This window comes from Nitrospirota bacterium, from assembly GCA_016194305.1.
Lineage (GTDB): Bacteria > Nitrospirota > Nitrospiria > JACQBW01 > JACQBW01 > JACQBW01.
The window spans coordinates 57,672-108,926 of the sequence record JACQBW010000001.1; the positions used below are offsets into that span (position 1 = coordinate 57,672).

46 protein-coding genes and 1 tRNA gene (1 of these 47 cut by a window edge) are annotated in these 51,255 nt (G+C 46.0%); 9 read left to right on the forward strand and 38 right to left on the reverse strand.

Going from position 1 to position 51,255, the window contains the following annotated elements:
- Positions 1–7, forward strand: partial view of a hypothetical protein gene (locus tag HY200_00280; protein ID MBI3593374.1) — the end only. Its footprint begins 1,001 nt before the window's first position; 7 of the gene's 1,008 nt are visible here — the last part of the coding sequence; the start codon falls outside the window, past its left edge; its stop codon occupies positions 5–7.
- A 61-nt stretch (positions 8–68) separates the two neighbouring features.
- Here the strand turns inward: HY200_00280 and HY200_00285 are convergent, their stop codons facing one another.
- On the reverse strand, positions 69–1,055 hold the full coding sequence (locus HY200_00285) for a ribose-phosphate pyrophosphokinase (GenBank protein MBI3593375.1): 987 nt from the start codon (positions 1,053–1,055) through the stop codon (positions 69–71).
- Between the two features lie 313 nt (positions 1,056–1,368).
- On the opposite strand from HY200_00285, the gene HY200_00290 reads away from it, so the two are divergent.
- Together HY200_00290 and HY200_00295 are read left to right on the forward strand one after the other, a co-directional pair.
- Entirely contained in the window at positions 1,369–2,001 is a 633-nt protein-coding gene (locus tag HY200_00290) for an alpha/beta hydrolase (protein MBI3593376.1), read from the forward strand.
- Positions 2,002–2,190: 189 nt separating this feature from the next.
- A complete protein-coding gene (locus HY200_00295) occupies positions 2,191–2,823 on the forward strand; it encodes a phosphoribosyltransferase (GenBank protein ID MBI3593377.1) in 633 nt (210 codons plus the stop codon).
- Positions 2,824–2,828: 5 nt separating this feature from the next.
- Here the strand turns inward: HY200_00295 and HY200_00300 are convergent, their stop codons facing one another.
- The 3 genes from HY200_00300 to HY200_00310 all read right to left on the reverse strand — a co-directional run bounded on the left by HY200_00300 (position 2,829) and on the right by HY200_00310 (position 7,182).
- On the reverse strand, positions 2,829–3,491 hold the full coding sequence (locus HY200_00300) for an outer membrane beta-barrel protein (protein ID MBI3593378.1): 663 nt from the start codon (positions 3,489–3,491) through the stop codon (positions 2,829–2,831).
- Between the two features lies 1 nt (position 3,492).
- The gene (locus tag HY200_00305) at positions 3,493–3,693 is read right to left on the reverse strand and encodes a hypothetical protein (GenBank protein MBI3593379.1); all 201 of its coding nucleotides are present in this window, start codon (positions 3,691–3,693) and stop codon (positions 3,493–3,495) included.
- 450 nt (positions 3,694–4,143) lie between these two features.
- Positions 4,144–7,182, reverse strand: coding sequence for an SEL1-like repeat protein (locus tag HY200_00310; protein MBI3593380.1), 3,039 nt, complete (start codon positions 7,180–7,182; stop codon positions 4,144–4,146).
- 1,434 nt (positions 7,183–8,616) lie between these two features.
- Between HY200_00310 and HY200_00315 the strand changes: the two genes are divergently transcribed.
- The 3 genes from HY200_00315 to cadA all read left to right on the forward strand — a co-directional run bounded on the left by HY200_00315 (position 8,617) and on the right by cadA (position 13,370).
- Positions 8,617–10,593 carry a response regulator gene (locus tag HY200_00315; protein ID MBI3593381.1) on the forward strand — a complete coding sequence of 659 codons (1,977 nt, stop codon included), beginning with the start codon at positions 8,617–8,619 and terminating at the stop codon, positions 10,591–10,593.
- A gap of 517 nt (positions 10,594–11,110) precedes the next feature.
- On the forward strand, positions 11,111–11,389 hold the full coding sequence (locus tag HY200_00320) for a metal/formaldehyde-sensitive transcriptional repressor (GenBank protein MBI3593382.1): 279 nt from the start codon (positions 11,111–11,113) through the stop codon (positions 11,387–11,389).
- A gap of 160 nt (positions 11,390–11,549) precedes the next feature.
- Positions 11,550–13,370 (forward strand): cadmium-translocating P-type ATPase, encoded by a 1,821-nt coding sequence (gene cadA / locus HY200_00325; protein MBI3593383.1) that lies wholly within the window; start codon positions 11,550–11,552, stop codon positions 13,368–13,370.
- A gap of 162 nt (positions 13,371–13,532) precedes the next feature.
- Here cadA and HY200_00330 read toward each other — a convergent pair whose 3' ends face one another.
- From HY200_00330 to HY200_00405, 16 genes are all read right to left on the reverse strand, one after another.
- Positions 13,533–14,138: a hypothetical protein gene (locus HY200_00330; GenBank protein ID MBI3593384.1), complete on the reverse strand. Its 606-nt coding sequence runs from the start codon at positions 14,136–14,138 to the stop codon at positions 13,533–13,535.
- Between the two features lie 10 nt (positions 14,139–14,148).
- Positions 14,149–14,295: a YHS domain-containing protein gene (locus HY200_00335; protein ID MBI3593385.1), complete on the reverse strand. Its 147-nt coding sequence runs from the start codon at positions 14,293–14,295 to the stop codon at positions 14,149–14,151.
- Between the two features lie 232 nt (positions 14,296–14,527).
- Complete coding sequence (locus HY200_00340; GenBank protein MBI3593386.1) at positions 14,528–16,684, reverse strand: copper-translocating P-type ATPase; 2,157 nt, start codon at positions 16,682–16,684, stop codon at positions 14,528–14,530.
- 73 nt (positions 16,685–16,757) lie between these two features.
- On the reverse strand, positions 16,758–17,240 hold the full coding sequence (locus HY200_00345; GenBank protein MBI3593387.1) for a hypothetical protein: 483 nt from the start codon (positions 17,238–17,240) through the stop codon (positions 16,758–16,760).
- Positions 17,241–17,415: 175 nt separating this feature from the next.
- Positions 17,416–17,934, reverse strand: coding sequence for a DUF2231 domain-containing protein (locus HY200_00350; GenBank protein ID MBI3593388.1), 519 nt, complete (start codon positions 17,932–17,934; stop codon positions 17,416–17,418).
- Positions 17,935–18,051: 117 nt separating this feature from the next.
- A complete protein-coding gene (locus tag HY200_00355) occupies positions 18,052–18,780 on the reverse strand; it encodes a copper resistance protein B (protein ID MBI3593389.1) in 729 nt (242 codons plus the stop codon).
- Positions 18,777–20,420 (reverse strand): copper resistance system multicopper oxidase, encoded by a 1,644-nt coding sequence (locus HY200_00360; GenBank protein MBI3593390.1) that lies wholly within the window; start codon positions 20,418–20,420, stop codon positions 18,777–18,779. The genes HY200_00355 and HY200_00360 overlap by 4 nt, the downstream gene beginning before the upstream one ends.
- A gap of 192 nt (positions 20,421–20,612) precedes the next feature.
- Positions 20,613–21,026: a hypothetical protein gene (locus HY200_00365; protein MBI3593391.1), complete on the reverse strand. Its 414-nt coding sequence runs from the start codon at positions 21,024–21,026 to the stop codon at positions 20,613–20,615.
- A gap of 267 nt (positions 21,027–21,293) precedes the next feature.
- Positions 21,294–21,527, reverse strand: a complete 234-nt coding sequence (locus HY200_00370) for an SHOCT domain-containing protein (protein ID MBI3593392.1) — start codon at positions 21,525–21,527, stop codon at positions 21,294–21,296.
- Positions 21,527–24,658: an efflux RND transporter permease subunit gene (locus HY200_00375; GenBank protein MBI3593393.1), complete on the reverse strand. Its 3,132-nt coding sequence runs from the start codon at positions 24,656–24,658 to the stop codon at positions 21,527–21,529. Before HY200_00375 ends, HY200_00370 begins: the two co-directional genes overlap by 1 nt.
- 81 nt (positions 24,659–24,739) lie before the next feature.
- The gene (locus HY200_00380) at positions 24,740–26,347 is read right to left on the reverse strand and encodes an efflux RND transporter periplasmic adaptor subunit (protein MBI3593394.1); all 1,608 of its coding nucleotides are present in this window, start codon (positions 26,345–26,347) and stop codon (positions 24,740–24,742) included.
- Between the two features lie 162 nt (positions 26,348–26,509).
- The gene (locus HY200_00385; GenBank protein MBI3593395.1) at positions 26,510–27,793 is read right to left on the reverse strand and encodes a TolC family protein; all 1,284 of its coding nucleotides are present in this window, start codon (positions 27,791–27,793) and stop codon (positions 26,510–26,512) included.
- Between the two features lie 612 nt (positions 27,794–28,405).
- Positions 28,406–28,480 (reverse strand) — tRNA-Gly (locus HY200_00390).
- Between the two features lie 364 nt (positions 28,481–28,844).
- The gene (locus tag HY200_00395) at positions 28,845–29,114 is read right to left on the reverse strand and encodes a hypothetical protein (protein MBI3593396.1); all 270 of its coding nucleotides are present in this window, start codon (positions 29,112–29,114) and stop codon (positions 28,845–28,847) included.
- A 69-nt stretch (positions 29,115–29,183) separates the two neighbouring features.
- Complete coding sequence (locus HY200_00400) at positions 29,184–29,663, reverse strand: hypothetical protein (protein MBI3593397.1); 480 nt, start codon at positions 29,661–29,663, stop codon at positions 29,184–29,186.
- Positions 29,636–30,739, reverse strand: coding sequence for a glycosyltransferase family 2 protein (locus HY200_00405; protein MBI3593398.1), 1,104 nt, complete (start codon positions 30,737–30,739; stop codon positions 29,636–29,638). Before HY200_00405 ends, HY200_00400 begins: the two co-directional genes overlap by 28 nt.
- 506 nt (positions 30,740–31,245) lie before the next feature.
- Between HY200_00405 and HY200_00410 the strand changes: the two genes are divergently transcribed.
- The 3 genes from HY200_00410 to HY200_00420 all read left to right on the forward strand — a co-directional run bounded on the left by HY200_00410 (position 31,246) and on the right by HY200_00420 (position 33,821).
- Positions 31,246–31,617, forward strand: a complete 372-nt coding sequence (locus tag HY200_00410) for a hypothetical protein (protein ID MBI3593399.1) — start codon at positions 31,246–31,248, stop codon at positions 31,615–31,617.
- Positions 31,618–31,832: 215 nt separating this feature from the next.
- A complete protein-coding gene (locus tag HY200_00415) occupies positions 31,833–32,144 on the forward strand; it encodes a hypothetical protein (protein ID MBI3593400.1) in 312 nt (103 codons plus the stop codon).
- A gap of 414 nt (positions 32,145–32,558) precedes the next feature.
- Positions 32,559–33,821 carry a histidine--tRNA ligase gene (locus HY200_00420; protein MBI3593401.1) on the forward strand — a complete coding sequence of 421 codons (1,263 nt, stop codon included), beginning with the start codon at positions 32,559–32,561 and terminating at the stop codon, positions 33,819–33,821.
- Positions 33,822–33,836: 15 nt separating this feature from the next.
- On the opposite strand, the gene HY200_00425 is transcribed toward HY200_00420, so the two are convergent.
- The 18 genes from HY200_00425 to HY200_00510 all read right to left on the reverse strand — a co-directional run.
- A complete protein-coding gene (locus tag HY200_00425) occupies positions 33,837–34,880 on the reverse strand; it encodes an NAD-dependent epimerase/dehydratase family protein (protein MBI3593402.1) in 1,044 nt (347 codons plus the stop codon).
- A gap of 356 nt (positions 34,881–35,236) precedes the next feature.
- Entirely contained in the window at positions 35,237–35,515 is a 279-nt protein-coding gene (locus HY200_00430; protein MBI3593403.1) for an integration host factor subunit beta, read from the reverse strand.
- A gap of 19 nt (positions 35,516–35,534) precedes the next feature.
- Entirely contained in the window at positions 35,535–36,425 is an 891-nt protein-coding gene (sppA, locus tag HY200_00435; protein MBI3593404.1) for a signal peptide peptidase SppA, read from the reverse strand.
- A 68-nt stretch (positions 36,426–36,493) separates the two neighbouring features.
- On the reverse strand, positions 36,494–38,236 hold the full coding sequence (locus tag HY200_00440; GenBank protein MBI3593405.1) for a 30S ribosomal protein S1: 1,743 nt from the start codon (positions 38,234–38,236) through the stop codon (positions 36,494–36,496).
- Between the two features lie 34 nt (positions 38,237–38,270).
- Positions 38,271–38,882, reverse strand: coding sequence for a 1-acyl-sn-glycerol-3-phosphate acyltransferase (locus HY200_00445; protein ID MBI3593406.1), 612 nt, complete (start codon positions 38,880–38,882; stop codon positions 38,271–38,273).
- A 21-nt stretch (positions 38,883–38,903) separates the two neighbouring features.
- On the reverse strand, positions 38,904–39,578 hold the full coding sequence (cmk, locus tag HY200_00450; protein MBI3593407.1) for a (d)CMP kinase: 675 nt from the start codon (positions 39,576–39,578) through the stop codon (positions 38,904–38,906).
- A 10-nt stretch (positions 39,579–39,588) separates the two neighbouring features.
- On the reverse strand, positions 39,589–40,881 hold the full coding sequence (gene aroA, locus HY200_00455) for a 3-phosphoshikimate 1-carboxyvinyltransferase (protein ID MBI3593408.1): 1,293 nt from the start codon (positions 40,879–40,881) through the stop codon (positions 39,589–39,591).
- 1 nt (position 40,882) lies between these two features.
- Positions 40,883–41,746 (reverse strand): prephenate dehydrogenase/arogenate dehydrogenase family protein, encoded by an 864-nt coding sequence (locus tag HY200_00460; protein MBI3593409.1) that lies wholly within the window; start codon positions 41,744–41,746, stop codon positions 40,883–40,885.
- A gap of 6 nt (positions 41,747–41,752) precedes the next feature.
- Positions 41,753–42,769, reverse strand: a complete 1,017-nt coding sequence (aroF, locus tag HY200_00465) for a 3-deoxy-7-phosphoheptulonate synthase (protein MBI3593410.1) — start codon at positions 42,767–42,769, stop codon at positions 41,753–41,755.
- A gap of 13 nt (positions 42,770–42,782) precedes the next feature.
- A complete protein-coding gene (locus HY200_00470; protein ID MBI3593411.1) occupies positions 42,783–43,856 on the reverse strand; it encodes a histidinol-phosphate transaminase in 1,074 nt (357 codons plus the stop codon).
- 2 nt (positions 43,857–43,858) lie between these two features.
- The gene (pheA, locus tag HY200_00475; protein ID MBI3593412.1) at positions 43,859–44,926 is read right to left on the reverse strand and encodes a prephenate dehydratase; all 1,068 of its coding nucleotides are present in this window, start codon (positions 44,924–44,926) and stop codon (positions 43,859–43,861) included.
- A 174-nt stretch (positions 44,927–45,100) separates the two neighbouring features.
- Positions 45,101–45,844: a class I SAM-dependent methyltransferase gene (locus HY200_00480; GenBank protein ID MBI3593413.1), complete on the reverse strand. Its 744-nt coding sequence runs from the start codon at positions 45,842–45,844 to the stop codon at positions 45,101–45,103.
- Between the two features lie 125 nt (positions 45,845–45,969).
- On the reverse strand, positions 45,970–46,320 hold the full coding sequence (locus HY200_00485; protein ID MBI3593414.1) for a PilZ domain-containing protein: 351 nt from the start codon (positions 46,318–46,320) through the stop codon (positions 45,970–45,972).
- Between the two features lie 287 nt (positions 46,321–46,607).
- Positions 46,608–47,192 (reverse strand): DUF3501 family protein, encoded by a 585-nt coding sequence (locus HY200_00490; GenBank protein MBI3593415.1) that lies wholly within the window; start codon positions 47,190–47,192, stop codon positions 46,608–46,610.
- Between the two features lie 3 nt (positions 47,193–47,195).
- Positions 47,196–48,455 carry an anaerobic glycerol-3-phosphate dehydrogenase subunit C gene (locus HY200_00495; GenBank protein ID MBI3593416.1) on the reverse strand — a complete coding sequence of 420 codons (1,260 nt, stop codon included), beginning with the start codon at positions 48,453–48,455 and terminating at the stop codon, positions 47,196–47,198.
- A gap of 70 nt (positions 48,456–48,525) precedes the next feature.
- Entirely contained in the window at positions 48,526–48,948 is a 423-nt protein-coding gene (locus tag HY200_00500; GenBank protein ID MBI3593417.1) for a rubrerythrin, read from the reverse strand.
- A gap of 138 nt (positions 48,949–49,086) precedes the next feature.
- Complete coding sequence (locus HY200_00505) at positions 49,087–49,521, reverse strand: transcriptional repressor (GenBank protein MBI3593418.1); 435 nt, start codon at positions 49,519–49,521, stop codon at positions 49,087–49,089.
- 101 nt (positions 49,522–49,622) lie between these two features.
- On the reverse strand, positions 49,623–51,255 hold a 1,633-nt coding region (locus HY200_00510; GenBank protein MBI3593419.1), incomplete at its 5' end, for an aconitate hydratase.

A 51,255-nucleotide genomic window follows, 5' to 3' on the forward strand; every position in this document is an offset into this window, starting at 1 on the left:
TGCGTGAGTTTCCTGATCGATTGCATCAGCGGACATAAAGAGAACTGGTTCTCCCTTAACCTCGATGGTCAAGCCTCGAGTAATTCGACAAGGGAACCGCCGGAGTGAATTCTTTTAATGGCTTCGGCAAACAATGCCGCAGCATCCAGAACCACCACTTTATGTTTGAGAAAGGCAGGTTCAAATCTGGAAGGGAGGATCGTGTTTGTTATCACGACCTTCTCCAGATACGAATCTGCGAGAACATGGCTGGCATCACCGACAAATATCCCGTGCGAGGCGGCTGCATAGATTTTTGAAGCCTCCAGCTCATGACTTGCCTTAGCCGCCCGTGCCAGAGTTCCTCCGGTGCTGATTAAATCATCAATGATAATAATCACTCGGCTTCCAATTTCGCCCACAAGTGCTTCACCGCTCACAATCCCTTTACTCCGGAATTTTTCTAGATAAGCAATGGATACTGTTTTGTCCAGAACTTCGCTTAGCACCTTTCTGAACTGCTCAGCACGCTTGATACCTCCCACATCCGGCGACATCACAACGACTTCGGCATCCTTCACCAGCGGGGCGAAATACTGGACGAACAGCTTCCTTGCCTCCAAGTGGTCTGATTGGCAACGAAAGGCATTCTGATAGGCCGCGAGATTGTGAACATCCAGGGTGACGACATGATCTGTTCCTACCGCTTCAAGGAGAGTGCTGATGTAGCGAGTTGTCACAGGATCACGGGACTGGGATTTTTGATCCTTCCGCGAATATCCCAAATATGGGACAACAGCAGTGACTTTCCCGGCAGAAGAGTCTCTGATAGCACCTATGAAAAATAGAAGCCTGCAGAGCTTATCATTGACGCTCTGGGACTGATCACTGTGAAGAGACTGGATAACAAAGACGTCTTGACCCCGCACATTAACGAGCGGCCGGGACTTATGTTCTCCATCTTCAAACTCCCGTTCTTCATGCTCGCTCAAGGGGATACCAAGATGCGCACTGACCTTTTCTCCAAAGGCACGGCTCGACTTGAGAGCAAATAAAGTGATCTTTTCAATGCCCATCGTAAGTTTCCATCACTATGCCTGTCAGAATGAATCGCGTTTCTGAGTGTCTTTTAACACAGTAAAAAATAAGAATCAAATAGATCCTCCTCGATGCTTACCCATTCCCCTTCTAAATTGAAAATGAAATGACTGTTTGTGTTGATTCCCCTTTTTCTTCTTTGTTACTCTGAAAAAGGGATCGAATCCCGTTGGAAACAAAATACCCTATTGAAACAGAATTTCAAGATTCAAAAAAATACTTCAGAGATCTGAATTTGTCATTCCGGCCCTTATTTAAATACCGGGAAAAGGAGCTTCCATAAAAGAGAAGATATCGGAAGAAAAAGTCACCATCAATATAGCTGATATTTCCCTTGAGGGATCGCTCTGGCTCCCACAGGAAACAAAAGGAGTCGTCCTTTTTTCTCATGGGAGTGGAAGCAGCCGCTTCAGCCCCCGGAACAATTTTGTAGCCAAACTCCTCCGTCAATCGGGAATTGGGACTCTTTTATTCGATCTTTTAACGGAGGAGGAGGATATCGCCTATCGAAACCGATTTAATATTTCTCTGTTAACCGAACGTCTGATCGGGGCCACCTATTGGGTCACAAAACGGCAAAGGCCGAAGCCATTTTCCATCGGGTATTTTGGAGCAAGCACTGGTGCTGCGGCAGCTCTCGAAGCAGCGGCAAAACTTCCTGTGGAAATCAGAGCCGTTGTGTCCCGGGGTGGACGGCCCGATCTGGCAATGGAATTGCTCCCTTTTGTAAAAGCACCCTCCCTCTTTATTGTGGGAAGCCTGGACGATCAAGTGATCGACCTTAACCGGGTGGCCTATGATCAGCTCTCCTGTAAAAAAGAAATGGTCATTGTCCCTGGAGCAACTCATCTTTTCGAAGAGCCTGGGACTTTGGAACAGGTGGCGGAGCTGGCCACCCAATGGTTTACCCACTATTTGATCTAGAATCACGATGGGTTCGGGATTTTTCTAAAGATAATTTTTCCAAAACAAACTTGTACCCAATTTGTTGCTTTTGAATTTTGAAGATGCTTAAATGTCGCTTAAATCTAGCATTCACTTATCGCCATAGTCGAAAATCTTTATCCTGCTCCCTCGGATTAAAAGAAAAGGAAACGGAGTCGACCGTGTTAATTGATGTTTAAAAACAGAGAGCATGCGGCCCAACTGCTTGCCCAAAGACTGATCAAATACCGGGGCAAAAACCCTTTGGTGCTCGCCATTCCACGTGGAGCCGTTCCAATGGCCAAGACCATTTCAGATGCACTCGATGGGGAATTGGATATCGTTCTGGTCCACAAATTGCGCGCCCCTAATCAACCTGAGCTGGCAATCGGTTCAATTGATGAAAATGGACATGTTTATATCGGCGCCCATGCGGCCCTGGTCGGAGCCGACGAGTCCTATTTGAAGAAAGAAACCGAAGAACAGCTTAAAATACTCAAACAGCGCAGAAAGCAATATCGACCCGTTCATATTCCGTTCAACCCGACTAATCGGATCATTATTGTCGTAGATGATGGGCTTGCAACGGGTTCAAGCATGATCGCCGCTCTCAGATCGCTTGAGAAAGAAAAACCTGAAAAACTGGTCGCGGCCATGGCTGTGGCCTCTTTTGAAGGACTTCAAAATATAAAAACCTATGCCGACGAAGTGGAATGTCTGTTGGTACCTGAAGAATTTTATTCTGTGGGACAGTTTTTTGAAGATTTTGAACAGGTCACCGACGAAGAGGTGATCCGGATTCTTAACGAAAACCCAGCATGAGGGGTTTAATAATAGTGACGAACACCGAAAATGAGTGAAAGAGCACATGCACTATTATCCGTCGAAGGTTCGGCAGGAAATCCCGGAATATTCCCGATCACATCGGATTTGCCATCGTTCATCTTTAAATCAAATTCGGCGTTGTATACCAGGTCGGGAGTCGCAAAATAATCAATACCGATCCCTCCTTTAAGAGCAAGCGTATCTTTGGGTTCCATTCTGCAGGGTGAACAGGTGGCACTCAGATCATTGCTTTCTTTAAATGAATTGAGATTGATCCCTACGCCCAGCAGTCCATAAGGCAAAAGCGGGCCCCTTGGACCGGGATGAAACTCCATCACAGGAATGATTGAAATGGTTGTTTCCTCGCCATAAATGAAATCCGAAGCATTATTCGTGATCGTGTGTTTCTCCCATTCAATATGTAATCCGGCAGAAAACCTGTTCGTCAGCCCGTAAGTGACTGTTCCGTTGAAGAGAGGGCCTGCTTCTCCCTGGGTTTCATCAGAGAGTTTTTGCACGTAAATGGAAGGTCCAAGCCTCAATCCGACTCCCCAACTTCCTTCAGTCCCTGCCGCAAAGACCATTGAAGCCATGCACATTAGAATCAGAGCCAGACAGCCTGTAATAATGCAAGTCGAAGAATCAACTATTCTATCCGTATTCAATTTAGTTTACGCCAACGACATATTTTCGGCTTCTCGAGGGGAATGGGGAAGTCTGCTGTTTTCGGTGTGCCTGAATGATGGGATCCGTCACATCCCCGCAATTAAGACAGTGCCACCCATAAAAGGTCATTTTTCCCGTATCGTCCCTCAGGTCCAGAAACTGCTCTTCAATCATCTGTCCTTGGCATCTTGAACATTGCATCGAAATGACTCCTTCTCAAAATTTCTATCATGATTGAACTCATTGATGAAAAGAGATTTCTTGTTTCAATTATGAATTATTGCAAGTCAAATGCCAGTACCTGAAATTGAAAATCATTCCGGACCCCGGGAATAAAACTTTCCTGTTTAATTACAAACTCTTATCGAAAAACAACTCAAAAAGAAACGGGTCACATTCCGATTGTTTATCGAGCGGTGAAAGAGACAAACTGTAAAAATATTTTGACAATGCTTCGCACATACGATCCAAAATCATTGAAAGCATTGAAAGTTTAAGAATGGGGGTGTGATTAGACACTTAAACAGCGTCAAAAGCGGGGACCGGCTTGTTGATACCGCGCCCTCTTTTAACAGGAGCAAGTCCTTCCTGCCAGGCGCGCTTTTCATGATCGAAAGGACCATGACTGAAGCAGGGTGATCTTGCCCTTTTTTAGTGAGGGGAAGGATTTTGCGTTCGACGAATACTTAATCGTCTGAAGTTGTTTTGTCCATCCATGTTTTTTTGTTCTGCCGCCTTACGGTACCACTTTAAGGCCTCCGCTTCATCTTTAGCTACCCCGTAGCCATTTTCAAGAAACAAACCGAGCATGACCTGCCCATTGGGGTCACCCTGCTCTGCTGATTTGCGAAGCCACTTCACCGCTTCAACTTTATCCTTGTCCACGCCGAGTCCTTTTGCGTACATCAATCCGAGAAAATATTGTCCAACAGGATCTCCCTGAGAGGCTGCTTTTAGGTACCATTTCGCGGCTTCGGCTTCATTCTTGACTGCCCCCAGGCCACTGCGATACATCCCGGCGAGAATGACAGCTCCCTTATTGTTTCCCTGCTCTGCTGATTTGCGAAGCCACTTCACGGCTTCAGCATCGTCTTTAGGTACACCGAGGCCATCATGATACATATTTGCCAGGTTCACTTGCCCATTGGGGTCACCCTGCTCTGCTGATTTGCGAAACCACTTCACCGCCGCGGTATCATCTTTCGCCACACCCAGGCCATGATGATACATGACGCCAAGATTAAATTGCGCACCGGAGTGACCCTGATCGGCAGCCTTTCCATACCACTTCATCGCTTCAGCCTCATTTTTAACAACCCCAAGGCCATTTTGATACATCCCCGCGAGGATAACAGCTCCCTTAATATTTCCCTGCTCTGCTGACTTGCGAAGCCACTTCACCGCTTCAGCATCGTCTTTGGCCACCCCGAGACCATTGTGATACATGAGGGCGAGGTTAAATTGCCCATCGGAGGTACCCTGGTCGGCTGACTTGCGAAGCCACTTCACCGCTTCGGCTTCGTCTTTGGTGATTCCAAGACCTTGAGAATACATGACGCCGAGATTAAATTGCGCACCCGGGTTACCCTGATCAGCCGCCTTGCGATACCACCTCACCGCCTCGGCCGCATCTTTGGTCACTCCGAGGCCACTTTGAAACATTAAACCAAGATTAAATTGGCCATCGGAATTACCCTGCTCAGCTGCTTTGCGATACCACTTGGCCGCCTCAGCCTCATCTTTATCCACACCGAGACCATGATGATACATGGCGCCCAGGTCAAATTGCACTTTCGGGTCACCTTGCGCGGTTGCTTTACGATACCACCGCATCGCTTCGGAATCATTCTTGGCCACCCCAAGGCCATTATGATACATGATGCCAAGGTTCATTTGCCCATAGGGATTACCCTGGGCAGCTACCTTTCGGTACCAATTGACCGCCTCGGCATCATCTTTAGCAACCCCTAATCCATTGTGATACATGACGCCCAGATTAAATTCCGCACTGGGAGTACCCTGATCCGCCGCCTTGCGATACCACTTGACCGCTTCCGCATCATCCTTGGCCACTCCGAGGCCATTATGATACATGACGCCGAGGTTAAATTGCCCGATGGCAACACCCTGCTCTGCTGCTTTGCGATACCACTTGACCGCTTCGGCCTCGTCCTTCGTTATACCAAGACCTTGAGAATACATTGCGCCAAGATAAACTTGCCCATTGGGGTCACCTTGCTCAGCAGCTTTGCGAAACCACTTCACCGCTTCAGTATCGCTCTTTTCAACTTCCGCGCCGAGTTGATAAATTTTCCCCAGCAAAACCTGCGATTCAGAATCTCCATTCAGGGCATTATTCGAAATAGTTTTTAAAAGTCCTCGATTGCTATCCCAAAATTTACCCATCTCCCTGCGGAATTCCCATAAAATGGGATTATTCCTCCAATTCCATAAGCGGTTGCTGGAAAAAATAAAATCATTAATATGAACAGGCACATAATTCCAATTCAATTTATTATAAACGACCAATACTCCCACCATTTGAATAAAAACAGACCCGATAAAGAAGAGGTAGAATCCTGTCCAGACGAGAGATTTGTAAGAATATTTGCTCAATAGGGGAATTGACAGGAGCAGTAACATGGGTTGTATCTCTGAAAGATATCGAGGCCCAAAACTGTCACCTCCCCACCAATATTTGTATTTTGAATACAAGGTAATCTGTAATAAGACAAAAATAAATAACACACTAAAAAACGACAAATGAGTATGTTTGTCTCGGACAGCCTTGTAAAAACCAAAAACACCCAAAATGGCCAGTGGAAAATAGATGAAAAGCCCTCTGCCGGGGCTCAACAACAGGCCAGAAAATCCTTCCCAAAAAGAACCCGTAAAAGGCTGAAGATAAAGCTCGGCTCCCCTTATATTTCCCAGGGCAATCAAATTGTAGCCGGCTAACACCACACCAATGATAGCTGGCAGCCACGTATAGGAAAGAATAAAGCGAGGTTGCTTTAAAACCATCCAGACATAAAGTGGCAGAACGAAGAGCAAGTTGGTGGGTCGAATGGCAACAGCCACTCCGCAGGCTAATCCGAAAAAGGTGGCTTTTAAAATTGAAGGTTGTTTGAATTGGTAAACAGCCAAAAGGCTGGCCAGAAGTATAAATAAATTACCCGGACCATGCTGCCAGAGTCCTTGCGAGGAGATTGCCCATGCTTCGGTGGCAAAAGCATACGCGAGACTCAATATGAAAGCCAATCCCCGTGAGGCGTTTAATTGAAGGGCCAAAAGAAAAAATAAGGAAACGGATAGCGCTGTAATGACGGATGCTGATATTTTTTGTGCTATTTTTGCAAAATTAAACCAATCTGCAACAGTCCGGTGATGGTTGTCATAGAAGTGGACCGGAAGAAAATAGAAAGGTGAAAGTAAAATGCCTGTTGCCACAGGATAAGCAGGCAGGAATCCAAATTTTGTTTCTTGAAAAAAATATTGACTCTCCACGATGTGAGCATTTGAAAAGTACTGATGGAAATCATCCATCACGATGTTTCCTTTGATGTTCAAAACAATAGGAATTAACGAGACGGGAACGGTATCAAAGTTCTGAAACCGGTAACTTACATTATAAATAAGCAGAGCTATGAAAAAGAGAATGAAAACGGGGTTATATTTTAATTTGGACATATATTACCGTGCCTACCTATTCCCAGCTTTTTGTTTATGTCATTTCAGGTCAAACTTTCTTTCAAGTTTCTCTATAAACCGATCCGCCCCTAGAGGTCTCCACGTCCTCTCATGTTTATTGACGTGCCGAGTCTATTGTCGATGCGCCTCCCGAATCGCTCGAGTCAATCCGTCACTCGCCTTCGGGTCGCGATCAAATCGACACGATTCGGCATCAAACAATAGGCCCAAATCTCCACGTTCAATTTCCTGTTCCACTTCGAAATGAGTCTTACATAGGTCTGGTAATTATCATCAGAGAAAAATTTCTGCTGACGACGATTCCCTATTTGGGTGACATGGCGCGGTTAGCCTTGGGCAATCACTTTTGCAATCCCGGGCTTCGATCAAAATACCTATACTATAGTTGAAAATCAATAACTAAGTATGGATGTCCCTATAAATAGGAGATGACACCGACGTGACCATCCGCTCGATACTGAGGCTGCCTTACAACGACATCTCTGCCCGGATTCGATCGTAGATGACGTCCCGCCAGAGCTTCCGCTCCCGTGGCGTCGAGCCTTTACTTTTTGCAAGGCATTTTTTTGAAAAATCCACCTCCAGTATCTTGTCTTCCAATACACGCTTCAATTGTTGGACTTCCTTTCGAAGAGAAACGTCACGGGAATTAATGGGTGGGGGATCTTCTGATTCGGTAGGATTGAGATTATCACGCCATGGATACAATAATAGGCGATGTACACCAGGCTTCTCGGAAAGTTCCGATTGGTCGCTCTTTTTTAGGCGACCTTCTTATTATAAGGAAGGTGTGAGAAAACCTTGGTTTCTGGATCTGTTCCAAGGGAGCGCTCACTATCTTTTCGAGCGTCATCGGTAAGCAGGGCCCATATACTTAGGCCAGTCATGCCTACTGCTCCGAACAAGGCAAAAATCCCATATTCAAAAAAACCGTTGATTGGAGTCATCAGGGACCTCGTGGGTAATTAATTGAGGTTGGGAACGATTCAAATTGATGATGAACAGATAGTGTATATTAGAATGATAAATATTGGATAAAGCAGGAGTAAAGTTTTATGAAGATTGTATAAAGGAATGGTAAAGAAAGCGTGCTACAAGTCCTTCCTGTTGTGCAAATTGATTTAAAACCAAATCGCTGCGTCTATCTGTCAGGATTTCTCAGACATTCCTGCTTTCTCCCAGAGGGTTCTTCCATTGTGCTCTCAGATCTAACATCCAATAATCAAAATGATTTGTTTCTAACGATTAGAAAGGTATATATTCAAATTACGAATATTAAGTGTTGTAAGGGAAATAGATTGTAGATGTCTACCTTTCAATTTCCATTATTTATTTTTAGAAAACTTTTTTGGGAAAAGGACTCAATTGAACCCCCCAAAAATTCCATTTGATGAAACTCAACGATTAGAGGCCTTGGAAAATATTAAGATCCTTGATACCGATCCGGAAGAAAGGTTTGACCGAATCACAAGACTGGCTGCCAACTTTTATGATATGCCGATCTCTGTCCTTACTTTGGTTGACGCTAACCGTCAGTGGTTCAAATCCAGTTACGGACTTAAAATAAATGAAACTACCCGCGATATTTCATTTTGCGGACACACAATCCTTTCCGACAAGTTTTTCATTATTCCTGATGCTTTATTAGATCCCCGATTTTTAGATAATCCTCTTGTTACACATGAACCATTTATTCGATTTTATGCCGGGATTTCCTTAAGAAATGAAGAGGGTTATAAGATTGGATCACTCGCCATCATTGATCGCCGCCCCAGAAATCTTCAAGAGGAAAATCTATTATCTTTGACCGACCTAGCTAAGATCGCAGAAACAGAATTGAATTCGGCGATTTTCTCCAAACACCTTATTGAACGGGGAAACCTCTTGGATGCCATTGTTGATTCCTGTCCCGAGTGCATAAAACTGGTTGATTCCGAAGGGACATTAGTCAATATAAACTTGATAGGAGCAAGAATGATGGGGGCTGATTCCCTTGATCAACTTATAGGTAAAAGTATTTATCCACTGGTTGTTCCAAAGGATTCTGAAGCATTTAAATCATTCGTGAAAAATGTCGTTCAGGGAAAGACCGGCACTCTAGAATTCGAAATTAAAAATCTTAAAGGAAGGACACTCTTCTTAGAAACGCACGGGGTTCCTTTCCGAAATCATAAAAATGAAATTGCAGGCGTCCTTGGAGTCACTCGTGATATTACCGGAAAGAAAAGATTAGAAGAAGAGTTACGTAAGTCGATGACTTTGGAGTCCCTGGGTCTTTTAGCCGGAGGAATTGCTCATGATTTCAACAATATTCTTACAGGAGTTCTAGGAAATATCTCCCTGGCCAAGTCCCTCATTGATTCAAAAGATCAGCTCATGAGCAGGTTAAACGATGCTGAAAAAGCGTCCATGCGCGCCTCTGACCTAGCTCAACAACTCCTCACTTTTGCCAAGGGTGGAGCTCCAATCAAAAGGGTTATTCCAATTCGGAGGGTTATAGAGCATTCAGTCCAGTTTTTCCTGAAAGGGTCCAATATCCAATCCCAGCTTTTCTTTCAAGAGGGTCTTTGGCCAGTGGAAGCCGATGAAGGACAGATTAGCCAGGTCTTTCAAAATCTCATCATAAATGCTCAACAAGCAATGCCCGCTGGTGGAACGATTAGAGTAGAAGTTAAGAACCTGGAAATCGAAGAAGATGGCGGAGGTCAAATCCTTCCGTTTAGAAAGGGTAATTATATCGAAATCTCGATCCAAGACCAAGGGCCAGGCATTTCGAAGGATCACCTTTCGAAGATTTTCGATCCCTATTTTACGACCAAGGAAAAAGGGACAGGGTTAGGTCTATCTATTTCTTATTCAATCATCGACAGGCATAAGGGTTATATCACCGCAGAATCTACTCTCGGAGCTGGCACCACTTTTTTTGTCTTCCTTCCCGCCCTTTCTCAGTCTATTATCCCTCAAGAAATAAAAGAAGAGGAGGCGATGAGTCGTGGAAAAGGGAGAGTCCTTGTCATGGACGATGAAGAAGGCGTCCTGAATGTCGCCCGAGAGACTCTCAAGCATCTTGGTTATGTGGTTGAACTAGCCAAGAGCGGAACTGAGGCAGTGAAAATGTATAGAAACGCGAGAAGTACCAGCCACCCCTTTGATATCGTCATTGTCGACCTGACAGTACCAGGAGATATTGGTGGAGTGGAGACGCTCCGAAGGCTAAAGGAGATTGATTCTCAGGTGAAAGTTATTGTATCAAGCGGTTATTCCAATAGCCCGGCATTGGCCGAATTTAAATCCTTTGGCTTTTCCGAATGTCTCAGGAAACCGTTTCGAGCTTTTGAGGTAAGCGAAGCGGTTAAGAGTGTATTGAAAGCTGGAAGATTAGAAAATTAAATAGTCTATTGTAATATCTAAGTCAAATCAATTTGGGTCAATTTGGGTTTTCAAGTGGTAACTTTCATTATCTGTATTCCCAATAACTTGAATGTTATCATCGCTATCGGTTATTTTCCCATCTTGGCTCCACTCATTTATGGAACGTTTTGGGGTTATAAGTAGAAGAAAACAACGCAAAATTAGACGCTGTAAATCATTGAAAAAATGGAGCGGGAAACGAGATTTGAACTCGCGACCCTTGCCTTGGCAAGGCGATTTTTTCTATTTGCTTATGCGCTTCAGTATATTTTCGGCTACAATCTGGTGACAATTTCTCTGAAATCTGGAAATATATTTCAGAGAAACTTCCTGGTGTTAGCAGGTTGGACGATTTAGAAATTTTCACACCTTATATCCTAACTATACGTAATCCTCAGTGCTAAACATCAATTTAACGCTTTAAGAATGAAATTCTTATCCTTGACACTATACTATACCCCCCTATATTATATATTTGAAACCACAGGAGGAAGATATGGCCCATACGATCCGACAAAAGACCAAGCTATTGAACCGAGTGCGTCGTATCCGGGGACAGATTGAAGCGGTAGAACGTGCCCTGAAAGATGAAAAGGAATGCACCGACGTGCTCCATGGCATTGCAGCTGCTCGCGGGGCAATTAATGGTCTCATGGCTGAAGTCCTTGAAGACCATATTCGAAATCATGTCGCAGATCCCGCAAGTGACCCTGACACCAAACGAGCAAAAGGCGCTGAAGACCTAATCGACGTTGTCCGCTCTTATCTAAAATAACGAAAGGAAATGCGTAGTGCCTTCACTCGACAAACCTGCTTCTTTTTCGAATGTATCTGGAAAGAAACAATCCCGGCCGCCAGTTCAGTTACCGGAGCCCCCCTGCTGTGATGGAAATAATCACGACAATGGACAAAGTCTCAATTGGTCCATCGAGAGGATGGAATTAGTACGGATTGTATCCGTTGCTCTTTCCGCTGCAGCCGTTTGGTTCCACTTTTGGGATCCGATAGGTAAAGTAAACGTCATCGGAATGGCAGGATTAATTCTTGGGGGTTGGCCGATCTTCAAGAGTGCATTTAAGAATATGGCAGCGCGGCGTATGACCATGGAATTATCCATGACCATTGCGATCGTTTCCGCCGCAGCCATTTCAGAATTCTTTACGGCCCTTGTGATCACATTGTTCGTGTTGATCGCTGAGGTTCTAGAGGAAATGACAGTTTCTCGAGGGCGTCGAGCCATCCGTAACCTGTTGGAAGTTCTGCCCAATTCGGTATCAGTTCGTCGTGAGGGAGAAGTGCGGGATATTAATGCCGATGAACTTGAAGTGGGGGATGCGGTGCTGGTAAGTCCCGGAGGAAACATTCCGATTGACGGAAAGGTTATTGGCGGATTTTCGTACGTGGATCAGTCGCGGATCACAGGCGAATCGATGCCTCTTGAAAAAACTTCCGGGACAACAGTCTATGCCGGTTCGATAAACCAATCCGGTCTTTTAGAGATTCGTGCCGAGCGGATTGGCAGGGATACCAGCTACGGCAAGATCATTCAAGCGGTAGAAGAGGCCGAACAGTCGCGAGCTCCGGTGCAGCGTTTGGCGGATCAACTTGCTGGCTATCTGGTTTACTTCGCGCTCGGCGCTGCCACTCTGACTTTTGTTATTACACAAAATATCTATTCAACCATATCGGTGGTTATTGTTGCTGGAGCCTGTGGTATTGCTGCTGGCACGCCTCTTGCCATTCTGGGTGGAATTGGCCGTGCAGCACGGCTCGGCTCCATTATTAAAGGGGGACTTTATCTTGAACTGTTGGGCAGGGTCGATACGGTTGTGCTCGACAAAACAGGTACCCTCACTTTCGGTCAACCGAAAGTTCAGAGTGTCATTCCTTCTCCCGGCATAGATCCCCTACAGGTTATTGAAGTTGCGGCGGGAGCCGAATCCCGTTCAGAACACCCCCTTGGAAAAGCTATTGTTAGGTATGCTCGGGAATCAGGCTGTTCAATCAAAGAACCCGACGAGTTCACCTACACGCCGGGCCGGGGAATCGCAGCAATTTTTGAGGGGAAAACTGTTTTGGTGGGGGGGCGAAAGCTCATGTTGGATCACGAAATTCATATTCCGAAAGTTCCGGTGTCAGGACTGGAGGATTCAGAGGTATTCGTGGCCCGGGGAAAACAATTTTATGGGGTGATCACAATTTCCGATACAGTTCGGCCCGAAGCCCAAAGGGCAATCCAGGAAATCACTCGAATGAGAATCCGAACCATTCTCTTGACCGGAGATAGTCGACCGGTGGCCCAGGCTGTGGCCCGGCAGCTCGACATCAAGGAGGCGGAGGCCGACTTGTTGCCGGAAGATAAACTCGACCGTATTAAAAGCCTGATCAAGAACGGCTACGTCGTTGCAATGCTGGGTGATGGTATCAACGACGCGCCGGCGTTGGCCGAGGCAAGCGTAGGCGTTGCCATGGGCTCAGGCACAGACATTGCGCGCGAAAGTGCCGATGTGGTTCTTATCGGCAATGATTTCATGAAATTCACCAAGACCTTGGTGATTGCCAGACAGACCCGGGAAATTATTTGGCAAAATTTCGCCGGCACTATCATCGTTGATCTGCTGGGTATAGGCTTGGCAGCTTTTGGGTTTCTTAACCCATTGTTTGCTGCATTCATTCATGTTTCTTCGGAGTTAGTTTTTATCCTTAACTCAGCCAGACTATTGCAGGAGGAGTCTGACAAAAACATAAAAAAATAGCGAATTTTTTGGTAATCCTCTTGAGGTGATTAAAACATAACGCCTTTTCCAATCCATTTTCCCCAATATACCAGAAGAAATTTTCAGAGAAAAATGGTCAATCCGGGATTTATGAAGCAACTCTTCAATGATCAAATCTTCCGTTGCAAGACATAACAAAAATTAGTGTCCATGTGGATCAGGTGTCTTCGAGGATTCGGATGGCTTTTCCGATCCTTTTTTCGAGGGTTGCTTTTCCTTTTGGGGCACCATTATGTCCATCTTCGGACCCATTTCCATCATGGATTCGAGATGATCCCGCTGTTCAGGAGTTAAATGCGCCTTAATCTGCTGCGTCAGAAGAATATGGCTCATCTCCATCTCCGCCATGGCATCATGTTTTTCCTTAAGTTTTTCTTTTGCTTTTGCAACATCGATTGGATTACCCATGAGAATTTCCTTTAACTCCACCCCGGACATCTGAATTTTGCTAAACAGAGGAATAGCCTCCTTTTGATGTTTGATCTTTTCCTGCTGTATTATTTTTTTCTGCTCAGAAGTCAGATCCAGACTATTCATGGCTTTCATCATCAACATCATACCCATCATGTCATGTTCCATCCCCATTCCATGCATTCCCATCATCCCACCCATGTCCCCACCGCCCATCATTCCCTCTTCCATCATCCCTTTTCCCTCTTTACCACTGTCTTTCATCTGGCCAAACGCGGTCAATGGAACAATCATTAAAAATGAAACCAGTATGATTTTTATCAGCTTGTTATCCATTTTTTTCTCCTTATGATTTAATAAAATTCTCTGGGTTTCTTTCAAACCTCTCTTTGCAGGAAACAGAACAAAAATAATACGTTTTTCCTTTATAGTTGCCTGTCCCTGCCGCCTTTTTCTCGTCAACCTGCATACCACAAACCACATCTTTTGCCATTTCTTCTCACCTCCCTCCGATTTAACTCGCGACATGGTTCCGCTTTGAAATGCCTCAAACTCTTACCATTTCTTCAACCACATCTCCCAGATCGAGATCAGGATTTGTTCCGGACATTATATCTAATCCGTTTATTAAGAACTTATCACTTCTTTTTTTAGGCGTCTTCCTTCCAAAGGTCTGGAATACATCGGATTATTTGAGGCTAAAAATTATTTCAAGTAGTTAACCTTCAAATTTTTGCGCCTCTCAATCTCAAGGCATTACCCACCACGGATACCGAGCTAAGACTCATTGCGGCAGCCGCGAAAATCGGACTGAGTAAAATCCCCATAAAGGGATAAAGAATTCCTGCGGCAACCGGCACTCCAAGAGCGTTATAGACAAATGCGAAAAAGAGATTTTGTTTGATATTGCGAAGCGTCGCTCTGCTCAAAAGCCTCGCCCGAAGAATCCCCCGGAGATCTCCCTTCACGAGTGTTACGCCAGCACTTTCCATAGCCACATCGGTCCCGGTTCCCATGGCGATGCCCACCTGGGCCTGGGCAAGGGCTGGCGCATCATTAATCCCATCGCCTGCCATCGCAACCATTCGACCTTGTTTCTGGAATCTTTTGACCACTTCGACTTTTTGATCAGGCAGAACTTCCGCAATAACCTCATCAATGCCGAGTTTTTTAGCGACCACTTCAGCCGTGCTACGGCTATCCCCTGTCACCATGATGACCTTGATCCTTTCGCGGTGGAGCTGTCGAATAACTTCCGGGGTCGTCTCCTTGATTGGGTCCGAGACTCCCAGGAGACCCACGGCTCTTTTGTCAACTGCTACAAACATGACGGTCTGACCCTCACCTCGCATCGCTTCTGCCTTTGCAGAGAGCTCTCCTGGATTGATATTCAACTCATCGAGAAGCTTGTGGTTGCCTAGCGCCACGTCATGGCCGTCCACTTTTCCTGTGACCCCTTTGCCGGTCATCGACTGAAAGCCCTCTGTATTTCCAGGCTTTACACCCTTATCTAAAGCTCCCTTTACGAGGGCTGCAGCCAGCGGATGTTCGCTTCCCCGTTCGATGCTGGCTGCAAAATAGAGCAATGAAAGTTCTTCAAATCCGCTTGCAAGCACTATCCCGCTAAGTTTTGGTTTTCCCTCGGTCAGCGTTCCCGTTTTGTCGACCACAAGGGTATCCACTTGTTTCAGGATTTCTATGGCTTCAGCGTTTTTGAAGAGCACGCCGACCATCGCTCCCTTTCCGGTGGCGACCATAATGGACATTGGAGTGGCAAGCCCGAGAGCACACGGGCAGGCAATGATCAGAACGGCAACGGCATTGATGAGCGCATAAACAAAACGGGGCTCAGGACCAAACCATCCCCAGATAATAAAGGTGATGACCGCGATAGCCATCACGACTTCGACAAAATAGGCCGCGACGACATCGACAAGTTTCTGAATCGGGGCCCGGCTTCGCTGGGCGTCCGCTACCATTCTCACAATTTGGGCCAACACGGTCTCTGCCCCCACCTTTTCAGCCATGATGATTAAAGCTCCGGTCCCGTTGATCGTGGCGCCGATGACATGATCGCCCTTTTGCTTCTCCACAGGGATCGGCTCCCCGGATATCATCGATTCATCCACGGAACTCAGGCCCTCAATGACTAAGCCATCGACCGGGATCTTCTCGCCTGGGCGCACACGAAGGGAATCTCCCTTTTGAACCTGTTCAAGGGGAATATCGGCCTCCGTGCCATCATTCTTGATGCGACGGGCCGTTTTGGGCGCCAGTCCGAGAAGCGCTTTGATCGCCGCACCGGTTCGACTGCGCGCCCTCAACTCGAGCACCTGCCCGAGGAGTACCAGAGTCACAATGACCGCAGCCGCCTCAAAATAGGTACCGACTTCACCATTCATAGTACGGAATGAAGAAGGAAAGACGTTTGGCAGGATGGCCGCCACCAGACTGTATAGGTAAGCCACTCCTACGCCAAGCCCGATCAGGGTAAACATATTAGGACTCCAGTGGATAACCGAGTTCCATCCGCGTACAAAAAAAGGCCATCCCGCCCAGAGAACGACGGGAGTCGCAAAAATGAGTTCAAACCATTTTAGAATTTCCGGAGAAATGATTCGGTCCAGCTGGAGCCATGGGATCGCACCACGCATTGCGATCATGACCAGGGGAATCGAAAGAATGAGACTGACCCGGAATCGCCGGGTCATATCGATCAGTTCGGAGTTTTCTTCTTCCTCGGCCATGGCGACTTTGGGTTCGAGCACCATACCACAAATCGGACAACTCCCCGGAGCGTCACGGACGATCTCTGGATGCATTGGGCAAACCCACTCGGTGTTTGTCCTTGGGATCACAGGAATTAGCGATTCGAGTGCCATACCACATTTGGGGCAAGCACCTGGTCCTGATTGCTTTACCTCGGGATGCATGGGACAGGTATAAAATATCTCGTTATCCAATCTCATGGTTTATTCCTGATGGTTTTCTTATAGATAGAAATCTCCGTGTCATACCTGCGATCACCGGCGGTACAATCACCCACTGAAGGACCGGTGTCAGTCCGCTTCCGATCCAGGGAAGCCGGGGCATCAAGGGCGAATATCCCCATGCGCTTCGGATATCGACATTGATCCATTCGCTGAGTAGCGTATAGCCAAGCCCGAGTAGCGTAAATCCCGCAAGATTCGAAAAATGAAAGCTCAAAATCCAACCACGGCCTTCCGTAAACCAGCTCACAACCCAATAAGCGACCAGAATAATGAAAAGGTCTCCGAAAGTGCAATGGAGGCGTGAGATGAGAATTTGCTGATAAGTTTTTCTTTGAATATCGTTATAGAGAGGACTCTGAACAATCTCCCAGAAAAAATTGAGAAAGAAAGAGAAAAAAACCAATGGAACTTCAGGAAAAAAGGAAAGTTTACGCAAGGTTTTCATTTTATGCCTGGCCTCCCTGAAATATATAATTCCAATTAAATTATAGGTTTATAAACCTGGTAAAAATCAAGCAATATCAATTCTAAGTAAGCGTTAAAGATTTCCTCTTCAGCGGGAATGACAACCTTACGTACGAATAAATCTTTTCTGAACCCCCTTTTCTTAAATAGGCTTTTCAATGTTCATTTTGATGAACTTGTCCCTCCTGAGGGACCTTGAGAACCTGAGGATTGATTCCTGTTCCGAATTCATAAACGAGTCGGGCGCCGCGATCCGCTCCAAACGTGAGGAGGATAGAAAGGAGTAATAGCCCCAAAAAGAATCCGAAGCGGAATCCCGCCTGCTTCTGTTTTTTGTCGACCCAAAAGAGGTACGCGGAGAGGAGAATACTCACGACGGTCACAGAGACCATCCAATTCCCGTGAATGTGAATGAAATCATGTCCGGGGGCATCATGTCCGCGGGGGTCTGACACGGCAACTTTGTTCATCGCCAGAAAACCTGTTGGAAGTGTCACAACAGCCAGAATCGTTCCAAGATAGAGCATCCGGGAAGCGACGTCATGATATTTTGCCCGCCAGATAAGAGCCAATCCTTCCATGGCAAGTGCCCCCAAAAAGAAAGCGACCGGAAAGTGGACAAACATCGGATGAATATTTTGAATAGATGAGATTCCGGGAAGCAATGACTCCATATTCTTTTCTCCTTTTTGTAAATCATATTTTTCCGTTCACATTCCTGCAAAAGGCTTTTCTTTGAAGACAATACACTGGGAGCGGGAAACCCATGTCAAACCGAAAAGATCAACGGATTAGAACCAGAAACGCAATCCCGCTTGAATCGCAAAGTTACTCGCATCTCGCCCTTCATTCATGGCAAAATCGGCCGTTTTCCCGAGCAAACGCATGTAGTTGAAATCGAGGTAAGGAGCAAATTCACGAATAACCTCAAAGCGTATTCGGATCCCAGTATCGATATCGCTCAATCCTGCGCCTACTTTTTTGTCATTCATATCCCGGGCATATATGTTTCCACTAAAGTAAAGTTGAGCGATTAATCTCTGGGTCAAAAGAAGGTCATAACGGATATCGGTCCGTGCGCTCAGGTCTCCTTCCGTACTGACAAAAGCCGCAAGGGATGTCTCAAGGAAATACGGAGCCAACCCTTGTACGCTCAACACACCGTAATTTCGTACATTCGGCTCGAAATCTCTGCGGGCTCCGATTTGAAGGTCCCAGTATTCCGCAATATATCGGCTGTATAACGCCTGCACTTCAGCCTCTTCCACATGGTCTCGAGGACTTAACCCCCTTGATTTAAGCCAGAGTTTGTCATAATCCTTTCCGATCCACCCTTCACCATCCCATTGGAGAACATCCCTCCCCTCAACCTTTTCTCCGTAATTGAGATAGGCTTGAAGAAGGGAAAAGGTTTCATCTTCGGCACAATAAGCACGTCCTACAGGTAACAAAACAAATAGAACTGTTGCAATCATCAGAGTGGGAATGAAGCTGGCTATCGGCAGGGTTTCTCGGCTCATTTTGGGCCCTCCATTTTCCCTTTTGCCACGACAACTTTGGTCATCATCCCGGCCTCCTGGTGATAAAGCAAATGACAGTGAAGAACCCATTCCCCCTCGGTATCTCCAGTAATATCGACTGAATATTGCTTTCCCGGGGGAATGTCCACAACATGCTTCAAAGGCGCAAACCCGCCCTGACCATTTTCTATCTGCATCCAGATCCCATGGAGGTGCATGGGATGATGCATCATGGTTTCATTGATAAACGTTATCCGAACCCGCTCTCCATAACTAAGCTTGATGGGATCGGCATCGGAGAATTTCTTGTCATTGATCATCCAGATGTAGCGTCGCATATTCCCGGTCAGTCGAACGGTTTCAACTCGTTTCGGAATACGGGTATCGTACCCGGGCAATATTCCATGGAGATCCCGGTAGGACAAAATTTTGTAACCGCCGCGGTCGTCCATCCTGTTCATCGATTCGTCCATCTGCATCGTCCCGTGATTCATAGGAACCATTGAACCCATCTCCATGCCTTCGGGTCTCTTCTGGTCCATCCCTTCCATCGAGACATGCTGCATTTTCTGCATTCCAGGCATATCGGCCACCGCAAGAATCGGCCGCGATTGAAGCTTCGGAACCGGCGCGATCATTCCAGTCCGTGGCGCAAGGGTGCCACGTGCATATCCACTCCGATCAATCGACTCAGCAAAGAGGGTATAGGCATGATCTTCTTCGGGAGATACGATAACGTCATAGGTTTCGGCTACTGCAATTCGAAGTTCATCAACCCGGACCGGTTCCAGATTTTGGCCGTCAGCTTGTACCACTTCAAGTTTCAGACCTGGAATCTTCACATCAAAGTAAGTCATCGCTGAGCCATTGATGAATCGGAGGCGAATCCGTTCGCCTGGCTTATAGAGGGCTGTCCAATTCTGGTCCGGGATCTTCCCGTTTAGCAAAAATGTATAGGTATAACCCGTTACGTCGGAAATGTCGGTTGGATCCATGCGCATACGTCCCCAGGTGAGTCGTTCCTTGAAGACATTCCAAAATTCCCCGGAAGTTTTGGCTGCTCCGACATCGTGAAAGAGGTCTAGAAGGGTTCGTCGCTGAAAGTTGTAATAGTCGCTCTGCTTCTTTAATTTTGCCATAATCTGATGGGGATCTTCGTCTGTCCAATCTGAGAGAAAAACGACGTACTCCTGATCAGATTGCAGCGCTTCCTTCTTAGCCGGATCAATAATGATCGGGGCATAAAATCCCATCTGTGTTTGTGTCTCGGAGTGACTGTGGTACCAGTATGTTCCACTTTGTTTCACGGTAAAGCGGTAGGTGAAGGTCTCTCCCGGTCGGATGCCTTCGAAGCTGATTCCCGGAACTCCGTCCATATTGGAAGGAAGCAGAATACCGTGCCAATGAATTGAGGTGATTTGATCCAGTTTATTCGTCACATTTATGGCAACCTCTTCTCCTTCCCTCCACCGAAGAAGGGGGCCTGGAATAGACCCGTTGATCGTGAAAGCCATTTTTTCATGGCCCGTTATGTTCATAGCCTGTTTCTCTATGACCAGGTTGTACGTCTTGGCCTGTATTGGATTCACCATGAATATCACAATTAATACCGCTAAACCGATAAATCTAATTCGTAACATTTACTTTTCTCCTCATCTCCCATTTTTTGAAACTCAAAAGACTAATGCAAAATAACTGCAATTTCTAATTTCGGAATATTCCTCGACCTTTTTAGCTCAATAAAAGCAAGAAATTGAAGTATATGAGAAAAAATGGGCTCTTTTTAAACTAAAAGAAGGAGATATTTTGAAATATCTCTTTGAGAATGGACTTTAAATAAGAAAGGAGTGTGTTGAAGTGTATATAGGAACAGAGTGATGTATTGGAGGATGTAAAAGACTGCCATCGACAAAGAATGGAACCCTTTCCGGAGTGGATATCATGTTTCGTGAAATTCCGGATGACATTTTTGAGAAGTCAGGAGCCAGGCGCAGAACAGTGAGCTGAAAAAAAGAACCGATATGACTTACTCTGCCGTCATCAAGAAGCGCCTGATTACAATCATCATCAGATTGGGAAGAGATCCCGGAAGAAACGCGTTCTGAAGTTTCACAGTTCATGGCGGCTTTTTCCGTAATCATGGATATTGGAAAAAGACACGCGTAGCTATTTCCGACAAAGGCGGTGACTATCGCAATGACAAGAAGATAAACTGTGAACCATTTAAATTTGAATGAATTGTTCATGCTCATAAATAAACATTTATTTAAATTTTTGTCAAACAGTAAAGTATTATTTAATTGCTCAGAAAACACGAAGGGTTGTGTGGCTCTCTATCGATTAAGACTGATAACCTTCAATGTTTTCAAAATTGGGACTTCTAGTCCGAGCATAAATACAAAACCTAACTTACGTTATAGGACTTGCAGATAAACTTGCGTTGCGTGTTCTACACCGCATAGTGTGTGCATTAGGAAGGTACATACTATTTAATTATGACGGTAGAATCCCTATTATAAAATATCCCGTTTTTTCTCTTCAAATTCTTCTTTTGAAATTTCCCCGCGGGCATACCGCTTCTTCAAGATTTCCAGAGCGGACTCTGCAGCCCTGATGGATTCACCTCCCACAGTTCTCTGGATCGCCCAAATGACCAGGAGGACAATCCCTGCAATCAAAACAATCCAAAAAATCATTCCGAAGATCATCCAGATCCCCGTTCCTCCACCTATCATTCCATAAGACATCATTGCATATCCTCCTTTCTTTTAAATTTTCTCCCTTGCCAGAGTAAGTAAATGGCCGGAATAACAAATAGAGTTAGAATGGTTGTCGAAACCATTCCACCAACCATGGGAACGGCAATTCTTTTCATCACGTCGGCACCCGTCCCATGACTCCACAGAATTGGAAGGAGCCCCGCAATAATGGCTGTTGCCGTCATGACAATTGGCCGCACTCGTTTTACGGCGCCTTCCACGATTCCCTCTACGATTTCATCCTTACTGCCCAAGATTCCTTTTTCCTGCCTGTTCTTTAAAGCCTGTTCCAGATAAACAATCATAATGACCCCAATTTCGGCGGCTACGCCGGCCAGGGCGATAAACCCAACCCAGACGGCAACACTCAGGTTATATTGTAAATGGAAGAGATTCAAAATAGAGAGTAAAATTACTCCGCCGATGAGTGAAAAAGGGACCGTTAAGAGAACCAAAAGGGACCGGCTTACTGAATTAAAATTAAGATAGAGAAGAACAAAGGTCACGAGTAAGGTCATCGGAATAATGATTTTAAACCGCTCTTTGGCTCTTTGAAGGTACTGATAAGAGCCGACCCAGCCTAAGGTGGTTTCTTTCAAATTGATATTCTGAGCGATTTTTGCTTTAGCTTCGTCAACATAACCGCCCAGATCACGTCCGGCCACGTCAACATAGACAATTCCTGCAAGTGAACCATTTTCATCTTTAATCATCGGTGGCCCTGTCGATATGGAAATATCCGCCAATTGAGACATGGGAATCTGAGTTCCGGACGAAGTCGGAACCAATACTCTACCTAACTTATTTAGATTATCTCTGAATTCCTGCGGGTATCTGACGTTCACCGTATACCTTTCCCTTCCCGAGATAATGGTGGTGATATTTGCGCCTCCAATCGCCGACTCGATCATTTCTTCGATATCTGCCACTGAGAGGTCATACCGGGCCGCTTTCTGGCGGTCGATTTTAAAATCAACGTAATATCCTCCGCTGACCCGTTCCGAAAAGGCACTCCTTGTTCCAGGAATCTTCCCCAGTAACTCTTCTACCTCTTTTCCTACTCGGTCGATTTCATCAAGATTCCTGCTGTAGATCTTAATTCCCACGGCGCTTCTTACCCCGGTGGCCAACATTTCCGTCCGAGTTTGTATCGGCATCCACCATATATTGGGTACTCCTGGGAAGTGAACGGCCTGGTCCATCTCGGCAATAAGTTTATCCCATGTCACACCCGGTCTCCATTGATCTTCCGGTTTTAAGGTGATCGTGATCTCCGCCATCGACATTGGGGCCGGATCAGTGGACGTATCTGCTCTACCTATCTTGCCGAAAACCGTTTCCACCTCGGGAAACTGTTTCAGCATCGCATCCTGCTGTCCGAGAATCTGCGAGGCTTTGGTCATTGAAATTCCGGGAAGGGTCGTCGGCATGTAAAGAATGGTTCCTTCATTCAAAGGAGGCATGAATTCAGATCCCATCTTTAAAAATAGGGGAAGGGTCAGGATCAGGACAAGTACAGATAGAATGACTATAATCAGAGGCCGTTTTAAAACAAATCGAAGCAGAGGTTCATAAACAACTATTAAAAAACGGTTTAAAGGATTTTTGGCGATTGGAGTGATTTTCCCGCGGATGAAATAGACCATTAGTAAAGGAATCAGGGTAATCGAAAGAAACGCCGCAAAAAACATCGAAAAGGTTTTGGTAAAGGCGAGTGGTTTAAAAAGCCTCCCTTCCTGGGCTTCCAGTGTAAAAATAGGCATGAAGGAAACCGTAATAATCAAAAGGGAAAAAAAGAGCGGCTTTCCCAGCTCTTTAGCTGCTTCCAGAATCACTTCAGACCGGACTCTATCGGGTTTCTCCTCAAGACGCCGATGGGCATTTTCAATCATGACGATGGCTCCATCAGCCATGGCGCCAATCGCAATGGCAATTCCGCCTAAAGACATGACATTCGACGTCAGATGAAGCGCTCCCATGGCGATAAAGGAAAGGAGAATCGCAATCGGCAGGCTGATAATGACCACCAAGGCGGACCGGAAATGAAATAAGAACAAAATAGTTACCAGACTAACTACCAGGGTGACTTCAATCAGTTTTTCTTTCAACGTCGCAATGGCCCGCAAAATTAAACTTGATCTGTCATAGGTTGATATAATTTTTAATCCCTTAGGCAAACCCGGCTGAATATCAGCAATCTTCTCTTTAACCCGGTCAATGACGCTCAATGCGTTTTCTCCATACCGCATGATGACGATCCCTCCGACGACTTCACCCTCGCCGTTTAATTCGGTGACTCCTCTTCTCATCTCTGGACCAAAAGAGACCGAGGCCGCCTCTTTGAGTAAAATTGGGACACCATTCTTATTGACTCCTAAGGGAATGAGTTCAAGATCGTTTAGGGTTTTAATATAGCCCTGGCCCCTGATCATATATTCCCGTTCGCTTAATTCGATGGAACGTCCTCCGACATCGTTATTGGCCATGCGAATCATTTGAGTTACTTTGGTAAAGGGGATGTTCAACGCCTGAAGGCGTTGAGGGTCGACATGAATCTGGTATTGCTTTTCAAATCCTCCGACCGAGGCGACTTCAGCGACCCCTGGAATCGCCTGTAATTGATACCGCAAAGTCCAGTCCTGATAAGCCCTGAGATCTGCAAGGCTCCGTTTTCCCGACTTATCCACCAGTGCGTACTCATAAACCCAGCCTACCCCTGTGGCATCCGGTCCTAATACCGGATGTACTCCTTCAGGAAGTTTGCCAGTGACTTTGCTCATGTATTCCAGAACCCGGCTACGTGCCCAATACATATCGGTCCCATCCTCAAAAACAATGTAGACATAGGAAAATCCGAAATCAGACGATCCCCGGACATATTTGACTTTGGGAGCTCCAAGCATGGAGGTTACGATCGGATAGGTAATCTGATCTTCCATGAGATTGGGACTTCTTCCCTCCCATTCGGTATAGACAATCACCTGGACATCGGAGAGATCTGGAATGGCATCCAGCGGGGTATGGATCACAGCCCAATAACCCCAAACGGAGAGAAACACCACACCCAATAGAACGATCAGATGGTTTTTACCGCAGTAGTCGATTACTTTTTCAATCATGAATAAAAGCTCCTGAAGAAATCAGTCCTAAGATCTTAACCCCACAGACCGGGGCGGAAGACCCGCCCCGGACGCCATCTCTTACTTCGCCTGCAAGATAAAAGATTCTTTGACTTCAGGCTGATCCTTTCTTTTGATCGTCACATCGATTTTCCATTCGCCCGCCATTGCGAATTTGACCTTTCCTTCGTAAGCGTCTTTTACTAGCGAGCCCTTGGCCTCTTCAACCATCATGCCGGGCATCGTCATCGTATAGGCAAAGATGACCTCCGCATCCCGTATGATTTGATTCCCATTATTGGTCACTTTGACGGAGACTTTATTTTCTCCAACATGGGGAGGTTCTGGCATAAACTCCAAAGTTAAGGCCACTTGACCTGCTTTTTTAATTCGTTTGGCCGGGGGTTCCTCTTTCATCGGCATCCCACCCATATCCATATCCTTCATGTCCATGCCGGCCATTTCCATACCTTTCATCTCCATTTTTCCCATGGAAGCCTGTTCCATTCTGATCCCCCCCATACCCAGCATTCCCATCATGCTGGCAGCGGACATGAGCTTACTTTCCGAATCGATCAAAAAGGTAGCGGAGGTGACAATCGACTCCCCTTCTTTAACACCTTCCAGCACTTCAATTTCGTTGTCATACCGTTGTCCCGTCTTGATTTGTTTAGGCTCAAATCGTCCGTTTCCACGGTTTAAGAAAACCATTTGATGTAACCCTGAATCAAGGACCGCATCGCTGGAAACAACCAGTCTGTCTGAAGCCTTCACCGGGATGTCGACATCCCCGTACATTCCCGGTTTAAGAAGAAAGCCGGGATTGGGCAATTCGATCCGGGCTTTGACGGTCCGTGTGTCCGGGTTTAAGTTTGGAAAGATATAAATAAGTTTTCCGGAAAAAGTTTTTCCCGGATAGGCAGTAAAGGAGATTGAAACCTGTTGATCCAGTTTTAAAGAGGCAATGTCCGATTCATAAATGTCGGCATAAACCCAAACCGTGGATAAATCGGCAATTTCATATAGCTCCATCTCAGGAGTCACGTAATCTCCTTTTGAAACCGATTTTTTCGTAACAAATCCATAGGCTGGAGAATAAAAATTGGTCTCCGGTTCCACCGCCTCTCCTTGATCCAGCTGATCGATCTGCCGGTCATCCATATTCCATAACAGGAGTCTTGCCCTGGCCGATTCAATCTGGGAGGCAATCCCTTCCCGGACATGGGTCATAGGACTGTCCTTAACCTGCTCAAAAGTATTCTTGGCCAGGATATATTCCTGCTTGGTGGAATAGAGATCGGGGCTGTAAATCCGAAACAACGGCTCTCCTTTTTCTACCTTCTGACCGGTTGAATTAACATAAAGCTCTTTCACCCAACCTGCAACACGCAGATGAATCCGGGTGATTTTCTGTTCATTGAAATCGACTGTTCCGGATGCGTGTAGCTGGGTCTCCAAATCCCTTCTTACCACTTTTCCTGTTTTCACCCCGATCATCTGCCTTTTTTCGGGAGACAACTGAACCGGCATTCCCGTCTCCACCCCTGATTTCATGTCTGGCATTGCCATATTCCCCATGGAAGAGGCACCGGATTTCTCTGTTTCACCCTGCAACTTTCCTACCGAATAGCCCAAACCGATTAAGACCACCAGAAAAATAACTCCCGCATAACTCAATAACTTTTTCATTTGAAGACCCTCCCACAAAGCTTGCTGGTTATTATATTCGGGGGCCCGTGCGGTTTCACTTCGTGAAATCCTCCGATGCCCCCGAACCCCGTTGCTCAGACTGGCAAAGCCAGATCCTCGCTTTCTGGTTCCGCAGCGAAGCTAAGTATTTTGTTATATTGTTTAATTAAAATCTTTCCCTGTCATTTTTTCTAATTCATTGATTCGTCCTTCGTACTGCACCAGCGTTTCATAATAGCTCATTTGCAGGTCTTTTAAGGTCCTTTCACTGTCAATGACATTCAACAGATCAGTCTTTCCGGATCTGTAGGCAATTCTGGAAGATTCCAAAGCCTGTCTTGCTTGAGGGAGAATTCCGTTTCGATACATGCTCAGGGAATTCTCAAGCGACTTGATCTTGAAATAGAGGATTCGTACTTCAGCTAAGGTTTGATTTTGAATTTGTAATCTATCGGCTTCAGCACTCTCTTTTTCTAATTGGACCTGATTGATTTTTGACTTATATTTTTCATTAAAGATCCAGGGAAGATTAATTTTAGCCACCGCCATCCACATATTTGCCTCTCCATGATAAGACGCCATGTAGGTCAGCTCCCCCGTAAAATCCGGGTAGATATACTTCTCGGCCAGAGAAAGCGTGGTCTCTTTTTTTTCAATCTGAAAATTGGCGGCAATGAGCTCTGGGCGAGTTTTTAAAATGGAGGGCGTCATTTCTTCTATTGTGAGTTTTAATTCGGTATTTTCAGGCTCTTCAGAAATCTCTTGGGGCGTTTCAGGGGACAGATTTAACAACGCATTTAAGGTAGTCTCCGCGCTGATTTTTTCTTCTTCCAAAGTAAGAAGGCTGGTATGGAGCTTAGAGAGCTCCACTTCCGTTTTCACGATATCCTGCTGTGTTCCGATACCGGCGGAATATTTCTGCTGGGCGCTTTGGGTAAACTCTCCTAAAAGAACCTGATGATCCCGGTGAATCGAGATCTCTTTTTCAGCCAAAAAAAGCTGATAGTAGGCTGTTTTAACTTTTAAGACGATCTCTCTGATGGTGCCTTGAAGCATTTGAGACTGGTAGTCCACTTCCTGCTCGGCAATTTTCCCCTTCAAGGCTCTTTTCCCCGGGAAGGGAAAGGACTGACCGATTCCGTACCAGGTTTGGGCAGGATTTGCTACGTCAAAATTGGACGGAATTTGCCATTGTGTAATGGTCAATTGCGGATCTTCCAGCGTCGTTTCCTGGAATACTTCCTGTTTAAGCGCTTCGATTTTCTTCGATGCCGCCAGGATTTCAGGATTTTGTTTTATGGCCCGCTCGATCAGAAGATCAAGCGACATTTTTCCCTTGCCGGACAAACGACCCTCGGCATAAATTGAATTTGCGGAGGTAAAGATTACGATTAAAAATAAAATAAGGACCACTGGGAGAACCCCAGTATCTTTTTGTTGAGACATAAATCCTCCTTCTTCACCAAATTAAGAACTATGGTAAAAAAGTAGGTCTAAATGAGGAAAGAGTGATGATAGGTGTAAAGTGGAGTGGACGAATATTGGATATGGGGGAAATGATCCTGAAGGAAATAATCCGAATTTGAGGCCTCTTCAACGAAGATTTCCGTTGCAGGCATCCATGACGATGACACTATTTGGAACTCTTCAAGTATTAAGAGTTGGGAAGAAGATTTAACAAGTTGGACCTGTCCATCTTTAAATAAAGAATCTTTACAATTTTTATCCGATTGAACTGGAACGGAATTAACTGGCGGAATTGAGGAATTACAGGTCATTAAGGTTTTTTCATAGTTCATTGTAAACGGAGACAGGCAGGCAAGCGCATTTCCTTCGACGGAAACCACAAAAGAAACCAAAATGAAAAGTACTGTGAATTTGATAGCTTTCAATTTCATGTTTTAAGTATTAGATACAATTACTCTTCTTGTCAAGCTTCATATTTTGTCTTTTTCTACCCAATTAGAAATGTCCCCTTCTTGGCAATTCTGAAAAAATCGTAAAAGGAGCGAACGCTTCAACTTTTCAAAAATCACTTTTTAATTTATTAGAAAAAAATGGAGCGGGAAACGAGATTTGAACTCGCGACCCTCGCCTTGGCAAGGCGATGCTCTACCGCTGAGCTATTCCCGCATTTTTTGAAAGGTATTAAATATCAATGACTTCGGAGTCTATCAAACAAGAATCCTAACAACCATCGCCTTGAATATGACCGATTTTTGTGAAAAAGTCAATCCTTTATGACTAAATCTCCACATTCTGGCAAATGGAAAACAACGTCACTTCGTCGTCATTTATCTGAGAATCAGATCAGGAAAACTGTCTTCGGTTTGATGAGATGGAATACTTGAAGTGTAACCCTATTTGCTTAAATTCTCGGACTCATTAATTGGTCGTTAGGACAATGACCGACTACATGGGTATCTGCATATTTTTCTTAACGACCAACTAATGGGTTCGATGTTTTAAAATTACGGACGACTGAAGAAATCACAAATTAAGCGGTAGCTCGCTTTGAATCAATTTGCAGAGATGTCACTGCTGACTTTAAACCAAAAGGTTTTAACAAACGGTTTAACGTTTCTTGGGTCGGATTATGTTTCGGATTAATCGCCCGCAATATATTTGGACTTGCCATTCCGGTTTTCTGGGAAAATTCTTTTATTCCATAACAACGAATAACTTTTCCCAGAACCTTTTGAATAGAGAAACCCTCATCTAAAGTAGCTGTTATAAAAGTTAATTGACGAAATGATAAAGATGGCAAGAGCCGTCCTGGGATATTTCAGAACCAAATGGACAAGAAAGGATATACTAAAATAGGATATCGGCATTCTTATTTTCCGCCCAAATCCCAACCAAACCAATAGTTGACAAATCCCAAGGCAATATGATCTGAACGGTCTGACCTGAATCGAATTTCGTTGACCTCCTTTACTCCAATCTGAACGATTCCTGTGGATATCCTGGCTTTTAATTTGATCCCGATTCCGGGAATCAAGCGATTGTTATAGTCCAGTCCAACTCGATCAACACTGTAGCGGAATTCTCCAAAGGTATTCAAGGTCCATCGGCCTCCTCCGAAACGGTTCCAGTCGATTCCCTGTTCTAAACTCCCTTCCAGGACCATGTTGTTGTTTTCTTCTTGGGCGGGGGAGTTTGGAAAACGAAATTCCCCATAGGTGGATCCAGGAAAATGAAGATCCAACGCTGATGCGGAGGCCGGAATAAAAATAATCCCCCACAACATTAAAAAAGAGAGAGAATTTACTTTTTTTTTGCTGATATTTACGGATATCGTTTGACCTTGTCCCACTTTTTGATCACCTCCCGTTTGACATAGACCCTGTAAAAAGATTCAAGTAAAACATAAGCGTTAATATATCGGGTAATATAAAACAAGGGAAAACGAAGAAAGATATCTGGACGCCGGTTTCTTACTGATGCGTAGAACGCAAACCCTGAGAGCATCATAAAATCGATCGCCGCAATTTTTTTTACCCAACTCCAATGGAAAAAGAACATATAAGGAAATAATATCGGCAGAAGGGCGAACAAGAGACTATAAACCAGCCCTTCCAAATAAAGAAAGCCAAGTTCCAAGTCGATCCTTGTCAGACGGGACATGATCCGGTGCTTTCGGATGACTTGGAAGCTTCCCGAATACCATCTCCGGATCTGCCGGATATAATCCCAGAGTGTTTCAGGATCTTGTGTATAGACGAGGGCTTCAGGAACATACAAGATCCTCCCTAGATTTTTCCGATAAACCTGGATAGTCCAATCCATGTCTTCAGCCAAGGTGTCATTAGAAATTTGAATCCTTTTGAGGGCACGAGTCCGATAGATACTGGCGCATCCGGGACCGACGGTAATCATTGAATATTTGGACTGAGCCGATTTATAAATATCGTGCATGTAAGCATAATCCATTGCGCGAGCGCCGGTAATCCAATTATGCTTTTGACTTTTGACCTGCCCTATAAACAGGACAACATCCTGATTTCTCTCTGCTTGAGAAAGCATCCGGGAGAAATAGCCTGGATCCACCATCGTGTCGGCATCCAACAGGGCGATGAACTCGTATTCGTTAGCCAGCTCCCTATGATGAATGAGGTCTCTTAATGAATCCGCCTTCCCGAGATTTCCTTTATTTTGTATTAAATGGACGCCATAAATCGTGGCGATCTCTTCTGTTCGATCTGTGGAGCCATCGTCAATAATATAGATATCTTTCGATACAATGCCTGCGTCCAACACACTCATAATTGTTTTACCCAAGGTCTTCTCTTCATTATAAGCGGGTATAACAACACTGATTTTTTGGGTCAGAGAGGTTAGGGTATTGTTTTTTCTCTCTCTATTTTTATATAAAACTGAATTCGTCGTCAAAATTCCCTTAAAGGAAAAGCGTTAATCTCTCAAAAGACTTTTTCATAGCTCTGGTTTCTTTTTTAATTTCTTAAATAAAAGCAATATTTATACCACCGTTTAGTTTCATTAATAATTGAAAAATAAAGATTATTTGTTTTATTGAGAGTTTTAAAGAAAAAGAAAAGCCAGAAAATGGGCAATAATTGTTATAAACGGCGTTTTTGTGCAGGAGTCGATCGCTCAAAAAATCTCGGATGGGTGATATTGCGCTGACGCCTCTTCGCAGTGGAGGAGATTAAAGATTGAGAATGGAGGGTTTTACGGATTGTTTCTGGACTGGCAGAGAGAAATGAGACCCGCTTTAAGACTTGCGATATCCGACTAGTATTATGTCAGAATAAAACCAACCTAACGTTCTTTCCCATTCCTACAAATAAATCAGAATCCAACTGATACCATTTTTGGTAAATTCCGATAAAATCCATCCATGCTGTTGATCACAAACTTCTATGAGGAGAAAAAACATGTCAAATAGAGAAGAATCGATTCTTCTTCAAGAAGTGCCGGAAACTCGGGCTCTGCTTCGAGAACTGGTGACGCGGCTTCGAGATAACCAGGCCGAGTACTTTGAAGAGTGGATATTTCAAATTACCGATGCCGGGTTACTGAAAGGCCTGTCGAGTGAGGAGATTCTTTATGAGACGATGACGGTTTATGATCATTATGTCGCAGTGCTAGAAACAGGATCCGTGGAAGGTCTTCAGGGCTATGCCCGGGATCTATCGGAACGGATCATACCAAGAGGTATGGAAATCAACGAAGTGCTTGGCTTTGTATTATTCCTTTGTAATCTGTTGGGCCACTCCATTTTAAAGAAATATCAGGCGGATTCTTAGACCGCATTAATTTGAATATCCTTGAACTATGGGACCATGAATATGCCTCATATCGAGGGGATTCCCTTGTAATATATTCAGTATTGTTTTATCTACCCATTCGGGGTTTCTCCCGATTTTCAAATATCAAAAAGGGCCTAAAATATCACGAAAAGGGCATAACCTGGCCGGGTAGCAGATTTTTGAAATAATATTCAGTCAGAAAGGAGTGTAATATGAAAAAGCAAGAATTCAACGTTCTCAACAGAAAAATTGTCAGGCTGCAACACGGGGCACAAAGTTCAATTGAAATGGAATATAGGAAAGTAAATGATATCTGGTATGTGGAAGAAATCACGGATACAGAATTATTCTTGTTGAATGTAACAACAGGTTCCGAAAAGTGTGTCAAAATAGAGAATGTCGAGACATTTCATATGGCCAGTGCTACCCAAATCAAGGCTGAATCAGGCATGACATTTAAAATCAGTGAAGATCATTACGCTTTAATGTTAAACGACAAACCAGCGTATATGGTGGTTTCATAAGATTTTAAAAAGATAAATGATATATAGTGTCGAAGATTCAAATGAGCTATTCCCGCAGTAGGTTGGTCCTTCTTTTTTAGCATCTTTAGTGGACAAAAGTCAGTCGAGATCTCTCTCGTGTACCCTGAATAGAATGATTTCTGGCGGGGCCGGAGGAATTTCCCGAACTCCTTGTATCGAAGAAAACCAGACCATGGTATGCATCGAGTCCTCGTCTCGCAAGACGAGGTGATCCTCTTCGACACTCTCCAGCGTGAAGCCTTTCTCTTTGATAAAAACCTGACCATTAATGTGGGGGCTTAATTGCGCGACGAGGTCCATTTTGAGATAATAGTCTACGGCTTTTAAATTGGCAAATCCAGGTCAAATAAGGTATATTTTGCAAACTCTTGACGAATTTTTCAACCCAGGGCCATGACCATACAGATTATTAAAGGATTTAAGGATATCCTTCCGGACGAAATTCCAAAATGGGATTTTGTAGAACAGGTTCTTCGGAAGATGTTTCAAACATTCAATTTTAAAGAGATTAAACTCCCCATCCTCGAAGAGAGCACTCTTTTTGCCCGGAGCATCGGTGCCGGAACGGATATCGTCGAAAAAGAGATGTATTCCTTTGAGGACCGGGATGGAAAGCAGGTCACGCTTCGTCCCGAAGGAACCGCATCTGTCGTCCGGGCCTATATTGAACATAACCTCCAGGCCGCGCTCCCTCTCACCAAGCTCTTCTATATCGGACCGATGTTCCGCCACGAACGTCCTCAGAAAGGGCGGTTCCGCCAATTTTACCAGGCTGGCGTAGAAGCCATTGGCTCCTCCGGGCCGCTACAAGACGTCGAAATGATTCTCCTTCTGTCTCAATTTTTTAAAGAGTTGAAAATTTTGGACATCTCGTTAGAGATCAATTCTGTCGGATGCCCTCAATGCCGGCCCGGTTACAAACTCATTCTGCAGGAATATTTAAAAATAAAAGCCTCGGAGCTTTGCGAAAATTGCCAGCGAAGGATTATAGCCAATCCGATGAGAGTCCTCGACTGCAAGAACGAATCGTGTCAGAAAGCAACACAGGATGCGCCAGTCATGATTCAGTTTCTTTGTAAAGAATGCGAAGACCATTTTCAGGAAGTCAAAACCGGGCTTCATATTTCAAAAATCCCTTTTCAAATCAATCCCAGACTGGTCAGAGGGCTTGATTACTATACGAAGACCGCATTCGAATGGAAGTCCGGGAGTCTCGGCGCCCAAAATACGATTGCAGCAGGGGGAAGATACGACGGTCTGGTTAAAGAGCTGGGGGGACCTGATGTCCCGGGAATCGGATTCGCTATCGGACTTGAAAGAACCATCTCCCTGATGGATTCAGGACTTGTCCCGGCAGGAGAACTTGACCTGTTTATCGCCGCCCTCGGCAGTCCGGCCCAAAAATTAGCGTTACCATTCCTTTCTCAATTGAGAGAGAAGGGCCTTTCAACGGACATGGATTTCCAGGGATCCAGTCTAAAAAGTCAGATGAAAAAGGCCGACCGATTTAATGCACGCTTTGTCTTGATTATCGGAGAGGAAGAGATTCAGAAAGAAAGGGCTGTTTTAAGAAATATGAAAACGAAAGCCCAGGAAGAGATCCCGTTAGCCCATGCCGTCGACCAGATTTACTTGTTGCTCACTCCTCACGCCTAACCCCTCCCTTTGCTGTCAGTTCAGGGTAATCGGAATATAGTTCGGACCGACCAAATCCGAAGGGGGAGGCTGGGGAAGTTTCTGCCCGGTAAGCCAGGCATAGGTAATCTTAAGCCCCTCTCTTAGTGCTCTCGGTTTGTATCCTAATTCCCGTTTCGCCTTTTCAGAAGAGTAAGCCCAATGAGAAGCATAGATCTTTGCAAAACTTCTGGGATATTCCGGTTCCCAACCCTGCATCTTCGCCTTCCATTCGTCCCACAGGCCGAATGTCCATAGAACCGGCAACGATATCCTGGGGATTTTTCGATTCATTTTGAATTCGTCGTTCATGATGGCAATGAACTGATTCATCGTGATATTTTCTCCTCCAAGGATATATTTCTCGCCGACCTTTCCCTTGTCCATCGCCAGAAAATGTCCCGTGACGACATCTTCAATATAGACTCCGTTCCCCTTCTTATCTCCCTTTCCGGGTATGCCTTTCAGGTTCCCTTCGATAAATTGTTTGATGAAACGGTTCGACAGGGAGCCTGGATAATTAATAGAAGGTCCATATACCAGTGAAGGGGAGGCGATCACGCCGGGAAGGCCCTGTTCCACATTTTCGTAAAATTCCTTCTCGGCCAAATATTTCGTCCGCTCGTAATCGTTGACAAATACCTGAACTCGTTGATGGGTCTCGTCTAAATCTTCTCCCCCGGAGGGGCCGATCGCCATGACCGTTGACGTATAAACCAGCTTATCAACTTGAAGTTCCCGGGCAATTTCAAACAGGTTCCGGCTTGCGCTCACATTGGTTCGATCAAACAATTGCGGATCGGCATGCCATCTTTTCACCAGGGCTGCAATATGGTAGACCCGTTGACACCCTTTCATCGCGTCCCGAACACTTTCAGGATCTTCAAGATCGCCATAAAAAAGCTGGACATTTCGGTGGGCGAGTCCCTTGATATTGCCAGTTTTTCGCACCAGGGCGTGCACTTTTCCACCGGCGTTGGCGAGCCGGCGAATCACCTGTTTTCCGATATAGCCGGTACCACCGGTCACAAATGTCGGCATCTTTTCTCCCAGGCTGTTGATACAGATTTATCTGCAGCGTTCTCGCCTTTCGGCTTCGTCAACGTACACCACAAAGTACGCCTCCATCGCCTCAAGGCTGCGGCCTTGCATCTAAACCCGTCTGAACCGCCTCCAATTAATCGGTGAAAGGACTGGGGTTTCATGAACAAAGACTCGGCGAAATTCAGCTATGCCACATCTCATTGTTCAATAGAGATGAACATGAATTTCGGCGCCATTGGAGAGAATGGAATCCCGGTCAACTTGCCCCGCTGCCCCCAGTCCCCTTGTCTCAGAAAAAAAAGGCAGAGAAATATTCTCTGCCAGAAGTTCATCTTAATATCCACGCCTGCATCTCAGCTATCGACGAGTTCTTTGAGTTCTTTTCCTGCCTTAAAGAAGGGAACATTCTTCGCGCTGACGCTGACGAGTTCCCCGGTCTTGGGATTCCGTCCTTCCCGATTCTTCCGTTTTCGCAACCGGAAACTTCCAAATCCCCGGATTTCGATCTTATCTCCGTTGGCGAGTGAACTCTTGATACTGTCAAAAATCGCATTGATAATAATTTCAGTTTGCCTTTTCGTATACCCCTTGAGCTGTTCAGAGACTTTTTCAATCAGCTGCGCTTTGGTCATGGACGGACTCCTCCCTTTATTATCCTGGCATCCACAAATAGTTTAACCCTGGCATTCCCTTCGGACTCAGATTCATCAACCTCGTCGTTCCTAAAAATTCACTTTTTAAGAGATCGGAAAATGAAAATCTTTTCTTGGTTTCTATGATTTTAGGCTCCCCTTTGATGCCCACCATCTTACCGGCCACATGGACGGCGTCTTCAAAATCTCCCAATTCATCCACCAATTTATTCTCCAGTGCCTGGCGTCCGGTAAACACCCTGCCGTCGGCCAGAAGGCGGACTTCGTCAATCTTCATTCCGCGACCTGTTGCCACCGCGTCTATAAACTGGCGATGGACGTCATCCATCACGAATTGCAGGTAATCCCGTTCCTCTTTGGTCATTGTCCTGAAGGGGGACCCTACATCTTTTCTCAGTCCGCTTTTAATCACGACGCTTTCAACACCCACTTTTTTGAAAAGACCCTCGACATTCATCAGCTCCATGATGACACCGATGCTTCCGGTTAACGTGCCGGGATTCGCCACGATCCGATCCGATGCGCTGGCGATATAATATCCGCCCGATGCCGCCAAAGTCCCCATGGAGATGACAATTTTCTTTCCGGTCTCTTTTCTGATCTTCTGGATCTCTTCATAGATCTCCTGAGACGGAACGACCGCCCCGCCCGGACTATTGATCCGGATCAATATCGCCTTCACGGAAGCATTCTCTTTGTATTTCTTCAGTTCATCGAGCGTATCCGTTGCGTCGAGAATAACGCCTTCAACCCGAACAACGGCAATCCGTTCGCCTGTGGCAGGTCCACCTCCTTCGCTGAATCGGGTGAGCCAGTAGATCACAGCAAAGAAGACAAAACCGAACAGGATAAATAAAACAAAACCTTTTAGAAAAGGACGCTCGCTCATATTTTGAATGATCCGGACGATCAGCCAGAGACATTCGGTCTCTGGCTGACTCTGTCAGGAATTTCTCATTACTCCTGTTCTTTTTTCCTGTTTAACTCGCTTCCCAGCGTTCTTTTTTCTTCGCTCTGGGAACTCATATAGCTACGGTAATCGGTATTTTCAACATCTCGTTTCAACTCCTTGATGCTTAAACCGATTTTCCGGTCCGCGGAATCGATCTTAAGCACCTTGGCGTTCACTTCGGCTCCCGGTTTGTAGACCTCTTCAATCTTCTGACCGGTTGCCAGACCCAGTTCGCTGACATGGATGAGGCCTTCAACCTCTTCAGCCAGTTCCACGAACACGCCAAACTCCGTGATTTTGGATATTTTTCCGACCACGGGAGCGCCAGCCTTAAACTTCTCCGGAATCTCCTTCTCCCAGGGATCGGCAGTCAGCTGTTTGTACCCCAGCGACAGGCGTTCCTTTTCACGATCAATCTTGATCACGACGGCATCCACCTTCTGTCCCTTCTTGAAAATTTCAGAGGGATGTTTGATATGCTTCGTCCAGGAAAGATCGGAGATATGAATCAGACCGTCAATGCCATCACTGATTCCGACAAATACGCCGAAATCCGTAATGCTCCGGACTTTGCCTTCGACCCGCGTCCCGGGCTGATATTTCTTTTCAATAACATCCCAGGGATTCTGTTCGATCTGCTTCATTCCCAGAGATATTTTTCTCCCCTTCTTGTCGAGGCTTAAGACCACCGCTTCAATTCGATCTCCCACCGCAACCAGCTTGGAAGGATGTCTGATTTCATGCGACCAGGTCATTTCGGAAATGTGGACCAAACCTTCAATACCCGACTCCAGTTCGACAAACGCGCCATAGTCGGTTAAGCTGGCCACCTTGCCCTTGATCCGGGTGCCCACCGCATATTTATTTTCCACTTCGGTCCACGGATCAGGACTCTTCTGCTTGTATCCGAGTGAAACACGACCCGTCTCCTTATCATATTTCAGAATCATGACCTCGATCTTGTCTCCGACCATGAAGAGTTCGGAGGGGTGATTGACCCGCCCCCAGGACATATCCGTAATATGAAGAAGACCGTCGATTCCGCCGAGATCGATAAACGCCCCGTATTCGGTGATATTTTTGACAATACCGGGAACGACCATTCCTTCGGTCAGATTCGAAAGGGTCGACTGGCGCTTCTTGTCGCGCGTCTCTTCCAGAAGAACGCGGCGGGAGACGACAATATTTCCCCGCTTCTGATTCATCTTGATGATTTTCATCGGAAAACTTTTTCCGACCAGCTGGTCGAGATCCCGAATCGGTCTCAGGTCAATCTGTGAACCCGGAAGAAAGGCCTTGATTCCGATATCGACAATCATTCCGCCCTTGATTCGGGAAATGATTTTTCCGTCGATAATATCGCCCCGTTCATTGGCCTTTTCAAGATCCTTCCAGACTTTCATCTTGTCCGCTTTTTCTTTGGAGAGGAGAATATTTCCTTCTGAATCTTCTCTCTGCTCAAGATAAACGAGGATCAGATCTTTCACTTTAATTTTTTCCAGATCTTCCTTGGTAAACTCCGTACCGGGAATTCTCCCTTCGGATTTGTATCCGATGTCAACCAGAACCCCCTCACGGTCGACCGAAAGGACAACCCCTTCGACGATACTTCCCTCTTCCAGGTTCTTGAATGACTCCGCATAGAGCGCTTCCATCTCCATATCCATGGGGTCATCCAGCCGGGTTTCTCCATCTTCATGAATTCTTCTTGATATTTTCGATTGTGTCAGTACCTGTTCTTTTGTCATAAAACCACGACTCCTCTTCTTTGAATTCCTTTATTTATTGAACTTTTAAATTCTGAATCTTTTCCATGACCCGCCGGCTGATTTCCTGATAGAGTTCCTTCCCTTCGAATTTCTTCATCAAGTCGCTAAAATCGATCGGTTCTCCGTAGGTGACGCCGACCGGATGAATCTTTAACTTTCTGGAATGGGAGGGCAATATCCGGTTACTCCCTGAAATGTAAGTCGGAATGATCCGGGCTCCCGAGAGAGCGACCATCATTCCGATGCCGAGCTTCGGGTCCTTCATCACGCCGTCTTTGGAACGGGTTCCCTCCGGAAAAACCACGACCAGATTTCCGCGGTCGATCTGTTCGAAAATCCTTTTAAAAGATTCTCTCGGAACGCCGTGGCGCCTGATGGGAATTCCTCCCAGATAAGTCCAGAGCGCCCGGACAAACGATTTCTTAAACATTTCCGCTTTGGCCACATACCGCAACCGTCTTCGGAGGCCGATGCCAATCAATAGAATATCGGCGTAACTCGCATGATTTGACGCCAGGATCGCACCCCCTTTTCGAGGGATATGTTCAAGACCGGTTATTTTTAATTTGAAAAACAGTTTAAAAATAACCAGAAAAATGAGCTGAAGAATCCGGTAGAGAATCATAGTCTAATAAACCCCGAATCGTCAAGAAATCTGCCGATTGACCTCTGCCAGCATTTTCTCCACGACGACTTCCAGGGAATCACCCGAAGTGTCGAGATAGACCGAATCCGGAGCGGCCTGCATCGGTGAAATCGCCCGGTCCCTGTCCTGTTGATCCCTTTGGCTCATTTCCCGAATCGTCTCCGCCAGCTCACTCTTAAACCCCCTGTTGACCAATTCTTCATAGCGCCTCTTTCCGCGAACCTCGATCGAGGCATCCATAAAAAACTTAACCGGAGCATCCGGAAGGATTTGCGTTCCGATATCTCTTCCGACCAGAATCACTCCAGCCTCTTTCCCCACCTCCCTTTGAAGTTGAATTAAACTTTCTCTTACTGCCTTGTATTTGGATATGAGCGAAGAAACCTTGCTTAATTCCGGTGTTTTCAACTCCTCCGTCACATCCACGCCTTCGATCCGAATCCGATACCGATGATCGCTCTCTTCCAGCCGGACGGGTTTCAAACGGCAAAGCCGGCTGACCTCGTCTTCCTTGAGAGGATCGATTTTTTCTTTCATCACTTTCCATGCAAGCGCCCGATACAAAAGTCCCGTATCGAGATACCGGTATCCCAGCCTTTTAGCCAGGAGCTTCGCCGCAGTCGTTTTTCCCGAAGCCGACGGGCCGTCGATCGCAATGGCAATTTTTTTATCCAAATATCTTCCTCTAATGACCTGATACGGATTTCAGTATTTTTTCGAAACCGGGAAAGGAGGTGTTGATACATTCGGTCCCTTCAATCACGCTCTCCCCTTCCGAGGCAAGAGCCGCAATCGCCATGGACATCGCAACGCGATGATCTCCTTCACTCACGAATTGATTCCCCCGATATTCCGCTTTTCCGCTGATCACAATTCCGTCAGGCAGTTCTTCAACCTCGACCCCGAGTTTTTTCAATTCCCGCGCCATGACGCCGATTCGGTCGCTCTCCTTGACCCTTAGTTCTTTGGCTCCTGTAATCCGGCTATTCCCCTCGGCAAAAGAAACGGCCACAAACAAGACCGGAAGTTCGTCGATCATCGCGGGAATTTCTTTTTCATCCAAATCAATGCCTTGAAGGCGGTCAGCGGATTGCACATAAAGATCGGCGACCGGTTCTCCGCCCCATTCTCTCCGGTTCTCAATCTTTATTTTCGCTCCCATTCGAATCAGAGCGTCCAGAAGACCGGTCCGGGTCGGATTAATTCCGACATCGCGAATCACGAGCGTGCTGTTTTTAACCAATATCGCCGCGACGATAAAAAAGGCCGCGGAAGAAAAATCTCCAGGAACCTCGATCTCGGCCCCAATGAGTTCCGATTTTTGAATCGAGGCTTTGCACGGAGCAGTTTGGATGTCAGCACCAAAAATCTTGAGCATTCTTTCTGTATGGTCGCGCGACATCATCGGCTCTTCGATCCGGGTCATCCCTTCGGCACTGAGGCCGGCCAAAAGAATAGCCGACTTGACCTGTGCGCTTGCCATCGGAAGCCGGTATTGGATTCCTCTCAAATTCTTTTTGCCTGAAATCGCGATCGGGGCAAATCGATTATTTTTCCGTCCGTGAATTTCGCCTCCCATCTGGGTCAGCGGTTCGATGACGCGACCCATGGGTCTTCTTCGAAGGGAATCATCTCCATCAAGGACGGAGAAAAACGGGAGGCCCGAAAGGAGTCCCGTCAGAAGGCGAATACTCGTCCCTGAATTTCCCATATCGAGAACTCTTTCAGGTTCACTTAAACCGTTCATTCCTTCTCCCTGGAGGATGAGCCGATTCTCCTTCGTTTCACTCTTGCGTCCCATGGATTCCATCGCCCGAAGGGTGCATAGACAATCCTCGGAAGGGAGATACCCTTTAATCTCCGTTTTTCCTTTGGCCATACCACCGAATAGAATCGCGCGATGGGTAATCGATTTATCTCCCGGAACCCTGATTTCTCCCTTCAAGGAGGAACTTTTTTTGATGCTCAGACTGGTCACGTCAGTTCAGGCTTTCCTTCAGTTTTTTTGACTTTTCAAATTCGTTCAGAAGCCCTGATCCGTTGTTTTCCTGAATATCCTTTTTGAGGCGCCCGAGAACGGCTTCAAATTTGGCGATCTGATCGAGAACGATCTCCCGGTTGGCGATAAAAATGTCCTTCCACATTTCCGGGGAACTTGCGCCAATCCGGGTGAAATCACGAAAACCTCCCCCCGAATAGGACACCAGTTTCGGTTCCCCTTTTGAGGCCTCTAACACGGTGTTGACCAGGGCATAAGCAACCAGATGAGGCAGGTGGCTTACCATTCCCAGAATCTCATCATGTTCCTTCGAATTCAGGATCGAGACCACAGCCCCGGTCTCCTCCCAGAGTTCTTTTATCTTCTTCAGCGCCAGGGGATCCGTTGAAGCGGTTGGAGTCAAGATACACCGTGCTCCTTTGAAAAGATCCGGAATCGCCGCTTCCACACTCGATTTTTCTCTCCCGGCAACCGGATGTCCCGGGACAAACTTAAAGCTACCAAGAATCGACTCGAGCTCTTCAATGACTTTCCCTTTCACGCTTCCCACATCCGTGACAATGGTTTCAGGTGAAAGAAACGGCAGCATTTTCTTGACCATTTCCCGGTAACTTCCAAGGGGGGTTGCCAAAACAACCAGATCGGCATCGGCGACGACCTTCTCAAGGTTTAAATCGTAGCTCTCGATCACCCCGAGGGAAACCGCCTTGCGGAGATTCGCTTCCTTTCTCCCATAACCGGCCACGGTTCCAACCAATCCCTTTTTTCGACAATCGATTGCGAGTGAACCTCCGATCAGCCCGACCCCCAGAAGGGCCATTTTTTTAAAGAAGACCTTTTTCATTCAGGTCTAAATAGTCCTTCCGACAGCGGGTGCAATTTTTCTCAGTTCATCCATCATCTGTTTAAATTTAACCGGCTTGAGCGATTCTTCTCCGTCCGACAGCGCATTTTCGGGATTCATGTGAACTTCAATCATCAATCCGTCAGCACCTACCGCCACAGCCGCTCTCGCCATGGGGGCCACATACTCCCAGTTTCCGGTCCCGTGCGAAGGGTCGACAATAATCGGAAGATGACTTAATTTCTTAATCACCGGGACAGCCGAGAGATCGAGCGTGTTTCGGGTCGAAGGCTCAAAGGTCCGGATCCCTCTTTCGCAGAGGATCACCTGATGATTTCCGCGGGACATGATATATTCTGCCGCCATCAAGAATTCCTTGATGGTCGCGGAGAGGCCTCTCTTGAGCAGAACCGGTTTCCGCGTTTTGCCCACCTCCTGGAGGAGTCTGAAATTTTGCATGTTCCGGGTCCCGACCTGAAGTATGTCCGAATATTTGGCCACCAGTCCCACTTCTGTGGTATCCATGACCTCGGTGACAATCAAAAGTCCGGTTTTCCGTTTCGCCTCGGCCAGGTACATCAATCCTTCCTCTCCCAGTCCCTGGAAGGTATAAGGTGACGTTCTCGGTTTAAATGCGCCTCCTCTTAAAATATGGACTCCCGCGTCTTTGACGGCCTGGGCAACGTGCATCAGTATTTCAACACTTTCAACAGCGCAGGGTCCTGCCATCACCTGAATATGTTTGTCACCGATCTTTACCCCGTTTTCGAATTCAATCACCGTATCCTCTTGCTTGAATTCGCGGCTCACCAGTTTGTAGGGAGAAAGAATCGGCATCACCTGCTCCACGCCTGGAAAAATAGAAAGCGGAAGGTTCGAAAGAAGACGGTCATCGCCGATGGCTCCGACAATCGTTCTCTCCTTTCCTCGGGAGACATGGGCACTTAATCCGTGTTCCTTGAGCTTCTCGGTGATATGATCGATTTCGGCCTGCGTCACGTTTGGTTTTAAGACAATAATCATCAGCGGATTCCCCTCACTTTAATTTCAGATATTGTTTGAGCTTCTTTTTAAATAATTGATTTTCCCTGGGCTTCCCGATAGTCACTCTCATCAGGTCTCCCTGAATATGCCGGATGATGATCCCCTCCTTCAGCATCCACTGAAAGAGTTCCTTTCCCCGATCGATTTCAAAGAAAATAAAATTCGCCTCCGTTGGAATGTAATGAATGTTCAATTCCTTGAAACACTGGTAAAGATATTTTTTTCCCTCCTGATTGGTCTGGCGGCTCGCCTTCAAGTGGGCAACGTCCCCCATGGCTGCGAGCGCCCCTTTTTGACCCAGAATATTCGTATTAAAGGGCTGTCTGACCTTGTTCAGGATTTCGATCATCGCTTCGGAGGCAACACCATAACCGATTCTCAAACCGGCCAGGCCGTACAATTTTGAAAATGTCCTCAGGATGATCAGATTTTCATAATGCCTGATCTCTTCGATCATATTGGAATAGGTCGGATCGCTGACATACTCTTCATAGGCATGATCCAGTACGACTACCGTGTCAGACGGCACTTTTTGAATAAATTCCTTGATCTCATGAGGGTGGAGAAGCGTTCCTGTCGGATTGTTGGGATTACAAATAAAGATCATCCTCGTCCGGTCGTTGATCTTTGCCGCCATGCCGTTCAAATCATGCCTGTACCGGATGAGCGGAACGGTGACCACTTCCGCACGCGCCGCTTCACTCATGATCCGATAGAGGGAAAAGGTCAAATCAGCCATGATGACCTCGTCGTCCGGAAGAAGAAATGCGCGGGTCAAAAGTTCAATGATTTCGTTGGAACCATTTGCCAGGGCGATCTGGTCCGGCGACACTTTCAACTGTTCCGCAAGCTTTTGAGTCAGATCATAGCCATTGCCATCGGGATAGCGAAAAATCGTTTTTTTAAAACGATCGATGGCTTTCAGAGCCAGGGGAGAGGGTCCCAAAGGATTTTCATTGGAAGCCAGTTTGACGATTCCGCTGATTCCCATTTCCCGTTCCAGCTCTTCAATCGGCTTACCCGCTTTATAAGGGGCGATTTTTCGAATTTTTTCTGAAATTCTCATCGTTAATTTCCCACCGGATAGGACCCCAACACTTTAAAAAAGAGACATTGGTCCTGCAGCCCCAAGAGGGCTTTCTTGACCTTTGGATCTTCCTCATGTCCTTCGAGATCGACGTAGAAGAAATATTCCCACGGTTTCTTTTTTGAAGGCCGGGACTCTATTTTGGTCAGGTTTATTTTCGACGCGGCAAAGGGCTGTAAAATCTGGTAAAGCGCGCCGGTCTTGTCCTTGATTGAAAAGAGGATGGACGTCTTATCCCGGCCGGTCCGATGGATCGGTTTTCGGGAGACGATTAAAAATCGCGTGGTATTTTGCACCTGGTCCTCGATACGCCTGGCGAGGATATGGAGTCCATAAAGTTTTGCCGCTAACTCGCTGGTAATCGCACCGGCATTCGGATCCGTAAGACAAATTTCAGCCGCCCTGGCGGTACTTTCGACCTCGATAATCTGAACATGCGGAAGGTTCTTCTCAATCCACCTCTGGCACTGCATGATCGGCTGGGGATGGGAATAGATTTTCTTCAGATGTTCAATGTGGGTCGATTCCGAAACCAGGAAATTATGAACATCCAGATAGAGTTCACCGGTAATTCTCAAGGTCGTATCGACAAAATTGTCGAGTGTCCGGGTCACGGTCCCGTCGGTCGAATTTTCAATCGGAACAACCCCATAATCGACCCGCCCCTGTTCGACCTCCTGAAAGACCTCTTTAATTTGTCCGACCGGAATAAGCTGGGCCGAGGTACCATATTTTTGAAGTGAAGCGAGATGGGAAAAGGTCGCCTTCGGACCAAGGTAGGCAACTTTCAACTCCCCTTCGAGCGACAGGGAGGCTGACATAATTTCACGGAAAATGGTTCGAATCGATTCGGCGGAAAAAGGGCCTTGATTGTTCCGCTCGACTCTCAGAAGGATATCACGTTCCCGGATGGGAGAATGAAGTTCGAGATTCTCTTTTTGTTTTATTTTTCCGATTTCAAGGACAATTTTTGCCCTTTTGTTGAGAAGGGCGAGAATTTTGTCATCAATCTCATCAATTTTTTTTCGGAATTCGGGCAGATTCCCCATAGAAGGGAAAGCACCTCTGTTTCTTTAGATTTAACCTTGCGACAGACCGATCGCGGGGGTTATGAAGTGTTATAATATAAGGTATTTCAATCAGTTTTGCAATCTTTTTCGTTCAATGCAAACCCTGATTCGGAGAATCGAAAGTCGGTTGGAGGGTGGGCCGGAATCGCGTCGTCATTTTTTTTTGAATACCAGGAGTTCTAGCCGGCTAACCCCTTTGATGAAAGAATTCCTGTATTTCATCTCCATTTCTCTTGCAAGGACATTCGCCGCTTCATCCCATTTTGGAACATCTGGAAACTTAAGAATGGCATTAAAAACCCGGGTGAGTAAAAAATAAAGGCTAAAATCCCGTGAAGATTCCAATTCAAAATAGGGGGAAATAAATTCTAATAATTCATCTTTCCTGAAAAACCGGTTATGCCACAAGACATCGATAGAAGAAAGATTGAAGGCGTTTCTCATTTCATTTATCTTCTCTGTCCCATCCACAAATCCTTCCAGCATGATATATCTGCCATCTTCTTCCAGTAACGCATGAATTCTACTTATGACGTCTTTCTGGTCTTCAAAACTTTCCAAATTAATCAGGGATCGTTGCGTGATCACTTTCGTGAATTTTTCATTAAAAATATCGAAAGTGATATTTCGCATATCCATCTGAAAACAGATGATATGACTGTTTTTCTCTCTTAACTTCTCCAATCGGGTATTTGAAAAATCAACGCCAATTAACCGTTCCACGTTCCGGTAATACCTAACGGTCCCTTCTCCTTCTCCGCATCCCAGATCAAGGAGTCTATCATTCTCCTTCAAAAGCTCCAGAATTGAGTTGATTTCTATTTCAAGCAGGTTTTTGTCATACATCGAAACGACAGCAGGATCGTCCCAATGTTCAATGATTTCTTTTTTTCCCAAATGTGAGCCCAATAACGAAGTTCTTGTTGAACGGACGATCGCGTTACATCCCGCTGCTTTCAGATCTACCAGGTCGCAACGAGAGCGATTGAAATAGAAAGACGAACTTTAGGCCAAGACATTTCTTATAGAAGAAATCGAAAACCAGATAGATATTTGTTTTTGGTAACAGGATAGGTCCACCTGACCTCTGCCAGAGTGGGTGGCGTGGAGATATAATTGAAAATGGGGTTTTGAATTGGAAAAGCAATCTTTAACACTTCTGAACGTTTGAGAGGAAATGGGGTCTCGATGCAGGCCCCCCGACTACTCATATCTTTAACTTCCACTTCGCGTCCGGCGGTCCGTCTCTGATCGAGAGCATCTGCCGTCCGGTAACAAATTCCCGTAAGGTTAACCGCAAATCTTGCGCCGCGCCGTTCTTCCCGGGATTGTTCCTGAGGAGAAATTATCTTCTTTTTTCTTGCCAGTAACATCTTCGTCGTATTTTCTCCATTCTTGTGCATGATTGAAATGCAAAATTTGTGCAACAAGAGGGACTGACTTGGAGAATGTTTTATTACGACTTTAAATTCAATGAGTTATGAAATCTATACCGACTGGGGGTTTTCGTCGGTGGACATAAACTCTGACAGGATTTGGGTTTTTTGTCATATGCCAATTTGGCATATTGCCAGCAATAAGGCAAATGGGACACTTTTTCATTTAAGTCAAAATTCTCTTTTCACCACAACTATAATTGACAGGGAGAATTTTGTCGGATCTATTTTTTGAAATCCAGAGCGAGAGACTGGCAGTTTTTTTCTGTCAACCTGGTCTGGGCATGATAATTGGGATGGTCAATCACGAGAGAAATCTCGTCATTTTTTTCTGCGATCTTTTTCTCTTGGTCCGGAGTCAACTTGAAACGGATATAATGGACTGCGCTGATTTTCGATTCATTGCTGTGTCCCTCTTCAAAATTCGCATAAACCCGATCCGTCCCGATTTGGAAATAGAGGGATTTGCCGTTATCCAGCCCAATCATCTGATCCAGCTGGGGTTTGATCTTCGACTCGTCAATAATCTCGATAAACAGTGTCGCAGAGAGCTCATCCTGGTCGGGGATTAACGCGTTATAAATATCGATCTCATTTTGAATCTTCTGTTCATCATAGATATGCTCCACCCGCATCATCTCCTGGATCTGCCTTTTAACTGTTTCCCGGTTTTCAAATACCAGGGTGACGATGTCTCCCAGATGGATTCTTCTCTCGTCCTTTAACTGAATGACCTCTTTCTTCAAAGACTCACGTGCTTTTTCATATTCGGGGAGCGGCAGAATATCTTTAAGCATGAGTTTTTCCATCACTTACCCCTTTCCTTTGTACGCTTCGTTTAAAATCTGCACCGGGTGCGCCGTCTTTTGACCGCTCCCCTGCTCAATCTGGACACCTGCCAGGGGACAATCGGTCATGATCCGGTCGGGCCGGCTTTCCTGAATGATTCTAAGCAGCGGCTGGGCAATTTTCATGGAAGCTTCAAAATATTCCTTCTTGATGCCCCAGGTACCGTCATGTCCCGAACATTTTTCAATGACTTCCACTTGTGTCCCGGGAATGAGTTTCATCAAATCCCGAGATTTATATCCGATATTCTGATCCCGGAGGTGACAGGGAATTTGATAGGCAATTTTCCCCAACCCGCTTTTTTTAAAATCGAGCGAAAGGAGCCCTTCCTTATGAAGCTTCATCAAATATTCGGAAAGATCAAAACTTTTGGCAGCCACTTTCCGGGACACCTCATCCTGATAAAGGTCGGGGTACTCTTTTTTAAACATGAGACTGCAGGTCGGCATCGGAATGACAATATCGTAACCCTGGTCAACCCATTTTTCCATCTCTCGCAGATTAGCCGTTCCCTTCTTTAAGACCTGGTCAATTTCGCCGGTATCAAAAAAGGGCATGCCGCAGCACTCCTGGGGAGGAACAAGGACTTCAATGCCGTTCCTTTCCAAAACTTCAACGGAGGCCTTTCCAATCTCCGGATCATTGTAATTGACAAAACAGGTATAAAACAGGACCACCTTCTTCTTCCGGTCAGTACGACCTCTCTTTTTAAACCACGTTGAAAAAGTTTGCGACGCAAATGGCGCCAACAGGCGATTTCGATGAATGCCAAAAATTTTCTCAATCACGAGCCGGATCCACCCCTGACGGTTTCCCCAATTGACCCAAGGCGCAAATAACGAGGCAAATCGGCCCATCCGGTCGATGTCCACCAAAACGCGGTCTTTCAAGGGAAAAGGTTCTTTCCTGGCCCGCTGGATCTTGGTCTGGATCATGAGTCTCGGAAAATCGAGGTCATATTGATGCGGAGGGGTGTAGGGACAATGATTAAAACAGAGTTTGCAGTAATAACAGTCATCGACAATTTTTTGATGATCGGTCCGGGTCAGTTTCTTGACCTCTCCGTCTACCCGGTCGGTATCCAGTGCATTAAAAAGGTCCGAAAAGGAAGGGCAGAGGTTAAAACAACGCCGACAGCCATGACAGATATCGTAGATTCTCTCGGTATTGGCATGGAGCGCTGTCTCGTCCCAAAAAGTTTTTGTCGAAGGATTAAAATTCATCGTGATCTCTAATTAAAAAACAGGGAATCTTGAATGAATCAAGACTCCCTGTTTTTAGATTGTCTCCAATTTAGCTGATTGATTTTAATGCCAGCGTAAACCGTCCTGCATGAGATTTTTCCGCTCTGGCAAGCGTTTCAAACCAGTCTGCAATTTCTGAAAATCCTTCTTCGCGTGCCGCTTTGGCGAATCCCGGGTACATTTGAGTATATTCATAGGTTTCACCCGCGACCGCCGACTTGAGATTTTTCGAAGTCTCGCCGACCGGTTCTCCGGTGGCCGGATCACCGACCGGAGCCATGAAATCAAAATGTCCGAAGGCATGCCCGGTTTCTCCTTCCGCAGTGTCCCGGAAGACTCCTGCCACATCGGGATAGCCTTCAATGTCCGCCTTACGCGCAAAATAAAGATACCGGCGATTTGCCTGAGATTCACCCGCAAAAGCATGTTTCAAATTTTCTAACGTCTTGCTGCCTGTCAGATTTTTACCCATATTATTGTCTCCTTTTATTTGGATTATTATATTATGGGAGCCCATCCGGCTGAACCTAAAACGTCCTCCGATGCTCCCATGCCCTGCGCTCGGACAGGCGAAGCCTGATCCTCACTTTTCTTTGTTGTCATCCTCCTCCTATTCGACTTTCTGCTGACATTTTTTGCAAAATCCCTGAAACTCCACCCGATGAGACACAATTTTAAAATCTCTTCGTCCGGGCACCTTAAGCTGAATCTGGTCCAGTTCCGGATCGGAAAAATCTTCAATCTTTCGGCAATGGAGACAGACCAGGTGATGGTGAGGTGCCATATTGGCGTCAAACCGCGCGCTGATATCGGTCTGAATCTGCGATACTTCGCCAATCTCTTTGAGCGCTTCCAGCGTGTTATAAACGGTATTGAGAGAAATGAGAGGATATTTTTCCCGGACCTGCTGATAGAGGATATCAGCAGTCGGATGGGACTCTGTGGACGCCAGGGCTTCATAAATGGCGATCCGCTGGTTGGTCAGCTTAAGCCCCTTCTTTTGAAAACGCTTGATATATTCTCTCTCTTTTAGATCCTTCATCACGAGAAAAACCAAATAATAATAATTATTATTTGTGAATATATCTTAGGTGAAAACGATTGTCAAGCAAAAAACATGAGGAGTAAGGGAGCCAGAGCCAAGGGTTAACCCAACGCGTTGAGAGCCGACCCCGCTTTAAACCAACCGATCTGTTGGGTGGTCATACTGTGACGTGTCTCGATCTTCACCGTCCTTCCATCTTTCTTATGAATCGTCAACTCTACCGGTTTTCCGGGCGACAGTTGCGAAAGGCCCGTGACGTCTATCGAATCGGTTTGTTCGATCTGGTCATAATCACCCGGATTTGAAAAGGTCAAAGGAAGAATCCCCTGTTTTTTCAAATTCGTTTCATGAATTCTCGCAAAACTGCGCGTCAAGACCACGAGGACTCCTAAAAACCGGGGAGACATGGCGGCATGCTCACGACTGCTCCCTTCGCCGTAGTTCTCATCTCCAATTGCGATACTTCCAATTCCCTTGGCTTTATATCTCCTGGCAATCTGGGACATGGTCAGACCGTTCTCTCCGGTCAGGACATCGGTTCCCTTCCCTTTTTCGGCACTGAAGAAGGCATTGGTCGCACCGAGAAACATATTGTCGCTGATTTTGTCGAGGTGTCCCCGATATTTCAGCCAGGGACCTGCGGGTGAAATATGGTCAGTCGTAGTTTTTCCTTTGGTCTTGATCAAGATCGGAAGATTTTTAAAATCTCCCCCGTTCCATTTCGGAAAGGGCTGTAACAATTGCAGTCTCTCGCTATCGGCCGGGATATCGATTTTGACCTTGCTCCCATCCGGAGGCGGGGTGATAAATCCTTCCTCTCCTTTGGCAAATCCTTTTGCGGGAATTTGATCGGCATGCGGAGGCGAAAAAGTCACCTCTTTACCATCAGCGGTTTTGATCTTCCCTGAGACGGGATTAAAAGTCAGATCTCCTGCAAAGGCGAGCGCGGTCACAATTTCAGGAGAAGCGATGAAAGCAAGCGTTTCATTGATGCCATCCGCCCTCCCTTGAAAGTTCCGGTTATAAGAGGTGATGATAGAATTAGGTTCTCCTGCTTTCACATCGCTCCGTTTCCACTGGCCGATGCAGGGACCACAGGCATTGGCCATCACCGTGGCACCCATCTTTTCAAAATCGGCCAGGAATCCGTCTCTTTTCATGGTATGGTAGATCCTTTCTGACCCCGGTGTCACAAGAAATGCGGCTTTTGATTTCAAACCAGCGGACAACCCCTGTTTGGCGATATGATCCGCCCGGCCGATATCTTCATAAGAGGAATTGGTGCAGCTTCCAATCAATGCGGAACTCAGTTTCGCAGGATAGTTTTTCTCGAGGACTTCCGCGGCAAATTTCGAGATCGGCCTGGCGAGGTCCGGTGAATGCGGTCCTACCACATACGGTTCCAGCGTCGACAGATCAATTTCGATGACCTCATCATAGAATTTCTCCGGCGAGGCATAGACTTCCGGATCGGCCACGAGTGAATCTTTGTTGGCATCGGCGAGCTTGGCGTACTCCGCCCTTTCGGTCGCCTTCAAATATGCGGCCATACTGGCGTCGTAAGGAAAGATCGACGTGGTAGCCCCAAGTTCAGCACCCATGTTGGTGATGGTCCCTTTTCCTGTCGCGCTGATCGTTGCCGCACCCGATCCGAAATACTCCAGAATCTTGTTCGTTCCCCCTTTGGTGGTCAGAAGACCGCAGAGATAAAGGATCACATCTTTCGGTGCGGTC

What these genes read in the sequence shown, in the direction of transcription:
- HY200_00420 (MBI3593401.1), top strand. Translation starts at nt 32,559, where the DNA reads ATGACCATACAGATTATTAAAGGATTTAAGGATATCCTTCCGGACGAA.
- HY200_00380 (MBI3593394.1), bottom strand. Translation starts at nt 26,347, where the DNA reads ATGAAAAAGTTATTGAGTTATGCGGGAGTTATTTTTCTGGTGGTCTTA.
- HY200_00305 (MBI3593379.1), bottom strand. Translation starts at nt 3,693, where the DNA reads ATGCAATGTTCAAGATGCCAAGGACAGATGATTGAAGAGCAGTTTCTG.
- HY200_00365 (MBI3593391.1), bottom strand. Translation starts at nt 21,026, where the DNA reads ATGAACAATTCATTCAAATTTAAATGGTTCACAGTTTATCTTCTTGTC.
- HY200_00320 (MBI3593382.1), top strand. Translation starts at nt 11,111, where the DNA reads ATGGCCCATACGATCCGACAAAAGACCAAGCTATTGAACCGAGTGCGT.
- HY200_00440 (MBI3593405.1), bottom strand. Translation starts at nt 38,236, where the DNA reads ATGACAAAAGAACAGGTACTGACACAATCGAAAATATCAAGAAGAATT.
- HY200_00495 (MBI3593416.1), bottom strand. Translation starts at nt 48,455, where the DNA reads ATGAATTTTAATCCTTCGACAAAAACTTTTTGGGACGAGACAGCGCTC.
- HY200_00470 (MBI3593411.1), bottom strand. Translation starts at nt 43,856, where the DNA reads ATGAGAATTTCAGAAAAAATTCGAAAAATCGCCCCTTATAAAGCGGGT.
- HY200_00330 (MBI3593384.1), bottom strand. Translation starts at nt 14,138, where the DNA reads ATGGATAACAAGCTGATAAAAATCATACTGGTTTCATTTTTAATGATT.
- HY200_00355 (MBI3593389.1), bottom strand. Translation starts at nt 18,780, where the DNA reads ATGAGCCGAGAAACCCTGCCGATAGCCAGCTTCATTCCCACTCTGATG.
- HY200_00425 (MBI3593402.1), bottom strand. Translation starts at nt 34,880, where the DNA reads ATGCCGACATTTGTGACCGGTGGTACCGGCTATATCGGAAAACAGGTG.
- HY200_00500 (MBI3593417.1), bottom strand. Translation starts at nt 48,948, where the DNA reads ATGGGTAAAAATCTGACAGGCAGCAAGACGTTAGAAAATTTGAAACAT.
- HY200_00345 (MBI3593387.1), bottom strand. Translation starts at nt 17,240, where the DNA reads ATGAAAACCTTGCGTAAACTTTCCTTTTTTCCTGAAGTTCCATTGGTT.
- HY200_00285 (MBI3593375.1), bottom strand. Translation starts at nt 1,055, where the DNA reads ATGGGCATTGAAAAGATCACTTTATTTGCTCTCAAGTCGAGCCGTGCC.
- HY200_00350 (MBI3593388.1), bottom strand. Translation starts at nt 17,934, where the DNA reads ATGGAGTCATTGCTTCCCGGAATCTCATCTATTCAAAATATTCATCCG.
- HY200_00335 (MBI3593385.1), bottom strand. Translation starts at nt 14,295, where the DNA reads ATGGCAAAAGATGTGGTTTGTGGTATGCAGGTTGACGAGAAAAAGGCG.
- HY200_00460 (MBI3593409.1), bottom strand. Translation starts at nt 41,746, where the DNA reads ATGAAAAAGGTCTTCTTTAAAAAAATGGCCCTTCTGGGGGTCGGGCTG.
- HY200_00340 (MBI3593386.1), bottom strand. Translation starts at nt 16,684, where the DNA reads ATGGCACTCGAATCGCTAATTCCTGTGATCCCAAGGACAAACACCGAG.
- HY200_00445 (MBI3593406.1), bottom strand. Translation starts at nt 38,882, where the DNA reads ATGATTCTCTACCGGATTCTTCAGCTCATTTTTCTGGTTATTTTTAAA.
- HY200_00430 (MBI3593403.1), bottom strand. Translation starts at nt 35,515, where the DNA reads ATGACCAAAGCGCAGCTGATTGAAAAAGTCTCTGAACAGCTCAAGGGG.
- HY200_00370 (MBI3593392.1), bottom strand. Translation starts at nt 21,527, where the DNA reads ATGTCTTATGGAATGATAGGTGGAGGAACGGGGATCTGGATGATCTTC.
- HY200_00375 (MBI3593393.1), bottom strand. Translation starts at nt 24,658, where the DNA reads ATGATTGAAAAAGTAATCGACTACTGCGGTAAAAACCATCTGATCGTT.
- pheA (MBI3593412.1), bottom strand. Translation starts at nt 44,926, where the DNA reads ATGGGGAATCTGCCCGAATTCCGAAAAAAAATTGATGAGATTGATGAC.
- cadA (MBI3593383.1), top strand. Translation starts at nt 11,550, where the DNA reads ATGGAATTAGTACGGATTGTATCCGTTGCTCTTTCCGCTGCAGCCGTT.
- aroF (MBI3593410.1), bottom strand. Translation starts at nt 42,769, where the DNA reads ATGATTATTGTCTTAAAACCAAACGTGACGCAGGCCGAAATCGATCAT.
- HY200_00490 (MBI3593415.1), bottom strand. Translation starts at nt 47,192, where the DNA reads ATGGAAAAACTCATGCTTAAAGATATTCTGCCGCTCCCCGAATATGAA.
- sppA (MBI3593404.1), bottom strand. Translation starts at nt 36,425, where the DNA reads ATGAGCGAGCGTCCTTTTCTAAAAGGTTTTGTTTTATTTATCCTGTTC.
- HY200_00360 (MBI3593390.1), bottom strand. Translation starts at nt 20,420, where the DNA reads ATGTTACGAATTAGATTTATCGGTTTAGCGGTATTAATTGTGATATTC.
- HY200_00485 (MBI3593414.1), bottom strand. Translation starts at nt 46,320, where the DNA reads ATGTTACTGGCAAGAAAAAAGAAGATAATTTCTCCTCAGGAACAATCC.
- HY200_00415 (MBI3593400.1), top strand. Translation starts at nt 31,833, where the DNA reads ATGAAAAAGCAAGAATTCAACGTTCTCAACAGAAAAATTGTCAGGCTG.
- HY200_00385 (MBI3593395.1), bottom strand. Translation starts at nt 27,793, where the DNA reads ATGTCTCAACAAAAAGATACTGGGGTTCTCCCAGTGGTCCTTATTTTA.
- HY200_00310 (MBI3593380.1), bottom strand. Translation starts at nt 7,182, where the DNA reads ATGTCCAAATTAAAATATAACCCCGTTTTCATTCTCTTTTTCATAGCT.
- HY200_00410 (MBI3593399.1), top strand. Translation starts at nt 31,246, where the DNA reads ATGTCAAATAGAGAAGAATCGATTCTTCTTCAAGAAGTGCCGGAAACT.